The 56,258-nt window shown below is 70.2% G+C and carries 49 protein-coding genes (2 of these 49 cut by a window edge); 25 read left to right on the forward strand and 24 right to left on the reverse strand.

Annotated features, from left to right (window positions below; translation table 11 throughout):
* Positions 1 to 1,422, forward strand: the 3' portion of a protein-coding gene (locus OEB96_RS15935; protein ID WP_266216728.1) for a serine/threonine-protein kinase. 1,062 nt of this gene lie to the left of the window's left edge; the window shows 1,422 of its 2,484 coding nt (coding positions 1,063-2,484); its start codon lies off the left edge, out of view; it ends in the stop codon at positions 1,420 to 1,422.
* A gap of 25 nt (positions 1,423 to 1,447) precedes the next feature.
* Here the strand turns inward: OEB96_RS15935 and OEB96_RS15940 are convergent, their stop codons facing one another.
* A complete protein-coding gene (locus OEB96_RS15940) occupies positions 1,448 to 2,050 on the reverse strand; it encodes a hypothetical protein (RefSeq protein WP_266216729.1) in 603 nt (200 codons plus the stop codon).
* A gap of 137 nt (positions 2,051 to 2,187) precedes the next feature.
* Between OEB96_RS15940 and OEB96_RS15945 the strand changes: the two genes are divergently transcribed.
* From OEB96_RS15945 to ftsZ, 5 genes are all read left to right on the forward strand, one after another.
* Entirely contained in the window at positions 2,188 to 2,421 is a 234-nt protein-coding gene (locus tag OEB96_RS15945; protein ID WP_266216731.1) for a SlyX family protein, read from the forward strand.
* 39 nt (positions 2,422 to 2,460) lie between these two features.
* Positions 2,461 to 3,834: an exodeoxyribonuclease VII large subunit gene (gene xseA / locus OEB96_RS15950; protein ID WP_266216732.1), complete on the forward strand. Its 1,374-nt coding sequence runs from the start codon at positions 2,461 to 2,463 to the stop codon at positions 3,832 to 3,834.
* A gap of 84 nt (positions 3,835 to 3,918) precedes the next feature.
* Positions 3,919 to 4,680: a TerC family protein gene (locus OEB96_RS15955; RefSeq protein ID WP_266216734.1), complete on the forward strand. Its 762-nt coding sequence runs from the start codon at positions 3,919 to 3,921 to the stop codon at positions 4,678 to 4,680.
* Positions 4,677 to 5,531 carry a shikimate dehydrogenase family protein gene (locus tag OEB96_RS15960; protein WP_266216736.1) on the forward strand — a complete coding sequence of 285 codons (855 nt, stop codon included), beginning with the start codon at positions 4,677 to 4,679 and terminating at the stop codon, positions 5,529 to 5,531. Before OEB96_RS15955 ends, OEB96_RS15960 begins: the two co-directional genes overlap by 4 nt.
* A gap of 243 nt (positions 5,532 to 5,774) precedes the next feature.
* Positions 5,775 to 7,115 carry a cell division protein FtsZ gene (ftsZ, locus tag OEB96_RS15965; RefSeq protein WP_266216737.1) on the forward strand — a complete coding sequence of 447 codons (1,341 nt, stop codon included), beginning with the start codon at positions 5,775 to 5,777 and terminating at the stop codon, positions 7,113 to 7,115.
* Positions 7,116 to 7,206: 91 nt separating this feature from the next.
* On the opposite strand, the gene OEB96_RS15970 is transcribed toward ftsZ, so the two are convergent.
* Entirely contained in the window at positions 7,207 to 7,428 is a 222-nt protein-coding gene (locus tag OEB96_RS15970) for a hypothetical protein (protein WP_266216739.1), read from the reverse strand.
* A 263-nt stretch (positions 7,429 to 7,691) separates the two neighbouring features.
* On the opposite strand from OEB96_RS15970, the gene OEB96_RS15975 reads away from it, so the two are divergent.
* The 4 genes from OEB96_RS15975 (at position 7,692) to OEB96_RS15990 (ending at position 12,030) form a co-directional block, all read left to right on the forward strand.
* Positions 7,692 to 8,825: a cell division protein FtsQ/DivIB gene (locus OEB96_RS15975; RefSeq protein WP_266216741.1), complete on the forward strand. Its 1,134-nt coding sequence runs from the start codon at positions 7,692 to 7,694 to the stop codon at positions 8,823 to 8,825.
* 38 nt (positions 8,826 to 8,863) lie between these two features.
* Positions 8,864 to 10,150, forward strand: a complete 1,287-nt coding sequence (ftsA, locus tag OEB96_RS15980) for a cell division protein FtsA (RefSeq protein ID WP_266216742.1) — start codon at positions 8,864 to 8,866, stop codon at positions 10,148 to 10,150.
* A 130-nt stretch (positions 10,151 to 10,280) separates the two neighbouring features.
* Positions 10,281 to 11,036, forward strand: a complete 756-nt coding sequence (locus tag OEB96_RS15985; RefSeq protein WP_266216744.1) for a hypothetical protein — start codon at positions 10,281 to 10,283, stop codon at positions 11,034 to 11,036.
* A 61-nt stretch (positions 11,037 to 11,097) separates the two neighbouring features.
* A complete protein-coding gene (locus OEB96_RS15990; protein ID WP_266216745.1) occupies positions 11,098 to 12,030 on the forward strand; it encodes an alpha/beta hydrolase in 933 nt (310 codons plus the stop codon).
* A gap of 18 nt (positions 12,031 to 12,048) precedes the next feature.
* On the opposite strand, the gene OEB96_RS15995 is transcribed toward OEB96_RS15990, so the two are convergent.
* Complete coding sequence (locus OEB96_RS15995; protein ID WP_266216747.1) at positions 12,049 to 12,306, reverse strand: BolA/IbaG family iron-sulfur metabolism protein; 258 nt, start codon at positions 12,304 to 12,306, stop codon at positions 12,049 to 12,051.
* 113 nt (positions 12,307 to 12,419) lie between these two features.
* The gene (gene murC / locus OEB96_RS16000) at positions 12,420 to 13,817 is read right to left on the reverse strand and encodes a UDP-N-acetylmuramate--L-alanine ligase (RefSeq protein WP_266216748.1); all 1,398 of its coding nucleotides are present in this window, start codon (positions 13,815 to 13,817) and stop codon (positions 12,420 to 12,422) included.
* A gap of 114 nt (positions 13,818 to 13,931) precedes the next feature.
* Between murC and mutY the strand changes: the two genes are divergently transcribed.
* A complete protein-coding gene (gene mutY, locus OEB96_RS16005; RefSeq protein WP_266216749.1) occupies positions 13,932 to 15,041 on the forward strand; it encodes an A/G-specific adenine glycosylase in 1,110 nt (369 codons plus the stop codon).
* Between the two features lie 21 nt (positions 15,042 to 15,062).
* On the opposite strand, the gene OEB96_RS16010 is transcribed toward mutY, so the two are convergent.
* Entirely contained in the window at positions 15,063 to 15,908 is an 846-nt protein-coding gene (locus OEB96_RS16010; RefSeq protein ID WP_266216750.1) for a Fic family protein, read from the reverse strand.
* Positions 15,909 to 16,082: 174 nt separating this feature from the next.
* Positions 16,083 to 18,356 carry a L,D-transpeptidase family protein gene (locus tag OEB96_RS16015; protein ID WP_266216751.1) on the reverse strand — a complete coding sequence of 758 codons (2,274 nt, stop codon included), beginning with the start codon at positions 18,354 to 18,356 and terminating at the stop codon, positions 16,083 to 16,085.
* A gap of 362 nt (positions 18,357 to 18,718) precedes the next feature.
* Here OEB96_RS16015 and OEB96_RS16020 point away from each other — a divergent pair, with 362 nt between their 5' ends.
* The 3 genes from OEB96_RS16020 (at position 18,719) to OEB96_RS16035 (ending at position 23,727) form a co-directional block, all read left to right on the forward strand.
* A complete protein-coding gene (locus tag OEB96_RS16020) occupies positions 18,719 to 19,432 on the forward strand; it encodes a hypothetical protein (RefSeq protein ID WP_266216752.1) in 714 nt (237 codons plus the stop codon).
* 297 nt (positions 19,433 to 19,729) lie between these two features.
* Positions 19,730 to 22,645 (forward strand): DNA topoisomerase family protein, encoded by a 2,916-nt coding sequence (locus OEB96_RS46440; RefSeq protein WP_323137404.1) that lies wholly within the window; start codon positions 19,730 to 19,732, stop codon positions 22,643 to 22,645.
* A gap of 95 nt (positions 22,646 to 22,740) precedes the next feature.
* Complete coding sequence (locus OEB96_RS16035) at positions 22,741 to 23,727, forward strand: lactate/malate family dehydrogenase (protein WP_266216753.1); 987 nt, start codon at positions 22,741 to 22,743, stop codon at positions 23,725 to 23,727.
* 1 nt (position 23,728) lies between these two features.
* Here the strand turns inward: OEB96_RS16035 and OEB96_RS16040 are convergent, their stop codons facing one another.
* The 3 genes from OEB96_RS16040 to OEB96_RS16050 are packed head-to-tail and all read right to left on the reverse strand — an operon-like array spanning position 23,729 to position 26,372.
* Positions 23,729 to 24,019: an acylphosphatase gene (locus OEB96_RS16040; protein WP_266216754.1), complete on the reverse strand. Its 291-nt coding sequence runs from the start codon at positions 24,017 to 24,019 to the stop codon at positions 23,729 to 23,731.
* Between the two features lie 56 nt (positions 24,020 to 24,075).
* On the reverse strand, positions 24,076 to 24,954 hold the full coding sequence (locus OEB96_RS16045; protein WP_266216755.1) for a hypothetical protein: 879 nt from the start codon (positions 24,952 to 24,954) through the stop codon (positions 24,076 to 24,078).
* Between the two features lie 17 nt (positions 24,955 to 24,971).
* Positions 24,972 to 26,372: a DUF5777 family beta-barrel protein gene (locus OEB96_RS16050; protein WP_266216756.1), complete on the reverse strand. Its 1,401-nt coding sequence runs from the start codon at positions 26,370 to 26,372 to the stop codon at positions 24,972 to 24,974.
* A 184-nt stretch (positions 26,373 to 26,556) separates the two neighbouring features.
* Here OEB96_RS16050 and OEB96_RS16055 point away from each other — a divergent pair, with 184 nt between their 5' ends.
* From OEB96_RS16055 to OEB96_RS16065, 3 genes are all read left to right on the forward strand, one after another.
* Positions 26,557 to 27,315 (forward strand): hypothetical protein, encoded by a 759-nt coding sequence (locus tag OEB96_RS16055; RefSeq protein ID WP_266216757.1) that lies wholly within the window; start codon positions 26,557 to 26,559, stop codon positions 27,313 to 27,315.
* A complete protein-coding gene (locus OEB96_RS16060; RefSeq protein ID WP_266216758.1) occupies positions 27,312 to 27,830 on the forward strand; it encodes a low molecular weight protein-tyrosine-phosphatase in 519 nt (172 codons plus the stop codon). Before OEB96_RS16055 ends, OEB96_RS16060 begins: the two co-directional genes overlap by 4 nt.
* Before the next feature lie 110 nt (positions 27,831 to 27,940).
* Positions 27,941 to 29,464, forward strand: coding sequence for a hypothetical protein (locus OEB96_RS16065; RefSeq protein ID WP_266216759.1), 1,524 nt, complete (start codon positions 27,941 to 27,943; stop codon positions 29,462 to 29,464).
* A 58-nt stretch (positions 29,465 to 29,522) separates the two neighbouring features.
* Here OEB96_RS16065 and amrB read toward each other — a convergent pair whose 3' ends face one another.
* Together amrB and OEB96_RS16075 are read right to left on the reverse strand one after the other, a co-directional pair.
* Complete coding sequence (amrB, locus tag OEB96_RS16070) at positions 29,523 to 30,347, reverse strand: AmmeMemoRadiSam system protein B (protein WP_266216760.1); 825 nt, start codon at positions 30,345 to 30,347, stop codon at positions 29,523 to 29,525.
* Positions 30,344 to 32,167 (reverse strand): CRTAC1 family protein, encoded by a 1,824-nt coding sequence (locus OEB96_RS16075; protein WP_266216761.1) that lies wholly within the window; start codon positions 32,165 to 32,167, stop codon positions 30,344 to 30,346. Before OEB96_RS16075 ends, amrB begins: the two co-directional genes overlap by 4 nt.
* Before the next feature lie 110 nt (positions 32,168 to 32,277).
* Here OEB96_RS16075 and OEB96_RS16080 point away from each other — a divergent pair, with 110 nt between their 5' ends.
* Entirely contained in the window at positions 32,278 to 33,135 is an 858-nt protein-coding gene (locus tag OEB96_RS16080; RefSeq protein WP_266216762.1) for a CDP-alcohol phosphatidyltransferase family protein, read from the forward strand.
* A gap of 21 nt (positions 33,136 to 33,156) precedes the next feature.
* On the opposite strand, the gene OEB96_RS16085 is transcribed toward OEB96_RS16080, so the two are convergent.
* Positions 33,157 to 34,599 carry a flavin-containing monooxygenase gene (locus tag OEB96_RS16085; RefSeq protein WP_266216763.1) on the reverse strand — a complete coding sequence of 481 codons (1,443 nt, stop codon included), beginning with the start codon at positions 34,597 to 34,599 and terminating at the stop codon, positions 33,157 to 33,159.
* A 318-nt stretch (positions 34,600 to 34,917) separates the two neighbouring features.
* On the opposite strand from OEB96_RS16085, the gene OEB96_RS16090 reads away from it, so the two are divergent.
* Positions 34,918 to 35,712, forward strand: coding sequence for a hypothetical protein (locus OEB96_RS16090; RefSeq protein ID WP_266216765.1), 795 nt, complete (start codon positions 34,918 to 34,920; stop codon positions 35,710 to 35,712).
* 197 nt (positions 35,713 to 35,909) lie between these two features.
* Positions 35,910 to 36,728, forward strand: coding sequence for a formylglycine-generating enzyme family protein (locus OEB96_RS16095; protein WP_266216766.1), 819 nt, complete (start codon positions 35,910 to 35,912; stop codon positions 36,726 to 36,728).
* Between the two features lie 80 nt (positions 36,729 to 36,808).
* Here OEB96_RS16095 and OEB96_RS16100 read toward each other — a convergent pair whose 3' ends face one another.
* A complete protein-coding gene (locus OEB96_RS16100) occupies positions 36,809 to 37,513 on the reverse strand; it encodes an NAD(P)-dependent oxidoreductase (protein WP_266216768.1) in 705 nt (234 codons plus the stop codon).
* 110 nt (positions 37,514 to 37,623) lie between these two features.
* Here OEB96_RS16100 and OEB96_RS16105 point away from each other — a divergent pair, with 110 nt between their 5' ends.
* The gene (locus tag OEB96_RS16105) at positions 37,624 to 38,523 is read left to right on the forward strand and encodes a LysR family transcriptional regulator (protein ID WP_266216769.1); all 900 of its coding nucleotides are present in this window, start codon (positions 37,624 to 37,626) and stop codon (positions 38,521 to 38,523) included.
* A 20-nt stretch (positions 38,524 to 38,543) separates the two neighbouring features.
* Here OEB96_RS16105 and OEB96_RS16110 read toward each other — a convergent pair whose 3' ends face one another.
* The 3 genes from OEB96_RS16110 to OEB96_RS46445 are packed head-to-tail and all read right to left on the reverse strand — an operon-like array spanning position 38,544 to position 40,546.
* Positions 38,544 to 39,410: an energy transducer TonB gene (locus OEB96_RS16110; RefSeq protein ID WP_266216771.1), complete on the reverse strand. Its 867-nt coding sequence runs from the start codon at positions 39,408 to 39,410 to the stop codon at positions 38,544 to 38,546.
* Positions 39,407 to 39,835: an ExbD/TolR family protein gene (locus OEB96_RS16115; protein ID WP_266216773.1), complete on the reverse strand. Its 429-nt coding sequence runs from the start codon at positions 39,833 to 39,835 to the stop codon at positions 39,407 to 39,409. Before OEB96_RS16115 ends, OEB96_RS16110 begins: the two co-directional genes overlap by 4 nt.
* Positions 39,836 to 39,838: 3 nt before the next feature.
* Positions 39,839 to 40,546 (reverse strand): MotA/TolQ/ExbB proton channel family protein, encoded by a 708-nt coding sequence (locus OEB96_RS46445; RefSeq protein WP_323137406.1) that lies wholly within the window; start codon positions 40,544 to 40,546, stop codon positions 39,839 to 39,841.
* Positions 40,547 to 40,840: 294 nt separating this feature from the next.
* Between OEB96_RS46445 and OEB96_RS16125 the strand changes: the two genes are divergently transcribed.
* Positions 40,841 to 41,242: a hypothetical protein gene (locus OEB96_RS16125; protein ID WP_266216774.1), complete on the forward strand. Its 402-nt coding sequence runs from the start codon at positions 40,841 to 40,843 to the stop codon at positions 41,240 to 41,242.
* Here the strand turns inward: OEB96_RS16125 and OEB96_RS16130 are convergent.
* The 4 genes from OEB96_RS16130 to OEB96_RS16145 form a co-directional block, all read right to left on the reverse strand.
* Positions 41,239 to 42,342: a serine/threonine-protein kinase gene (locus OEB96_RS16130; RefSeq protein ID WP_266216776.1), complete on the reverse strand. Its 1,104-nt coding sequence runs from the start codon at positions 42,340 to 42,342 to the stop codon at positions 41,239 to 41,241. The two genes, OEB96_RS16125 and OEB96_RS16130, sit on opposite strands and share 4 nt — an antisense overlap.
* Positions 42,343 to 42,547: 205 nt before the next feature.
* Positions 42,548 to 43,270, reverse strand: a complete 723-nt coding sequence (locus tag OEB96_RS16135; protein WP_266216778.1) for a hypothetical protein — start codon at positions 43,268 to 43,270, stop codon at positions 42,548 to 42,550.
* A gap of 76 nt (positions 43,271 to 43,346) precedes the next feature.
* On the reverse strand, positions 43,347 to 44,057 hold the full coding sequence (locus OEB96_RS16140; protein WP_266216779.1) for a tetratricopeptide repeat protein: 711 nt from the start codon (positions 44,055 to 44,057) through the stop codon (positions 43,347 to 43,349).
* A gap of 127 nt (positions 44,058 to 44,184) precedes the next feature.
* Complete coding sequence (locus OEB96_RS16145) at positions 44,185 to 45,330, reverse strand: outer membrane protein assembly factor BamD (RefSeq protein ID WP_266216781.1); 1,146 nt, start codon at positions 45,328 to 45,330, stop codon at positions 44,185 to 44,187.
* A gap of 387 nt (positions 45,331 to 45,717) precedes the next feature.
* On the opposite strand from OEB96_RS16145, the gene OEB96_RS16150 reads away from it, so the two are divergent.
* From OEB96_RS16150 to OEB96_RS16160, 3 genes are all read left to right on the forward strand, one after another.
* Positions 45,718 to 47,088, forward strand: a complete 1,371-nt coding sequence (locus OEB96_RS16150) for an APC family permease (protein WP_266216782.1) — start codon at positions 45,718 to 45,720, stop codon at positions 47,086 to 47,088.
* Positions 47,089 to 47,193: 105 nt separating this feature from the next.
* Positions 47,194 to 48,399: an NAD(P)/FAD-dependent oxidoreductase gene (locus OEB96_RS16155; RefSeq protein ID WP_266216784.1), complete on the forward strand. Its 1,206-nt coding sequence runs from the start codon at positions 47,194 to 47,196 to the stop codon at positions 48,397 to 48,399.
* Positions 48,400 to 48,428: 29 nt separating this feature from the next.
* Positions 48,429 to 49,646: a hypothetical protein gene (locus OEB96_RS16160; protein ID WP_266216785.1), complete on the forward strand. Its 1,218-nt coding sequence runs from the start codon at positions 48,429 to 48,431 to the stop codon at positions 49,644 to 49,646.
* Between the two features lie 2 nt (positions 49,647 to 49,648).
* Here the strand turns inward: OEB96_RS16160 and OEB96_RS16165 are convergent, their stop codons facing one another.
* The 4 genes from OEB96_RS16165 to OEB96_RS16180 all read right to left on the reverse strand — a co-directional run.
* Positions 49,649 to 50,059 carry a hypothetical protein gene (locus tag OEB96_RS16165; protein WP_266216787.1) on the reverse strand — a complete coding sequence of 137 codons (411 nt, stop codon included), beginning with the start codon at positions 50,057 to 50,059 and terminating at the stop codon, positions 49,649 to 49,651.
* A gap of 110 nt (positions 50,060 to 50,169) precedes the next feature.
* Positions 50,170 to 52,665 carry a S41 family peptidase gene (locus tag OEB96_RS16170; RefSeq protein WP_266216788.1) on the reverse strand — a complete coding sequence of 832 codons (2,496 nt, stop codon included), beginning with the start codon at positions 52,663 to 52,665 and terminating at the stop codon, positions 50,170 to 50,172.
* Positions 52,666 to 52,719: 54 nt separating this feature from the next.
* Positions 52,720 to 55,671 carry a serine/threonine-protein kinase gene (locus OEB96_RS16175; RefSeq protein ID WP_266216790.1) on the reverse strand — a complete coding sequence of 984 codons (2,952 nt, stop codon included), beginning with the start codon at positions 55,669 to 55,671 and terminating at the stop codon, positions 52,720 to 52,722.
* Between the two features lie 78 nt (positions 55,672 to 55,749).
* Positions 55,750 to 56,258: the 3' portion of an FG-GAP repeat domain-containing protein gene (locus tag OEB96_RS16180; protein ID WP_266216791.1), read on the reverse strand. It continues 1,174 nt past the right edge of the window; the window shows 509 of its 1,683 coding nt (coding positions 1,175-1,683); its start codon lies off the right edge, out of view; the stop codon is at positions 55,750 to 55,752.

The following is a 56,258-nucleotide window of genomic DNA, read 5'->3' on the forward strand; positions in this document are numbered from 1 at the left end:
ATGGCGGGCTTCGGGGTGGGGGCGGTGGTGTTCGACGAGAGCCCGAAGGACGAGCCCTGTGCCGAGTCCTGGGCGACGCTCGAGGGCACGTGGGGACCGGACGAGCGCGCGGCGCTCGAGGCGAAATTCGCCGAGGGCAGCGATCGGACGCTGGCGAGCGCAGGGCCCCGCGTACGAGCACAGCTCGATCGCTATGCCGCGGACTGGGTGCGCATGTACGACGAGTCGTGCCGAGCCACGTTCGTGCATCGCCAGCAATCCGAGCGTCTGTTCGATCAGCGCATGGGATGTCTCGAGCGCAGACGCAACCGGCTGCGCTCGACCATCGATGCGCTCCTGGAGGCGAAGACGCCCAAGGCGCTCCTCGAGCGCACGGTGATCCCATTCCAGCTACCGGGGCTGGAGGCATGTGCAGATCTCGAGGCGGTGATGGCAGGGCAGCCGCTGCCGGAGGATCCGCAGACGCGCGAGCGCATCGGCCGGCTCCGCGAGCGCATCGACGAGGCCGACACGCACAAGGAGTCGGGGGACTTCGAGCGCGGCATCGCGATCGCGACCGAGGCGGTGTCGGACGCGCGAGCGCTGGGGTACCGGCCGGTGCTCGCGGAGGCGCTGAAGTCGCTGGGGGGCCTCCAGCTCGACGGCGCATCGGCCCACGACGCCGAGCAGACGCTCCGCGAGGCGATCATGGTTGCGGCCGAGGCCAAGGACGCCCGTACCGAGGCCGCCGCGTGGACCGATCTGCTGTTCGGCTACGTGCTCCAGGGGCGCGGGCAGACGGCCATCGATCAGGAGCTGGCGGCGCGCGCGGCCGTGGCTCGAGCCGACGACGACGTGGTGCGGAGCTGGATGCTCAACAGCCTGGGCGCGCTGTACAGCGAGCGGGGTGACTCGCAGCGATCGCGCGAGCTGCTGCGCGAGGCGCTGGAGGTCAAGCAAGAGGCGCTCGGGGCCGGGCACGTGGACGTGGGGATCTCCTGGTACAATCTGGGCTATGCGCTGGTGGCCCACGGCGCGCTCGATGAGGCTCGGGATGCGTTCGAGCAGGCACGGGCGATCTTCGAGGCCACGGTGGGCGATGCCCATCCGCTGTATCAGCACAGCAAGGGCGGCCTTTGCCGGGTGGAGCAGGCCCAAGGGAATGCCGCCGCGGCGATGGTGCTGTGCAGCGAGGTGCTGGCCTACATCGAAGCCACGGCGCAGGCGCCCTCGTGGCGGTGCAACACGGCGTTCACGCTGGCCCAGGCGCAGTGGAGTGCAAGCCAGCACGAGCAGGCGCGCCGCACTGCGGAGCAAGCCCGGCGCTACTCGGAGAACCCGATGATGACGGAGAGGATCGATCGGTGGCTCGCGGATCCGAGTGCATTCGGGCGCGGCGAGGCCAAGGACGAGACCGAACCCCCCGAGTCCGGGGAGCTCTGAGGGCGTGCTCGATCGAGCACGGCCTTCACCCCCACGGTTCGTCGGGATTCCGATCCCCGTCACACACCGCGCGCGGCAGGCTGCATCCCCCTTCGCCCTCGCCTCGGGCCGCGTCCACGCATGCCTGGCAGGTCTGTGGGGTTTGCCGACACGAGTCCTCGCAAGCCGCCTCGGCGCAGTGCACCAGGGCCCCGAAGATCCGGATCGTGTCGGCATCGGTGCGGGCGAAGCATTGATCCGCGCACGCGAGCGACTCGGAGAGGTCGCACTCGCCCAGGCACGACTCCAGCTCGGGACAGGTGAGCACCTTGTAGGTGCCCGGCTCCACACACCAGCAGGCGTGCTGGCCGGTGGCCGTGGCGATGCACGAGAAATTGAGCAAGCCGCCGCAGGCGGCCGGACAGTCGACCTCGCTCAGGACCCCATCGGCGGGTCCACAGCTCGCCACCCGGTCCTGATCGAGGCATCGATCATCGTTCAAGACCTCGCACGGGCCACCGTCGGTGTCCCCGGTGCTGGCCCCGGCCTCGTCGCCGCCCGTTTCCGTGGCCGCGGGCTGCGGATCCGACTCCAGCTCCTGGAAGAAATCGCAGCCCGGCCCGAAGGAACAACATGTGATCAGTGCCACGGTGGGCCACCTCGAGGATCGGCTCGGGCGCATGGATGCCCATGAAACGGCGAAAATGCGGCCGGCCCAAATTACCTGCGGGCTCCGTGCGCTGGTCTCTCGGCCATTGCGGGAAAAACGGCTATGCTAGCCTACACATGCCTGGCGCGGAGCCCCCCCGGGGGGAAGACGGCAGCAACGAGGTCCATGTGAGGCTCAGCGAGCTCGAGATTCGATCCGAATTCCACGCGCGAACCGTGGAAGACCTCGATGCCGTCGTCAGGGACTTCGCCGAGCGCGTGGCTCGGCTCGAGCGGGAGCTCAAGGAGCTCCGCTCCCAGCTCCAGGGCCTCGGCGGCTCCGACGACGAGGACGAAGACGACCGCCCCTAGCCGGCTCTTCGCGCCGCACCATCGCGATCGAGCGTCCTCGTGGGTCAGAGCAAGCTCTCGTTTCGCGCCCCTTCGCAGCCGTCGGGGCCCACGGTGTGGACGGTGGGTCAGGTGGTGCGCGGAGCCAACCGGGCGCTCGAGCAGCGCTTTGGCCTGCTGTGGATCGAAGGCGAGCTGACCGGTCTCAAGCTCGCGGCCAGCGGCCACGCCTACTTCACCCTCGTCGACGACGACGCGGCGCTACCGGTCGCGATGTGGCGCACCAGCGTGGAGCGGCTGCGTTTTCGGCTGGTCGACGGCCAGGTGCTGCGCGTGCAGGGGCGCCTGGGGATCTTCGCCAAGCAGGGCAAGTTCCAGTTCTACGCCGAGCATGCCGAGCCCGCGGGGCTCGGCGCGATGATGCTGGAGCTCGAGCAGCGCAAGCAGAGGCTGGCGGCCGACGGCCTGCTCGCGGCGGAGCGCAAGCGCGAGCTGCCGCCGTGGCCGCGCGCGATCGGAGTGGTCACCTCGGCCCACGGCGCGGCGATCCACGACATCCTCGAGGTCGCACGCCGCCGCTGTCCCAGCCACGTGATCCTGTCGCCCGCGGTGGTACAGGGGCCCGATGCTCCGCGCTCGCTGGTGCGGGCGCTGCAGCGGGTCCAGCGGTGGCCGGGGGTGGGGGTGGTGATCATCGGGCGCGGGGGAGGCTCGGCCGAGGATCTGTGGGCGTTCAACGACGAGCGCCTGGCGAGGGCGGTGGCCGCGTGTCCGGTGCCGGTGGTCTCGGCGGTGGGGCACGAGGTCGACGTGACGATCTGCGATCTGGTGGCCGATCTGCGCGCCGCCACGCCATCGCATGCAGCCGAGCTGGTGGTGCCCGACCTCCATGCGGTGCTGCAGCGCCTCGATGCGCTGTCGCGGCGCCTGGCCCGAGCGCTCGAGCGCAGCACGCTCGACGAGCGTGCCCGCCTCGAGGCCGGTCGTGCGCGGCTGCACGGGCTGGGCCTGCGTCTGCACCAGGCACACCGCGAGCGCCTCGGTGGTCTCGTGCGCCGTCTGCAGGCCCACCACCCGCAGCGCCGGGTGGCCCGTGATCGCCGAAGGCTGGAGGGACTGGTGGCGCGCCTGCGTGCGGCCGGCCGCGAGCTCGCGCCCAGCGCCCGTATGCGCCTGGCCACGCTCGATCGTCGACTCGTGACGATCGGCGGCGCGCTCCCTCGGACGGCCCGCGTGCGCCTGGCTCGCGCGGCGGGGGCGCTGCAAGCCCTGTCGCCGCTGGGGGTGCTCGAGCGCGGATATGCGGTGGCCACCGATGCGAGCGGCCGGGCGCTCTGCGATGCCCGCCGCGTGCAGGAGGGCGACGAGATCGCGCTTCGGCTGCACCGAGGGCGCTTGCGGGCCCGCGTGTTCGAACGCGAGGACGACCCGTAGCCAGACCATGGGTGTTCCGATCGGTAGCGCCGCTGCCGAGTCGGAGCGCTCGCCCTTGACAGCCATTGGATCTACGCTGGCGCGATGCTCGAGCTTCTCACCAGCCCAGAAGCCTGGGTGTCCCTGCTCGTCCTCTCCGTGATGGAGATCGTGCTGGGCATCGACAACATCGTCTTCATCACGATCCTGTGCGGCCGGCTGCCCCGCGAGCGCCAGCTGGCCGCCCGGCGGCTCGGCCTGGCGGTGGCGCTCGTCACCCGCTTGCTGCTGCTGCTGGGGATCTCGTGGGTCATGCACCTCGAGTCCACGCTGTTCACCCTGGTGGTGCCGTGGTCGGGCAAGGACCTCATCCTGGCGCTCGGCGGGCTGTTCCTGCTGTACAAGGCCACGCGAGAGATCTACGAGAACGTGGAGCAGGCCGGTGAGCATGGCGCCTCGTTGGGGGTGAACGCGGCGGAGGCGGCCGGCCGCCCCGAGGTCAGCTTCTCGGGCATCGTGTTCCAGGTGATGCTCCTCGACGTCGTGTTCTCGCTCGACTCGGTGATCACCGCGGTGGGCATGGCGGAGCACGTCGAGGTGATGATCGTGGCGGTGGTGATCGCGGTGATCGTGATGATGGTGTTCGCGGGGCCCATCGGAGACTTCATCGAGAACCACCCCTCGGTTCGCGTGCTCGCCCTGGCGTTCCTGGTGCTCATCGGCGTGATGCTGGTCATCGAGGCCACCGGCCAGCACGTGTCCAAGGGCTACATCTACTCGGCCATGGGGTTCTCGCTGTTCGTGCAGATGCTCAACATCCGCATGGATCATCGCCGCCGGCTGACCGAGGCGGGAAGCCACCCATGAGCATCCGGGCGCCGGCCGTTCCCACCAGCCCTTCGCGCTCGTCGCTCGTGGCGAGGGCATTTGGGGTGCTGGGCGATCCGGTCGGTCACTCGCGCTCGCCTGCGATGCACGGGGCGGCGTTCGAAGCGCTGGGGCTGCCGCATCGATACTTCGCGTTCCATGTGACCCCGGCGGCCCTGCCGGCAGCCCTGGCCGGGGCGCGGGCGCTTGGCCTGGGCGGGCTCAACCTCACGGTTCCGCACAAGCGGGCGGCGGTGCCGTCGATGGACGAGCTGACGCCCGCGGCGGCGCGGATCGGGGCGGTCAATGCGGTGTGCATCGAGGACGGGCGGCTGCGGGGCGACAACACCGACGGCGTGGGGTTCTTGGCGGGCCTGCGCGAGCTGGGCGACGCGGTGCCTCGGCGTGCGGTGGTGCTGGGCTCGGGCGGCGCGGCGCGGGCAGTGGTGGATGCCCTGGTCCACGAGGCGGGGGCACAGGTGCGCTGGGTGAGCCGGCGACCTGCGACGCTGCCCACGGGGCCCTGGACGTCGGTGGGCTATCCCGAGCTGGCGGCTTGGCTGCCGTGGGCGGACCTGCTGGTGCAGGCCACCACGGTGGGGATGCACGGCGGTCCCACGGCGTTCCCGGTCGCGGTGGAGGTGCAGCGGCTCCCGGCCGAGGCCCGGGTGGTCGACCTGGTCTATCCCGCCCCCGCCGTGGGCCTCCTGGCCGACGCGGCAGACCGCGGCTTGCCCACCCAGGATGGTCGCCCCATGCTCCTGTGGCAGGGCGTGCGGGCGCTGGAGCAGTGGCTGGCGATGTCGCTGTCCCCCGAGGTGGTGCAGGCCATGCGCGACGCGATCACGTGAGGGCTCGGGTCGATGGTCTGGTCGAATGCCCGGGCCGCGTGACTGGCCGTATGACTGGCCGAGTGTTCATGTGCGATCCGATCGCACCGCCGAGTTCGGGGGTCGCGGGTGCCTTGCCAGCCCCGGCTCTCGACCCAAATCGCCGCTTTCTTGCTTGGACGGATCGGGTCCGATAGGCCGGGTCCACGATCCCTCGCGCGACGCCCCTCGGCGTTCGCCCAGGACGAGGGCAAGAGCAAGACCATGGCGCACTTCGAGCTCGAGGACTGCTTCCCGGATCAGGCCAAAATCATCGTGATCGGCGTGGGTGGGGCCGGCGGCAATGCCGTCAACACCATGATCGAGCACCACGTCGAGGGGGTGGAGTTCGTCGCCGCCAACACCGATGTGCAGGCGCTCGACAAGAACGCCGCACCCACGCGCATCCAGCTCGGCTCGGGGATCACCCGGGGCCTGGGCGCGGGGGCCAACCCCGAGCGCGGTCGCGAGGCGGCGCTCGAGAGCGTGGCGGAGATCTCCAACGTGCTGCGGGGCGCCGACATGGTGTTCGTGACCGCGGGCATGGGCGGCGGCACCGGGACCGGGGCGGCGCCGATCGTGGCCCAGGTGGCGCGCGAGTGCGGGGCGCTGTGCGTGGGCGTGGTGACCAAGCCGTTCCGCTTCGAGGGACGCCGCCGCTCGCGGATGGCCGACTTCGGGATCGAGGCGCTCGAGAAGGCGGTCGACACCCTGATCACGATCCCCAACGACCGCTTGCTCGACGTCACGAGCAACAGCACCAGCCTGCTCGAGTCGTTCAAGCTCGCCGACGAGGTGCTGCAGCACGCCACCCAGGGCGTGTCCGACCTCATCACGATCCCGGGCATCATCAACGTGGACTTCGCGGACGTCCGCACCATCATGTCCGATCAGGGCCGCGCCCTGATGGGCATGGGCATCGCCAGCGACGAGGGGCGAGCGGTGGCGGCCGCGCAGCAGGCCATCAACAGCCCGCTGCTCGAGGACGTCACGATCGAGGGAGCCAAGGGCATCCTCATCAACATCACCTCGGGTCCCGATCTCAAGCTCCACGAGGTCGAGGAGGCGGCGTCGCTCATTCAAGAGGCCGCGCACGAGGACTGCAACATCATCTTCGGCGCCGTCATCGACCACAACATGGGCGAGGCGCTGCGCATCACCGTGATCGCCACCGGCTTCGACCACCACCAGGTGGCCGAGGAGGCGCTCGAGGAGGCCATCAAGTCCCACACGGGTCGGCGCCGTCAGTCGCAGCAGCTGTTCGCGACGGGCATGATGGGCCCCGGCGGGCGCAGCGAGGTGATCCGTGCGCCCAGCCCGGCGCGTCAGGCGGGGCTGTTCTCGAGCCAGCAGCTGGTCACGCCCGTGCCCGCGCCCGCTCCGGTCAAGTCGGCGCGCCCGCAGGTTCCGGTGGCCGGTGAGGCCACGACCTCCGGGCGTCGTCCGAACGCGTCGTCGTCTTCGAGCTCGCATGCGTGGGGCCGCGTCGACACCAACTCGGCCGACCCCTCGGAGATCCCCGCGTTCCTCCGTCGTCGCGGCGAGGACAACGGCTACCTCCGCTAGACTTGGATCGACGCACGGCTCGAGCTTCGAATGCACGGAAGGCGACTCCCGCGAGGGATGTCGCCTTCCGTTCATGGGCGATGATGCTCGCCTAGAGGTCGTAGGGACGCACGGTGCCGCGCTTGTTGCCCTGGGCGCGGACGATGGCGGCCGCGAGCATGTCGTGGACCTTGTCGGAGATGGCCTGGACCAGCTCTCCGTCGCTACGCAGACCGGCCTCGCGGACCACGTCCTTGACCTTCGAGCCCACGACGACGATTTCTCGCGCCTTCTTGGGGGCAGCAGCAGCTTTCTTCTTGGTGGACTTTGCCATGGGGTTCTCCTCGCGGGACGGCACGTGGCCGGGTTTCGGTAACGGTCGGATACGACGCCCGCACGTCGCGGTGGGCATCATAGGCGAGTCCGATCGGCTGGCAAGTCGAATTCCAGCGAATTCGACGGAATTCCAGCCAAGAGCGGGATGGTGGATCTCCCGGGCTCGAGCGTCGGGTCGCGCTCTGGTGTTTTCTTGCGTTGATCGGCGTACGGGGGTAAGCCCGAAATCGGGCTCGCAGCAGCCCCTAGGACGCGAATTCCGTGCAGATCCCGAGTCTAGCCCGCCGCTTGGCGCGACGTCGCGACCACGCCCGTCCCACGGGCAACCGACGTCGACAGAGCACCGGTGCCCGCCGCCGCCCTCGAGCCGAGACCTCGCAGCGATCGACCGCGCGTGGGGTGCTGCCGGGGCTGCGCAAGGCCCGGGGGGCCGACTCGCCGTCCGCTCCACCGGGCTGGGGCCGTCGTGCGCTGCATCTGGGCCTGCGCCTGGGCATCGCTGGATCGGTGGCCTGGGGCCTTTTGGTGGGGGTTCGCGAGGGCTATGCCTACGCGACCACCTCGCCGCGCTTCGAGGTACGAGGGCTCATCTACGAGCCCACGCCCCATGTCGACGATGCGCGGCTGCGAGAGCTGCTGGCGCTTCCGCCCGGCACCAACATCCTGTCGCTCGAGCTGACCGAGCTCGCAGCGCGCGTGGCCGAGGATCCATGGGTGGCCAAGGCCTCGGTGGTGCGGGTGCTCCCCGACAGCCTCGAGGTCACGGTGGAGGAGCACGAGCCGCAGGCGGTGCTGCTGCTCGCGGGGCGCCTGCTGCTCGTCGATGCCGAGGGCACGGCCTTCAAGGAACTGCAGACGGGCGAGCGCGGCCGGCTTCCGGTGCTCACCGGGTTCGACGATCCGCAGCTGCTCGAGCGATCCGAGGACTTGCAGCCGCGGGTGCTCCGGGGCCTCCATGTGCTCCTTGCCTATCGAGCCAAGCTGCGCCCGCGGCTCTCCGAGGTGCACGTGGGTGACTTCGGCGAGGTCACCCTCTACACGGCCGAGATGGGCACGCAGCTGCGGATGGGCCGCGGCGAGGTGGAGCCCGCGCTCGCGCGCTACGACGCGCTGCGAGCCGCCCTGGGCGAGGAGGCCGAGAAGCTCGCGCTGGTGCACCTCGATGCCGAGCGCGCCCCCGGGCGTCCGGATCGGATCGTGGCCAGCTTCTTCCCCGCCAAGCAGGCGCCGTCGCTCTTGGCCGAGGCCGAGGCTCGCGCCGCCGAGAAGGCGGCAGAGGCCGCACGCGAGGCCGAGGAGGCCGCCCAGGCCAAGGGCAAGGGCAAGAGCAAGGGCAAGGGCAAGACCAACACCAAGGGCACGGGGGCCGGGGGACGGCTGCCCCGCTACGAGTGAGGACCGGCGGACGCCGGAGCACGAAGCAGGAGACGACCATGGCAGAGGTGGGAGAGATCATCTGCGGCCTGGACATCGGCACCACCAAGGTCGCCGCCATCATCGGCGAGGCGACCGACGCGGGCATCGAGATCCTCGGGGTGGGCACGAGCCCGTCGGAGGGCCTGCGCCAGGGGGTGGTGGTCAACATCGAGGCCACCACCAACAGCATCGCGCAGGCGGTGCAGGAGGCCGAGCAGATGGCCGCGGCCGACGTGCAGTCGGTGTTCGTGGGCATCGCCGGCGGCCACATCCGCGGGTTCAACAGCCTCGGGCAGGTCAGCATGCGCTCGCGCGAGGTCGAGGAGGCCGACGTGGCGCGGGTGATCGAGCAGGCCAAGGCGGTCAACATCCCGCTCGACCGGCAGATCATCCACACCGTGCCGCTCGAGTACATGATCGACGGCCAGGGGCAGATCCGCGATCCGATCGGGATGAACGGGGTGCGCATGGAGGTGCGGGCCCACGTGATCACGGCCGCGGTGACCTCGGTGCAGAACATCGTCAAGTGCTGCAACCGCGCGGGGCTCGAGGTGGTCGAGGTGGTGCTCGAGCCGATCGCGTCCTCGACGGCGGTGCTGCACGACGACGAGAAGGATCTCGGGGTGTGCCTCATCGACATCGGCGGCGGCACCACCGACATCGCGGTCTACAGCGAGGGGAGCAACGTGTTCACCTCGGTGATCGTGATGGGCGGACACCGCATCACCCAGGACGTGGCCCACGGGCTGCGGACGTCGGTGATCGAGGCCGAGGCGATCAAGCGCAAGCACGGCTGCGCGCTCATCAGCATGGTCGAGGGCGACGATGTGATCGCGGTGCCCGGGGTGGGTCCTCGGCCGCCTCGCGAGTTCAAGCGCCGCTTCCTGGCCGAGGTGATCGAGCCTCGCGTGGAAGAGATCTTCCTGCTCGCGCAGCAGGAGCTGCTCGCCAGCGGCTGCGCCGAGCTGGCGGCCAGCGGCCTGGTGCTCACCGGGGGGGCGGCCCAGATGGAGGGCATGCTGGAGATCGCCGAGGACATCTTCCAGATGCCGGTTCGCAAGGGCGTGCCCACCGGGGTCGCCACCGCCCGCACGGGGCGGAGCAAGGTGCGGCTGACCGAAGGGGGCTTTGCCGGGATGATCCAGGATCCCAAGTTCTCGACCGGCGTGGGCCTGGTGCTCTACGGAGCTGCCCACGAGCCGCTTCCGGTCGAGGTCGCGGCACCACGGGGCGGCCAGCGGCGCAGCGACGAGGGCCCTGGGATCACCAAGCGGTTCACCAGCTGGGTCCGCGAGATGTTCTGATCGAAGTCTGGACCGTGGCGGCGAGGCGGCCGCCCCGATGCCCGATCGTCGCGTGGATTCGTCGGTCGGGACGGCGAAACGGCGAGCGTACCGTAGGCCGATCCTCGGGCTCCAAGGGCCCGGAGTCGCCATGGATCGTCTACGCTCGAGCATCAACCTCGTCCTCGCCGGCGGTCAGCTCGTCGCGCCCTTCCTGCTGTTCCCGCGCGGATTCGAGGTGGACGTGCCCGGCTCGCCCGCCGAGCCCACGCCGATCGTGCCCGCCGCCTACGCGTTCTCGATCTGGTGGCTCATCTTCGTGGGCGCGCTGGCGCAGGCCGTGCTCGCCGTGCTGCCGCGGTACCAGCGGCACCCGGTGCTGCGCCAGATCGGCTGGCTCACCGCCGCCACCTACGCCGCGGGCATCCTGTGGATGGTGGTCGCGCGCTTCGGCCCCGCGTGGCCGACCCTGCCGCTCATCGTGATGATGCTCGGGCTGATGGGGGCCGCGTACGCGCTGGCCGCCCCGGCCCTGGAGGGCGAGCGCCTGGAGCTGCGGATCCTGGTCGTGGTGCCGCTGTCGCTCTACGCGGGCTGGCTCTCGATCGCCGTGTTCGCCAACGTCTCGGAGCTGCTCGCCTCGCTCGAGGTGGCCGGGTTCCTCGACGAGCTGCGGACCTGGTCCATCGCGATGCTCGGGCTGGCCATCATGGTCGCGCTGGAGGGCGTCGTGCTCGGGGGCGGCGGGCTGGGCAGCATCGTCTATGCGGCCACGGTGGCGTGGGCGCTGGTCGGCATCGTCGTGGCCAACTACGGCGACGCGGTGGCGATCATGGCGGGCATCGGCGTGCTGATCGTGCTCCTGGCGCTGCTGCTGCGGCGCCGCAAGGAACCCGGGCTCGAGTGAGCGTGCAGCGATCGTGGCGGGGCCGGTCCGCACCGTCGCGTTCCGTGCTCTAATGCCGCTCGTGAAGCACCACGAGCACACGATCCAGGCCGCCGACGGCACCTCGATCCACGTCGAGCGCTGGGAGCCCCGCGGTGACGTGCGCTTCGTGGTGGTGCTGGTGCACGGCGGAGCGGAGCACGTGGGTCGCTACGAGCGGCTGGCCAACCGCTTCGGCGAGCACGGCGGGCTGTGCTTCGGGCCCGATCACCGCGGCCAGGGCAAGTCGGGCGGGCGCCGGGGGCATGTGCCGTCGTTCTCGCAGTATGCGGCCGACCTGGGCCAGGTGATGCAGGCGGTGGCGGAGCAGCTCCCCGAGAATCAGCGACCCGACGCGATCCCTTGGTTCCTGTTCGGGCACAGCATGGGCGGGCTGATCTCGCTGACCTACCTGCTCGATCAGCGACGAGGCCCCGCCGCGCAGGAGCAGGCCGCGCTGCCGGGGAGCGTGCAGGCGGTGCCGCTGCGCGGCGCGATCATCAGCAGCCCGCTCCTCGAAGTGGCGGTCAAGGTCAACCCGCTCAAGCGCTGGGTGGGGCTCATCGCGGCCAAGATCTGGCCCACGCTGGCGTTGCCGACCGGGATCCCTCCGAGCGCGATCTGTCGGGACCCCGACGAGGTCGAGCGCTACGAGCGAGATCCGCGTCGGGTGGGGGTGGTCACCGCGGGGTGGTTCGGCGCGATGAACCAGGCCACCGCGAGGGTGCGGGCCGAGGTGGCCAAGATCGAGCTGCCGTGCCTGTGGTACGTCGGGACGGGCGACACCATCTGCAGCCATCAGGCGACCATGAGCACGTTCAAGTCGATCCCCGAGCCCGATGCGCACGGCCAGTCGCTGCACTGCTTTGGCGGCTACTACCACGAGCTGCACAACGAGCCGCCGGAGCTGCGCAAGCCGGTGCTCGAGCTGGTGGAGGGCTGGGTGCTCGAGCGGCTCGAGGCGGCGAGCGCGTAGCCCTCCTTTGCCCGAGGCTCAGGACACGTGGGTGCGGATGCTGTCGACCGCGTGCACGGGCGCCCGATCGCCCGCCATCAGGTGCTTGATCGCCGAGAGCACCATGCGCTGCTTCTGCAGCATGGTCTTGCCCTCGAACGCGGCGGAGGTGACGTCGAGCTCGTAGTGCCCGCCGCCCCCTGCGACCATCACGGTCGACCCGGGAATCGCCGCCTCGACGGCCTCGCGGATGGCATCGTGGACGGAGCCCTGGAAGTCGGTGGGGTGGTGCGACATGCGGGGGACGATACCGCCAGCGAGCGGGTCGTACCAGGTCGTGGGCGCCAGCACGGCGTGCGGCTCGTCGACCTCAGCGCCCCCTTGGGGGGCAGCTCGTTGCCGGTGTGCTTTCAACCGGCGGCGGGGGACATGGACAGCCGCTCGAGCAGGCGCGGGCCCACCCGCGTGATGCTGCCCGCGCCGAGCGTGAGCACCAGGTCGCCTTCGGTCACGTGCTCGGCCACGCGCTCGGGCAGCCGCTCGAAGTCCTTCTCGACCACGATCGTGCGAGCGGGGTCGCGCTGTCGCAGCCGGTCCGCCAGTGCGTCGATGGTGACGCCGGGCAGCGGTGCCTCTCCGGCCGAGTAGATGTCGGCCAGCACCACCAGGTGCGCATGGTCGAGGCAGCGGACGAACCCGTCGAAGTTGTCGCGCAGCCGGGTGTAGCGGTGGGGCTGCAGCACGGCCACCACGCGTCGCTCGGCGTAGCCCTGACGCGCGCCCGACAGGGTGGCCTGGATCTCGGTGGGGTGGTGGCCGTAGTCGTCGACCACCACCACGCCGCGAGCCTCGCCGCGCAGGGTGAAGCGACGCTGGACGCCGGCGAACGTGGCCAGCGCCTCGCGGATCACCTCGGGATCCACCTGGTACTCGTCGGCGATTGCGATCGCGGCCAGGGCGTTGCGCACGTTGTGCACCCCGTGCATGGCCAGCGAGAACTCACCGCGGTCGCGGCCGCGCACCACCACCCGAAACGACAGCCCGCTGCTCGAGTGCACCACGCTGGTGGCCACGTAGTCGGCGGTGGTGGTGGTGATGCCGTAGGTCACGAAGCGCTTGGACAGCCGCGGGAGGATCGACGCCACGTTGGGATCGTCGAGGCACACGGCCGCCATGCCGTAGAACGGCACGCGATTGGCGAAGCCCACGAACGCGTCCAGCAGGGCCGGCAGCGAGCCATAGTGATCCATGTGCTCGTTGTCGATGTTGGTGATCACGCCGAAGGTGGGGGTGAGCAGCAGGAACGAGCCGTCGCTCTCGTCGGCCTCGGCCAGGAGCACGTCGCCGCGACCCAGGCGGGCGTTGGAATCGAACGAGTTGACCTTGCCGCCGATCACCACCGTGGGATCGATGCCGCCCGCGTGCAGGATGGCGGCCACCAGCGAGGTGGTGGTGGTCTTGCCGTGGGAGCCCGCGATGGCGATGCCCTCCTTGAGGCGCATGAGCTCGGCCAGCATCTCGGCGCGGGGGATCACCGGGATCTTGCGCTGGCGGGCGGCGACCACCTCGGGGTTGGACAGGCCCACGGCGCTCGAGACGACGACCACGTCGGCGTCGCCCACGAAGTCGGCGCTGTGCCCCTGGTGGACGTTGGCGCCGAGGCGAGCGAGACGCTCGGTGGTGTCGGACTCCGCCAGGTCCGTGCCCGTGACCCGGTAGCCCAGGTTGAGCAGGACCTCGGCGATGCCGCTCATCCCGATGCCGCCGATGCCGACGAAGTGGATGTGAGTGTCGCGCTTGCGGAACATGGCGGGGGAGGAGGCGAGGGTACCGACGGGGGCGACGCCCGTACAGCCGCGACTTCGGCCCTGGCTGGCCTCGGGGCTTTGGCAGCGACCCGCGGTCTTGGCATGCTGATCGCGATGGGCCGGCGCGACACGCCTCCGAACGCCGAACGGGACGAGCTGCCGCGTACGCTGGCCCTCGCGCTCGAGCCATGGTTCCTCCGCGGGCACCGCGACATGCCGTGGCGGCGGACCCGTGATCCCTATGCGATCTGGGTCTCGGAGATCATGCTGCAGCAGACCCGCGTGGAGACGGTGCAGCGCTACTTCGAAGCGTTCATGGAGCGCTTTCCCACGGTGGAGGCGCTGGCTGCCGCGGACGAGCAGGCCGTGCTCGCCGCGTGGAGCGGGCTGGGCTACTACCGTCGCGCGCGCCTGCTGCATCGAGGGGCTCGCCATGTGGTGCAAGCACAGGGAGGGCAAATCCCCTCCGATGCCGAGGGGCTGCGGGCGATCCCCGGAGTGGGGGAGTACACGGCGGGAGCGATCGCCTCGATTGCGTTCGATCGGCCGGTGCCGCTGGTCGACGGCAACGTGGCGCGCGTGCTGTCGCGAATCGAGGCGATCGAGGATCCGCGGCAGCAGGTGGCCACCGCGCGTCGGCACTGGCAGCGGGTGGAGGCGATCCTCCAGGGCGGCACGCCGCGGGTGCTCTCGCAGGCGCTGATGGAGCTGGGCGCCACCGTCTGCACGCCTCGCTCACCGCAGTGTTCGGTGTGCCCGGTGCGTGAGGTCTGCGGGGCTCATCGGGACGGTCGACAGGATCGGATCCCGGCGCCCCGCAAGAAGATCGCGTCGCCCACCGAGTGCTGGCTCGCGCTCGCCATCACCTGGCGCGGTCGCGTGCTCATGGTGCGGCGTCCGGCCGAGGGCCTGTTGGCGGACCTGTGGTGTCTGCCGCTGGTGTCGATGCCGGCGGAGGGGAAGGACCTGGCGGCGGCGGCGGGTGAGGCCCTTGGCGGGGTGCGCTGGTCGGAGGCGCCGCTGCCCATGGTGCGCCACGTGTTCACGCACCGCATCTGGGAACTCCACCCGCTGGTGGGCCGAGCCAGCCGCAAGCCACGCTGGCCAGGATTGCCCGACGAGCGCCAGTGCTGGCTGGAAGCGGGCCAGGCCCCGCCGGGAGGCCTGCCGCGGGTGGCGAGCAAGCTGCTCGAGCGGATCGACCGGGGGTGGGGCCGTCCTTGACGGCCCATGGGATCCGTCGCCCTAGGTCCTCGTATAGAAGGTTCCGCGGCCCATGCCGTGGCGCTCGAGGTAGCCGTGCTTGACCAGCTGCCCCACGTGGAAGCGGAGCTTGCGGCGGCTGACTCCGGTCTGTTCCTCGAGGGCCTGCATGGTGGCCTCGCCGAGATCGTCGACGTAGGGCAGGAAGAACTCCGCCGCCTGATCGAGACTCATGCGGTCGTCCACGTCGACGGCGGTGAGCTTGCGACGCCCGCCCTTGGCGGCCTTCTTGCTCGAGGCGGCCTTCTTGCTCGAAGCGGCCTTCTTGCTCGCCTTGTGGGTGGATGCGGTCTTCTTGCTGGCCTTGGTCGGCTTGGCTGCGGCGGCCTTCTTGCCGGTCTTCTTGGCGGCGGTCTTCTTGCTGGCGGTCTTCTTGCTGGCGGCCTTCTTGGCCGGCGCCTTCTTGGTGGCGGACTTCTTCGACTTGCGCCGCGACGGCTCGGGCTCCTGGACGACGAGTGCGAACTCGTCGTCTTCGTCCTCGTCCTCGAGTTCGTCCTCTTCGTCCTCGTCCTCGAGTTCGTCCTCGTCCTCCTCGTCGTCCTCGTCCGCGAGTTCGAACTCGTCCTGCTCGTCTTCGTCCTGCTCGTCCGTCGCCTCGTCTGCGGCCTCGTCGTCCTCGGGCGCGAGCAGGGCCTCGGCGAGGTCGGCGAGCGAGAGGTCGCCCATCTTCTCGCTCCAGCCGAGCGCCTCGGCGGCATCGAGGATCTCACCAAGGGTGGAGTCGGGATTGATGTTGCTCCCGATCGCCTCCAGCACCGCGCGACGTTGCTCTGAGTCGAGGTGCCGCTGGAAGCTGCTCTCGAAGCCCACCTGATTGCCTTGCACGGCGCGGGACCTTAGCAGCTTTGATCGGGGCCGACCAAGTCCGACCTGGGCCGGATGCCGACCGGCCCACCACCTGCGCCGGCCGTGGGCGAAGGCGTCAAGCGTGCAAGGATGGGTCTTCGCGTCGCTTTGGACGGCGAGGGGGGCGTGTACGTGAGATCCCTATCCGGCGCCCTACTCGGCGCTGGCTTCCGGGAGCGCTGTGCCGTCTGCGCCGACGTCCTCGACCTCCTCGGGCTTGACGGGCATGGGCATGTATTGATCGATGGGCGACTGCTGCTTGCCGCGGATGCGGCCCTCGGTCACGCGCACGGGGATGGGCTCGACCAGCTCGAACTTGTAGCCGCGCGTATCGATCCTCATGTTGTAGGTCTTGCCGGCGACCTCGAGGTTGCGACGCACGCCCACGTCTTGCTGGCCCAGGCGGGTGTACTCGCGATGGCGCAGCACGAACGAGAACAGGCGCACGGCGTCCATGTTGTAGAGCCGGTGGCAGCCGTGGGAGAACCGCCGCAGGATCGACATGTAGTCGACGCTGCCGTGGGTCCGGATGCCGTTGTCGAGCTCGGCGCGGACCGTGCCGTCGTCGTTGACGACCTGCTTGATGTGGTACGCGGCGACCAGGCCGTAGGCCGAGCGATAGCCGGGGCCGATCTCGGAGTAGTTGACGTCGCGGGTGAACTTGCCGTTGCGATAGTGCCCCTTGACCAGCTCGTCGGCGGGCGTGCTGTTCGGGGGGATCCACACCGGGGCCGCCATGATGTCCTTCCACACCCGCGGGCCCACGTCGGAGTTCTTGTACTTGAGCATCTGCTCGCCGGCGCTCATCTCGGTGCGCCACGAGCCAATCGTGGTGCGCCAGTGGACCAGCGGGATCTTCTGCCCCTCGTACTCCACGTAGAGGGTCAGGCGCGGGGTCTGGCTGCGCGGCTGGGCGACCTTGTTGCCCAGCTCGTCGTAGGGGAAGTCGTACCAGATGTCACCGCGATCGATGACGGTCGACAACTTCATGTCGTCGGCGTAGTAGGCCGGGCGGGCGGGCAGCTTGACGGCGATGAGCAGCTGCTCGAAGCCCCCCTCGCCCTCGCCCTCGGAGCCGGCCTTTTCTCCCACCAGGTCGGACAGCGCCGCCAGGCTCTGCTTGGCCGACTCGGGGGTCTGCATCCCGAGCGCCTCGACCACGGCGGCCGTGTAGTCCTCCACCAGGTTGGGCAGCGGGTGCTCGTTGCCCTGGGCGTCCTTCCAGCGGAAGTCCTTCTTCCACTGCGCGGCCGAGCCGTCCTCGATGACGCCCGTGGACATCACCACGCGCTCCTCGATGACCCGCAAGAGGCGCGCGTGCACGGCCTGGTCGGGGGTGAGCGCGAGCATGGCCAGGTTGTCGCGCTTGAAGTGCCCCCAGCCCATGATGTCGTGCTTGCGCTCGAAGTTGGCGAGCGCATGGGTGGTGGAGGAGTCGTAGACCCCGGGGGTGAACTTGCCCTGGCCGCTGGCCTCGTTGAACAGCTTCTCGCAGCGGAACCGGCGCTGGGCGTGGTCGATGATGTCGACGACGTCCTGGTCCTCGCGCCAGCGGGCGTACTCCTTGCTGGTGCGCGGGTCGGTGGCGGCGGCGGCGAGGTCCTCGGCCGACTTGGGGTCGAGCCCGGCCTTCTTCATCTTCTTGCCGAGCATCGCCTTGCGCGAGCGAGCGCTCTTGTTGCGCTTGGTCTGCCCCGCCTTCTTGTAGGCGATGGTGCCGTCGTAGCGGGTGAACACCGAGGGGTCGAAGCCCGCTTGCGTCAGGCAGGGGGCGACCTCGCCGTCGATGCGGGACCACTCCTCTTGCACCACCGCGAGCGTGGGGGGGATTCCGTAGAGCTCGAGGTAGTTGTGCTCGTGCTCGCGAAGGGGATCGTCCCAGTGGTCGAGGCGATCGTTGGCCAGGCCGATGTACTTGGCGCGGTAGAGGTTCTCGCGCTGGTCGTCCTGGCCCGGGGTCTTGTTGCTGAAGATGTACGGGGTCCAGTCGTTGGAGAGATCGATGATGGAGTAGCCCAGGGCCTCGGCCGCGCCGATGGGCATCTGCCGGGGCTTGCCGTCCTTGGTGCCATCCTTGGTGCCGTCCTTGTTTGGGGCCGAGTCGAACACCCACGCCGATCCGGCCGAGTGCTCGCGGAAGCTGTTCTTGGTGATCGGCCCCAGCTCCTCCTCGGTGGGCAGGCGCTCCTTGCCACCTTCGGGATCATCGGGTGCCGCGGCGCCCAGACCGGCCTCCGGCTCCTCGCCGCCCACCGTCTTGGTGCCCGAGCACCCGGCGACGAGCCATGCCAGCGCAAGCGCCAGCGCCTTGCCATGGACCTCTCTCGACGGTCCCTTGCCCCCAACCTCGTGCCGGGTCGCCCCGGCGGAGGATCGCTCTCGCCTCGCGGTTCGCGTGGCGGGCGTTTGCCCCATCCGCTCGTTCACGGCCTTCTCCTCGCTGCTCGATGCTAGCGTGTGCCGGCCCTACGCGCCAAAGCAGGGCCGGATTCCGGGGCCTGCCGGCACGAGACATGCCGCATCCGGATCCCCCGCGTCCGACTGCGGCCCGAAGGCGCTTTGTCGCGCGCGCGGGGTCGGCGAGGGATGCCGACGAGGGACGGCGGCGAGGGTCCGGACCCAGGGGTCCGGCGGTCGGGCCACGCGCCCTCTCCGACCACCACGATTCGGTCCCCCGAAGCTCGCGCCGGGAGGGGGCGGGGGTTCCGGGTCGTGGCCCGAGCCCGCGCGGGAAGCTTTACATCAGCGCGCGACCGTGCCACGGTCCAAGCAGAATGCGGCCCGAGAAGATGCTTCGATTCGTCTTGGTCAACGGCGCGGCGATTGGGCTCGGCGCGATCGTGTCCACGTCCTGCGTCGACGTCGACTACCCGCTGGTGGCGTTTCGCTGCAACCCCCAGCAGGAGAGCAACTGTCCCGACACCCACTTCTGCTGCTCCGACGATCCGGCGGCGCCCATGGGAGCCAAGCCCAACTACATGGGCAAGAACATCGATGGCGGCGAGGACCCCTACTTCTCTGGCATGAACAACGCGCTGTCGACCTCGGGCATGTGCGTGCGCACGGCCGACATCGCGGGCCAGGGTCTCATCGAGCTGGCCGCGGCCAACTGCCCCATCCCCTGCAATCCCACGTGGGAGGCCGACTGGATCAACGACGTCTGCGGCGAGTCCCGCGTGTGCTGTCAGACGGTCGAGCTCGAGGCCAAGGACTGCGTACAGGGTTCCGACGGGGTCCGGCCCGTCAACGGCGGAGACATCGGCACGCTGTCGCAGTGGCGCCCGGGCGATCACTCGACCCATCAGGATCCCAACGGCAGCAGCTGCCTCGCGCTGGCCGGAGGCAACAGCGGATCGGCCGTCTTCCAGGACTGCGTTCGCCAGCTCTCGGTGGCGGACCAGCGCGGCTTCTGCATGGCGCTCGGTGCCGGCCAGGTGTGCCCGACCAAGGCGCCGGGCTACATCGACGCTTGCACCGCGCTCGGCGGCGCACCTCCGGCCTGAGCGACCGCCAGGCGCGTGAGGGTCACCTCGCGACTTCGAAGGGACCGCGGTTGGCGCAAGCGACCGCGGTCCTGGCGCGAATGGGGAGGCGGGCGGTGGTGATCTCCTCGTTCGGCGACTGCGCAAAGATCGCCAAAGCCCACTTGCGGGGCCTCCCAGGGGTGGTCGTGCGCCGAAGCACTCGAGGCGCCACCTGCGAACCCGTTGCGCCCGGGTAGCCGGCCCCACCCGCTTCCATTACATTCGGGCGCCCTCGTCAGCAGGCCTGCGCAGACCGCACGCCTGGGAATCCGGCCCATGGCATCGAGCACCAAGAAGAAGAGCGCCAAGAAGGCGACCAAGAAGAGCGCCAAGAAGGCAGCGGTGACCAAGCCCGCGGCCAAGAAGAAGACGGCGACCAAGACGGCGAGCGCCGCCAAGAAGACGACCACCGCGAAGAAGAAGGTGGCGGCCAAGAAGACGGCGGCCAAGAAGACCTCGACCGCGAAGAAGACGGCGGCGAAGAAGACGGCGAGCGCCGCCAAGGCGACGGCGTCGCCCAAGGGCTCGCCGGCCGCATCGACCGTCTCCGGCAAGGGCCGTCAGCTCGTCATCGTCGAGAGCCCGGCGAAGGCCAAGACGATCAACAAGTACTTGGGGTCGGACTTCATCGTACATGCCTCGGTGGGGCACATCCGCGATCTGCCCCAAAAGGCGCCCAAGGGGGTCAAGCAGCCCGTTCCGGGGGTGGATCTCGAGAACGACTTCCAGCCCACCTATACGGTGCTCTCGGGCAAGGCCAAGACGGTGGCCGAGCTCAAGCGGCTGGCGAAGCAGGCCTCCGTTGTCTGGTTTGCCACCGACCTCGATCGCGAGGGGGAGGCAATCGCCTGGCACCTCGCGCAGGAGCTGGGCATTCCGACCCAATCGGCCAAGCGGGTGGTGTTCAACGCCATCACCAAGACCGAGGTGCAGCGGGCGTTCTCCAATCCGCATCCCATCGACGAGAACAAGGTCAATGCGCAGCAGGCGCGACGAATCCTCGATCGCATCGTGGGCTACCAGGCGTCGCCGCTCTTGTGGAAGAAGGTGGCGCGCGGGCTCTCGGCCGGACGCGTGCAGTCGGTGGCGGTGCGTCTGGTGGTCGAGCGCGAGCGAGAGATCCGGGCCTTCGTGCCCGACGAGAGCTGGCGCGTGACGGCCCAGCTCGCGCTCGACGAGAAGACGGCGCCCGGCCTGGGCAAGGGCTGGGGCACGCTGCTCGCCACGGTCGACGACAAGGGCAAGGGGCCCACGCTCAAGAGCAAGAACGCGTGGCTGGCCGAGCACGGGGCGCTGGCGGCCGAGCTGGTCGAGATCGGGGGCGAGCGCTTCGCCCTGGGCTGCAAGTCCGATGCCCCGCGCGATCTCTCGGCCGAGATCACCCGGGTGGCCGAGGCGGTGGGCATGCTCGACGTGGCGGTCCGGAGCGTCGAGGACCCCGAGGGTCGAGGTCCGGCTCGGTGGCGTCGCACGGTGTCGGGTCGCGTGGATCCCAAGACCCGCTACGAGGTCACGTCGATCGAGACGCGCCGCACCAGCACGCGACCCTCGGCGCCGTTCATCACCTCGAGCCTGCAGATCGCGGCCGCCAATCGCCTGGGCTTCTCGGCCCAGCGAACCATGCGAACGGCCCAGTCGCTCTACGAAGGCGTCGACGTCCCCGGCGAGGGGCAGGTGGGTCTCATCACGTACATGCGTACGGACTCCACCAACATCGCGCCCGAGGCGATCGATCAGGCGCGGCAGCACATCGCGAGCCTGGGGGCGGGCTATCTGCCGGCCAAGCCCAACGTGTACTCCTCGTCCAACAAGGATGCCCAGGAGGCGCACGAGGCGATCCGGCCCACGGCGGTGGACCGCACGCCCAAGGCGCTGGCTTCGGCGCTGACGCCCGATCAGCTCAAGCTCTACGACCTCATCTGGCGGCGCTTCGTGGCCAGCCAGATGATGCCCGCGCAGTGGGACGCGACCACCGTGCTGCTGACGCGCAGCGATCGCAAGACCGGGGCGGTGGTCAAGGCCACCGGCCGCGTGCTGGCGTTCGACGGGTTCTATCGGGTGGCCGGGGTGCCGACCGCCTCCGACGAGCAGACCCTGCCTGCGCTCTCGCAGGGGCAGCGCTCGGCGCCGTTCGGCATCGACGCCGAGCAGCGGTTCTCGAGCCCGCCGCCGCGCTATACCGAGGCCTCGCTGGTCAAGACGCTCGAGTCCGAGGGCATCGGCCGGCCGTCCACCTATGCCTCGATCATCAGCGTGATCCAGGATCGCAAGTACGTCGAGCAGCTCGACCGGCGCTTCTATGCCACCGATCTGGGCGAGGTGGTCTCCGACAAGCTGCAGGAGGCGTTCCCCGAGCTGATGGACGTGGGCTACACGCGCTCGATGGAGGAGAAGCTCGACCGGATCGAGGAGCAGAGCGCCGACTGGGTGGCGATGCTGCACGAGTTCTACGGGCCGTTCGCGCAGGCGCTCGAGAGCGCCCACGACGTGATGACCCACGCCAAGGCGGAGACGCAGGCCGCGATCTACAAGTGCCCCAAGTGTGGGTCGCGGACCGAGTATCGCTTTGGTCGCAACGGTCGCTTCCTGTCGTGCACGGCCTATCCCGAGTGCGACTACTCGGCGCCCATCGATCGCCAGGGGCGGCCGCTGCTGCCCGAGCTGGTCGACGTGCGCTGCCCCGAGGACGGCTCGGACATGGAGCTCCGCAACGGTCGCTTCGGTCCGTTCCTCGCGTCGGTCGACTATCCCAAGACCACCTATGTCATCAACCTCGACAAGAAGGGGGGCATCAAGTATCCGGTGCCTCCACCGCTGCTCACGGAGCTCGAGTGTCCCAAGTGCGAGGCGCCGCTGAACCTGCGCCGCGGCAAGCGGGGGCCGTGGCTGGGATGCTCGCGGTTCCCCAAGTGTCGCGGGCGTCAGGCGTGGAGCAGCATCGACGAGGCGGAGCAGACGGTGCTCGAGCGGGAGCTCGAGGCGCACGAGCGCGCGCATCCGGTGCCGGTGATCACCCATCGTGATGGCAAGGTGATCCCCGAGGGGACGCCGGTGGTTGCGCTGGTGATTCCCGGGGGGGTCGCGGAGCTCGAGGTGCACCCGGAGGCGGTGGCGGAGCTCGGCGGTGGCGAAGGGCCCCCGGCCCGCGGGAACGGGCCCGGGCTGCGCGGGGAGGGGGCGGCTCGGGTGTAGAGGCGCGGGCGTCGACCTCCATCCGCGAAGCCTCGCCCGACGCCGTCCGGCCGGGCCAGCGCCTCCATCGTGCGGCGGTATAGAGTCCCCCCATCATGAAGATCGGCATCATCGGCATGGGCTGGGTGGGGAGCAGCGTCGCGATCTCCACCCTGCACGCCGGCATCGCACGCGAGCTGTGGCTCAATGACATCGACGCCGGGCTCGCGGAGGGCGAGGCCATGGATCTGCGGCATGGGGCCTCGTTCTATCCATCCGCGAGCATCGGCACGGCCAGCGTGGAGGAGATGCGCGACGCGGACGCGGTGGTGATCGCGGCCGGCCGGGGCGGGGCGCCGGGCGAGTCGCGGCTGGAGCTACTGCGGGACACCGCCCGCATCGCGCGATCGCTGGGCGAGGCGCTCAGCGGAGCACGGGGCCTCGTGATCGTGGTGAGCAACCCGGTCGACGTGCTCACGCGGATCGTGCAAGAGGCCTCGGGACTGCCACCGCAGCGGGTGATCGGCACCGGCACCATGCTCGACACCGCCCGGCTGCGCCAGGTGATTGGCCGCGAGCTACGGCTCGATCCTCGCTCGATCCACGCACAGGTGCTCGGCGAGCACGGCGACTCGGAAGTGGTGGCGTGGTCGAGCGCGCACGTGGGAGGACGACCGCTGCGGCAGTGGCCGCAGTGGTCGGTCGAGCGTGAGCAGGCGGTGGCCACCGAGGTGCGCGTGGCCGCCCACGAGATCATCGCGCGCAAGGGCGCCACCAACCACGCGATCGGTCTGGTGACCGCGGCCCTGCTGCGCTGGACGCTGCGGGGCGAGCGACGGGTGCTGACGGTGTCGAGGCGGCACGAGGGCCCGCTGGGCCTGCGAGGCACCACGCTCTCGCTGCCGGTGGTGGTGGGGCGCGAGGGGGCGACCGAGGTGGTGGAGCCGATGCTCGAGGCCGAGGAACTCGCGGCGCTGCATCGCTCGGCGGCGGTGCTCGAGCGGGCCTACGCGTCGTCCCTCGGGGACCCGTCCTCGGCGGCCCCTTCGGGAGCGTCGGCAGACGGCGCCGCGGGGCCTGGTGGGCAGGCTTCGCCTGCCTGATTCAGCGCCAGTCCAGTCGGATGTCGAAGCCGGGGAACTCGCCAGTCGCGTCGTCCCAGATGGCCTCCACCTGATCCACGCGGGCGAACGGCGGGCCCTCGTCGCACGAGCGCCGCAGCGCCTGGAGATCCTCGCGGGGCCCCTCGGCCACCACCGTCACCGAGCCGTCCTGCTCGTTGCGAACCCAGCCGCGCAGGCTCAGGGCTCGCGCCTGCTTGCGGGTGGCGGCACGGTATCCCACGCCTTGCACGCGGCCACGGATGCGGAGACTGAGGCGAGCGTGGTCGTTCATGGTCGCGCGCTCCCATGATACCCGAGCGCGCGACATCGCGCTGGCGGACGGTGCGGTCACGGCCACATGGTGGCGTCGGGCGCCCCTGCCATCAGCCAGTCGACGAGCAGCTGCTTGTCGGCGTCGGTGATCACGCTGCCATCGCCGACGTCGCAGAAGTAGCTGGGCGGCATGGGGTTGGCCTCGTTGTCCACGCGCGCGAGCATCACGTCGTACGTGGGGGTGCCCATGTAGTCGGACTGCGCCTCGGTGGCGGTGGAGAAGTGCACCATGCCCGTGTAGGCGAACACGGTCCCGGTGACCTCGGTCGCATCGACCTCGTGGCAGCCGCAGTTGTTGGTGAGCACGGCGCCCACGTCCTCGGGGATCTGTCCGGCTCCGGTCCCGATGTCGAAGGGGTTGGCGGCGGCCGGAGCCACGTCGGCCAGGCCGCACAGCTGCATGCTCGAGCCCGAGCTGCCGCTGCCGTCGCCGGTGTCCGCGGTGGTCGTGCTGCCGTCGCTGCCCGCATCACCCCCCCCAGGCAGGCTGACCCCGGCGATCCAGCCGACGATGATCGCCTCGTCGGGCCCCGGTGGTCGGGTGGGGGGCATGCGCGTGCCCGCGGGCGGCATCTCCTCGAGGATCTTGATGGCGAGGTAGCTGCCCTCCACGTTGCCGAGCTCGACCAGCGGCATGCTGGCCTGGGTGGCCTGGCCGCCGATGATCGCGGCCGAGGCCCCGGCCGACAGGTCGAGGCCCTGGGCCGGGGAGCCGCCCGAGTGACAGCCCGCGGTGGCGCACGAGTCATCGAACGCACGCTGCACCTCGTCGGGAATCTGGGCGCCGCTGCCACCATCGTCGATCTTCTCGACCTGGGTGCAGGCGCTCACGCCGACGACGGCGACACAGGCGGTGAGCAGGGAAGGGATGCGAGACATGGATGCGCGAGTCATGGTCGTTTGCTCCTTCCCTAGTTGCCGGCGGCGGCCTTGGCCGCCTTCTTCTTCTTGCCCCCGCCCGCCTTGATCGAGAACTGGCGCCCGAGGTTGAAGCCGAGGAAGAAGTTGGCCTTGAGGAACGGGTTCTTGCTGTCCCCGTTGTCGGCCCCGAACGGGTTGCCGGTCTGGCCGCCGGGTGCGTAGTTGTTGGTGGTGATCTCGCGGCTGTTGGTGAAGAACACCTGGAAGAAGTGCTTGGCGGTGCGTAGCGACCCGCCGAGGGACCAGGCGCCGATCTTGGTGCCCGAGGGGTCGGCATCGCCGCCCCGGTAGAAGAAGACGTTGGGCGTCGAGCCGTCGGGGATCGGCAGCAGGTACTCCATGTCGATGCCCCACTTCTTCTTCTTGTCGACCCACACCGTCGAGGCCAGCGCCAGGGTCAGCGTGTCGCGGCGATCCTCCACCGGGACCGGCCCGTCGCCGTCCCCGAAGTCCACCAGCACGCGTGCATTGTGGTTGGTGTTGAGGTGGTAGCCCATGGTGAGCATGGTGCTCCAGCGGTCGAACCACAGCCGGCTGACCATCACCTGGAAGTCGCCCACCCAGGGATTGGCCACGTCGAAGTCCCGCAGCCAGGACAGGGCGGCGTAGCCACCCAGGCTCAGGGCCTTGCCGTCCTCCTGCCGCAGCGGGACGTACTTGAGCCCCAGCTCGTAGGTCTTGCGCGAGTTGGAGCGGCGCAGGCCCACGTCGAGGCCGTCGATGATGCCGTACTGGAGGCCCATCGCCATCGACACGCCCGCGTCCATGCCGAAGTAGCCGCGCTCGGTGCCGATCCGACCAAAGCGGTGATCGATGCGATACTGCAAGGTGCGCTTGCCCAGCGTGGTGGTGGTGGGCAGCACGATCTGCGTGGTGCCATGGAACGGCTTGCGCCCCTTGGCCGGTGCGGCGCCGGTTCCCCCGCTCACGGTGTCGCTGCCACCGCCGGTGGAGCCGGTGCCTCCGCCGTCGCCAGTGCCTCCGCCGTCGCCGGTGGAGCCCGTGCCCGTGCCGTCCCCCTTCTCGGGTGGCGGCAGGGCGGCGATCCAGTCGGCCACCACCTGCAGCTGCTCGGGCGGCAGCGGATCATCGCCCAGCGGCATGATCTCGCCCTCCATGCCCTCGCCGCCCTTCATCTTGAGCAGGAGGTAGGAGGCATCGGGATCACCAGGGACCACGAGGGGCTTGCCGTTGGCAGCCGAAGGAATCCCCACCAGGCTCGACAGCGGGACTTCGAGGTCGACCCCCGAGGGGTCGGAGGCGGGGTTGCCCCCACCCGAGTGACACGAGGTGCACCACTCGTCGAAGATCTCCTTGACCTTGGCCTCTTGGGCGGGGTCGGGAGCGCTGTAGAGGAACGTGGTGAGGGCGATGGCGAGAGAGGGAGGCACGGCCATGCTCGTCGGCAGGATACGCCAGTTGGCCGGGACGAGACAGCCGGGGGGCCGGGCCGCCCGGCCACTGGGGCGTGCTCACGACGCCACGGGAGGCGCGAAATGACGCAGGCCTGGTCCAAGACGGGGCCAAGGGGGGGATGCGTGAGCCGGCGAGCGCTTTCGGGTAGCATCCCGGCCCATGCAGACCTCGCGCAAGCGCGTGTTGCCCGGCGTGCTCTCGGTCCTCGTGCTCTCGATCCTGCCCCTCGCGTGCGGCGGCAGCAGCAAGGACGCCACGAGCGATGGCAAGGCCGAGGCCAAGGCTCCTCCGGCGGACGATGGCAAGGCGCTCGACGTGAAGGCCGTCGACGACCCGGCCGCGGCTTCGGGCGACGGCGCCGGGGGCTCGGAGGCGGGCGGCCCCGCCGGTGATGGTGGCTCGGGCGGCACGGCGGGTGGTCCAGGGACGGGCGGCACCAGTGGAGCCGACGCAGGAGCCGGCAGCGATGGGGCCGGAGCCGACGAGACCGGGGGCAGCGGCGGCGAGCCGACCGGTGGCACGGGCGGCGGCGTGGATCTCAAGGCGCTGCTCAAGGAGATCAAGAGCAAGAAGACCAAGGATGCTCGTCTGCAGGCTGCGATCGTCGAGGCCGAGGGTGCAGGGGTGGAGACCCTCGAGCTGGCCAAGTCCATCAACTCCCGCGGGGAAGCGCTCCATGCCACCCCCGAGCGAGCCAAGGCCATGTTCGAACTCGCGCTCGAGAAGGACGCCACCTACCCCAACCCGGCGTTCAACCTGGCCAAGCAGGCGGCGGTACTCGGCGAGCTCGACGAGGCCAAGAAGTGGCTGACGGTGGTCAAGGAGCGCAAGGGCAGCAAGCTGCTCAAGCAGATCGAGTTCGATCCCATGTGGGAGATCCTCAAGGACGATCCGGACGTGCGGGCGCTGCTCAAATGAGCGCGCCCGGAGCCCGCGGCGTGCTGTTCGTCTGCCACGCCAACATGTGTCGCTCGCCGCTGGCCGCCGGGGTGTTCGCCCATCTCGCCGCCGAGGCCGGGGCGCGCGAGCGCTTCGAGATCGACAGCGCGGGCACGTGGGCCGCCGAGGGCATCGCGCCCCATCCGGGGAGCGTGGAGGCAGCACGTCGGCACGGCATCGAGGTGGCGCTGCTGGGCACGGGGTCGCGATCGATCGTGCCGGGCGACCTCGATCGCTTCGCGCACATCGTGGTGATGGATCGCCGCAATCTCGCGGACATCGAGCGGCTGCGCCGGATCTCGGCGTTTGGTCCGGTGGTGGGTGGATCCGCCGAGATCTCCTTGCTTCGGCGCTTCTCCGATCCCAAGGCCAGCGGTCGAGACGCCGACGTTCCCGATCCCGTGCGTGGTGGGCACGAGCAGTTCGAGGCGGCCTACGCCATCATCGAGACGGGCTGCCGGGCGTTGCTGCAGACACTGCTGCGCGATCGATAGCCAGGCGTGCCCTCGACCCGTCGAGCGCGGGCTGAACGGTGTTATCGACGCGAGGCAGTCGTCCCAAACCGAGCCTTGCGGCGCGCCGAAGTGGTACAACGGAGACCTCGATGCTGCACAGATTCTTGAAGGCCGGCTTGCTCACCCTTCCGCTGCTGATCTCGGGGTGTCCCGACGACCCGCCTCCGATGACCACGGGGGAGGACTCGAGCTCGACGACGGACCCGCCGACGAGCACGACTCTGCCGCCGCTCACCGCCACGGACACGATGGGCACGGGCAACATGACGTCGGTCACGAGCTCGGCCGACACGACCGTGGGGCCACCGCCGACCACCGATGCCACGACCGTGGGGCCCGATGACACGACCACCACCGGCCCGATGACCACGGGCCCCGGCAGTACGGGGCCCGAGAGCACGGGGCCGGCGACCACGGGTGGCGGCGACGATGGCAACTGCTGCGTCCCGCACCCCGCCACGGGCTGCGAGGTGCCGGCCGTCGAGACCTGCGTGTGCGCGCTGGATCCGTTCTGCTGCAGCATGGAGTGGGACGGCATCTGCGTCGACGAGGCGATCAACGACTGCGCGGCCAATTGCCCGGGCGGCGGCACGGAGGGCACCAGCATGACCGGCGGGACCGGGGGCGGCGGCGGTGACTGCTGCGCGGCCAACGGTACGCCCGGCTGCGACGACCCTGCGTGCGAAGCGGCCGTGTGTGCGCTCGACCCGTTCTGCTGCAGCATGGAGTGGGATGGGATCTGCGCCGACGAGGCGACGATGGAGTGCCCGGTGCTCTGCCCACCGATGGCCACCGGTGGCACGGGCGTGATGACCACGGGCGTGGGTACCGGTGGCGGGGACCCCAGCTGCTGCGTGCCCCATGGGTTCCCCGGCTGCGACGACCCTGCGTGCGAGGCGGCCGTGTGCGCGCTGGATCCGTTCTGCTGCAGCACGGAGTGGGACGGCATCTGCGTCGACGAGGCCGGCATGGAGTGCGGGATGCTGTGCCCGCCGGGAGGCACGGGCGGCAGCGGTGGCTTCACCACGGGCGTGGGTACCGGTGGCGGGGACCCCAGCTGCTGCGTGCCGCACCCGTTCCCGGGCTGTGACGACCCCGGGTGCGAGATGGTCGTGTGCGCGCTGGATCCGTTCTGCTGCAGCACGGAGTGGGACGGCATCTGCGTCGACGAGGCGGGGACGGAGTGCGGGATGCTGTGCCCGCCGGGAGGCACCGGTGGCTCCGGTGGGATCACGACGGGCGTGGGGACCGGCGGCACGGGTGGCGTCGGTGGTGATTGCTGCGCGGCCAATGGCAGCCCCGGTTGCGACGATCCCGTGTGCGAGACGGCCGTGTGTGCGCTGGATCCGTTCTGCTGCAGCACGGAGTGGGATGGGATCTGCGCCGACGAGGCGGAGCTCGAGTGCCCGGTGCTCTGCCCCGGTGGCGGCGGAACCGGAGGCGGAACCGGCGGTGTCGGTGGAGACTGCTGTGCGGCCAACGTCACGCCGGGTTGTGACGACCCCGCGTGCGAGGCAGCCGTGTGTGCGGTCGATCCGTTCTGCTGCAGCTCGCAATGGGACGACATCTGTGCCGACGAGGCGCTGATGGAGTGCCCGATGCTCTGCCCGTAGCGGGTCGCGCTCGTCGTCGACGAGCAAGGGGTCGGGGGTCTTCCCCGGCCTCTTGCCGTCAGCGGACGACCACGCCGGCGTAGCCCACCACGCGATCGAGGTCGCCGCTGCGCTCACCCGAGTGGCCGTAGCGCACCAGCTCGGCCTCGCGGGCCCCGAGGGCTCGGGCGGCGAACAAGGCCACGGTGGTGGGCAGCACCCCGCACATGCTGATCCGATGGGTCCGGACCGTACGGTAGAGGCCCTCGGGATCGAGTGCCTCCACCCGTGACAGCGCCATGCGATCGAGCGTGGCCGCCTCGGCGGCGCAGACGTAGTGCGACATGTCCGTGCTCGCCACCAGCAGCACGGGCTCGTCGGACTCCCTCACCACTTGGGCCAGGCCCTCGCCGAGATCGCGGCACTCGTCGAGGTCGAGCCCGGCCAGGCACAGCGCCGCGATGCTCAGGTCGGGCTGACGCGCCAGCGCGAACGGCAGGTGCACCTCGAGCGCGTGCTCGCGCAGGTGGGCGGCACGATCGGGCGTCGCTCCGCACTGCCGCACGATCGCCTCGGAGAGCGCCTCGTCGATCGGGATCGTGCCCGTGGGCAAGCGCCAGGCCCCGCCCGACCACGACGATCGCGGCACCCCTCGGCCCGTATGGTTGGGGCACATCAACACCACCCGGCGGGGCACCACCACGCGGGCGTAGGTCTGGCCCAGGATCGAGCCGCTGTACACGTAGCCGGCGTGGGGTCCCACCAGGGCGAGGGCCGGCCGTGGCTCGACCACCGGGCCCATCAAGGTGGCGACCTCTCGTCGCAGGAGGTCGGGGTCGTCGGGGTAGAAGCGTCCGGCCACCGCAGGCGCTCGCGGCATCGCAGCGCCCATGCGCTCGCTCATCGCGGCTCCTCCACCACGAGCTCGATGTTGCGCTCCACGTCGGTGAAGACCTGCTCCTGCCCCGAGGCCGGCCAGTACACGCGAACCTCGTGCACCGGGCTCGCGTCGGGCGACCATCCCAGACCGAAGTGGGCGGCCTTGTCGGGCTGCCCCATGTAGTGGGCGACGGATGCTCCGAGCTCGTGGAGCGAGATGGGGCCGCCCTCGGTCACCTGCACGGTGACCCGGGCGCCCAGGCCATCGCGGTTGCTGGTGGTGCCGCGCGCCCGCACCCGCAGCCAGTCGTGCCGGTTGCCGGTGACGTTCTCGTAGAGCCGCGGCACGTCGAAGTTCATGGCCAGGTACACGTCGAGGTCGCCATCGAGGTCGTAGTCGAAGACCAACAGGCCCCGACCTTGACCGATCTCGCCCAGGCCGACCGCCTCCGACACGTCGGGGCCGAACGCGCCGTTGCCATCGTTCATCCACAGCTGGGCGTGCTCGGCCAGGTTGTTCGAGTAGTAGTAGCCGCCCGTCATCATCAGCTCGAGGTCGCCGTCGTTGTCGGGGTCGAAGAAGGTCGTGCCCCACCCCCAGCCCCCTCGGCTCACCCCCATGGGCTCGGCGATCTCGGTGAAGACCCGGTTGCCGTCGTTGCGGTAGAGCCGGTTCTCGCCCGGCCCGTCGGGGTTGGTGATGGCGGTGACGTACCAGTCGAGATCGCCGTCGCGATCGTAGTCGCCGAACGCCGAGCCCATGCCGTTGCGGTCCAGGCCCACCCCCGAGGCGATCGTGCCGTCGATGAAGGTTCCGTCGCCCTGGTTCCAGAACAGCCGACTGCAGTCGAAGTCGGCCACCACGGAGAGCTCGGGCCAGCCATCGCCGTCGAGATCGACGAACGACGGCGCGAACGAGTAGATCCCCGCCAGCGGCGTGGTCTCCTTCCACACGTCGTCGACGTTCACGCCCGCGGGATCGGTCACGTCCTCGAAGTGACCCGGTGCAGCCGGCCCGAGGTTGTGGAGCAGCCGCGAGTGCGAGGGCATCTTGCCCAGCCCCGCGATCGTGCGCCACTCGCCGACGTAGAGGTCGGTCCAGCCGTCGAGGTCGTAGTCGCCCACCGCCACCGACATCCCCGCGTGCTGGTTGGGACTCTTGAGCGATGCGTTGCGAAGGATGGCCTGCTCGGTGAAGTGCCCGCTGCCGTCGTTGATGTAGAGGTAGTAGCGGGTGTCGCCCAGGGTGACCACGTAGAGGTCCTGGTCGTCGTCGTTGTCGACGTCGACGAATGCCAGGCCCGACGTGCCCCAGGTGTGATCCTGGATTCCGGCCGCGAGCCCGACCTCTTCGAAGCTGCCGTCGCCGCGATTGCGGTAGAGCAGGGGGCGTCCGACCGTGCGCGACACCATCAGATCGGGCCAGCCATCGCCGTCGTAGTCGGCCGTGGCGGCGCCCGCGGTCATGCGCTCGGGCAGGCAGAAGCCGTTGGTGCCCGGGCCCACCTGGTCGATCAGGCAGTTGGGGGCGGTGAAGTACTCGCCGTGGAGGTGGGTGAGACCGGCCGCCGCGGCCACCTCCACGAAGCTCGGCTCGACCACGGGAGGCTCGGGCTCCCCCGTGCTGGTGTCGGCATCGTCCGAGGAGGAGGTCGCGTCGGTCGAGCCGCTCGTGGTGCTGGTGGGATGGCGACCCGGCCCCCCGGTGCCGTCATCGGGCGGGGGCGCGTCGGTGGTGGGGGAGGCCTCGTCCTGGCCGGTCACCGTGGAACTCGTGCCTCCTGCGACCTCGGTCACCGCTGCGTCGCCACCGCAGCCGGCGAGCCACCCCACGACCACCAGCATCGATCTGCCGTACCCGCTCGAGCCCACGATCTTCGGTACCATGGCGCAGGGGCCGGCTCAACCGCGGCAGAACCGCAGCGACCCTCCCAGCTACTCTCGCAGCGACCCTCATGACTTCGACCGGCTACCTTCGCTTCCTTCGCTACCTGGCCCCCAACCTCGTGACCTCGCTGGGCATGCTGTTCGGGCTGTGGTCGATCGTGGCCAGCTTCGAGCAGCGCTTCACCGATGCCGGATGGTTCATCGTGTGGGCCGTGCTGCTCGATCGCGTGGATGGGTTCGTGGCCCGCCTGCTGCGGGCCACCAGTCCCTTTGGCGTGCAGATGGACTCGTTCGCCGATGCGATCAACTTTGGCGTGGCGCCCGCCGTGCTCGTGTACTGCACCTTGCACTCGGTGCCCGAGCTGGGGCTGCAGCAGGGCGTGGGTCACGTGCTCTTGCTGGGCGCATGCGGGTCGTGGGTGCTGGCCAACGTATTTCGGCTCGCCAAGTTCAACGTGATCACCGAGGAGCCCGGCGGGTATCACCCCATGTTCTACGGGGTGCCCACCACCCTGGCCGCGGGCATGCTGGTCATCTGGTACCTGGTGTTCATGCGCTACACGCCGCTGGGGGTCTCCTCCGGCCAGGCCGAGCAGTTCTGGGGCCCGGCGCCGCTCTCGTGGGTGCTGGGCGAGGGGGCGGTGCTGCCCATGGCGATCTGGGGCTACCTGCCCGCCGCCATGCTGGTGGGCGCATTCTTGATGGCCTCGAACCTGCCCACGCCCAAGCTCGGCAAGCTCGGCAACAAGGCGCTCAACGCGTTCGTGGTGGGCCACGCCCTGCTCGGGATCGTGCTGGGGTTCTCGCGGCTCTTGCCCGAGTACATGGCGCTCATGCCCACCAGCTGGCTGCTCGTCTCGCTCGTGTGGAGCCAGCTCTCGCCGCAGGCCAGGGCGGTGTCGCCTCCGTCGTTCCTGCCGCCCTAGCGCCTTGCTACGGCTCCCCGCTCACAGGAACTCCATGACCCCGTCGTCCACCTTGCCGCGGCGCAGGGCCAGCACGTCCAGCAGGTACTTCTGGCGCAGCTTCCACGGGGCCTTGGAGCCCTGCTTGGGTAGCTCGGGCAGGGCTCGCTGCACGTAGCCCGAGCTGAAGTCGAGGAACGGCTCCTCGCTGACGCTCGCGTCTCGTCGGCGCGGCACACAGGTGTGGTAGCCGTTGCGCTGCATGTGGTTCAGCATCCGGCACACGTACTCGCTGGTGAGATCGGCCTTGAGGGTCCACGACGCGTTGGTGTAGCCGAAGCAGAGCGCCAGGTTGGGTACGTCGGAGAACATCATCGCCTTGTAGGCCATGGTCTTGGCGAAGTCGACGGGCTCGCCGTCGACCTCGACTTCCACGCGCCCGAGCACGAGCAGCTTCAGCCCGGTGGCGGTGACGATGATGTCGGCGGGCAGCTCCTGGCCCGAGCGCAGCAGGATGCCGTGCTCGGTGAAGCACTCGATGTGATCGGTGACCACCGAGGCGCGCCTGCTCTCGATGGCCTCGAACAGGTCTCCGTCGGGCACCAGGCACAGCCGCTGGTCCCAGGGGTCGTAGTGCGGAGTGAAGTGGGTCTGGACGTCGTAGCCGGCGGGGAGCGCCCGGCGGACGCCCTCGATGAGGACCTTGGCCACCCGCCTGGGCGCGCGCCGCGACAGCTCGTAGAAGCCCAGCGACACCAGCACGTTCTTCCAGCGGGTGACGTCGTAGGCCAGGCCGCGGGGCAGCACCCGGCGCAGCAGGTTGGCGACGGCGTCGTTGCGGGGACGCGACAGGATGTAGGTGGGCGAGCGCTGCAGCATGGTCACGTGGGCCGCCTGCTTGGACAGCTCGGGCACCAGCGTGACCGCGGTCGCTCCGCTGCCGATCACCACGATGCGCTTGCCCGCGTAGTCGAGGTCTTGGGGCCAGTGCTGCGGGTGCACGAGGGTACCGGCGAAGCGCTCGGCTCCGGGGAATCGCGGCGCGTGGCCCTGCTCGTAGTCGTAGTAGCCGCTGCACATGAACAGGAACCCGCACGTGACGCGGACGCGCTCGTCGCCGTGGGTGACCTCGAGCGTCCAGCGAGCCTCGGCGCTCGACCACGAGGCATGCACCACCCGGTGTTCGAAGCGCATGCGCGGCTGCAGCCCGTGCTTGTTCACGGTGTGGTGCAGGTACTTCAGGATCGCATCACCGTCGGCGATGGCCTCCTGCTCCTTCCAGGGCTCGAAGCGAAAGCCCAGCGTGTACATGTCGGAGTCGGAGCGGATCCCCGGGTAGCGAAACAGGTCCCAGGTGCCCCCCAGGCGGGGGCGTCCCTCGAAGATCACGAAGGTTCGGTCGGGGCAGCGCTCTTGCAGGTGGCAGGCCGCGCTGATGCCGGAGATCCCGGCGCCCACGATCACGACGTCGAAGTGCTCGGTCATTGGCGTAGGGGAGCTTAGCCCCACCGGCCGCCCGCCGGGTCGGCTCGCGCTGTCATTGGGGGCCAGGGTCCGTTCCTCGCGGGCCAACGCCGGGATCGGGCCGACGCGTGCGGTGTCGCTCGCGTCGTGCACGCCGATGACGCGCCCGGGCGGGCTGCGACCCTCGCGTTCGAGTCGATTCGCGCGGGTGTACCATCGACGTCGATGGCTTCGACTCCCCCTCGTTCGATGCGGTCCTTGCTTCGATGGTCGCTCCCGCTGGCGGTGATGATCGGTTGTACCGGGCCTGCGTCCGAGACCTCGCCGAGTCCGAGTCCGATGCAGGTGGCCAATGTGGCGGAGCCGGCTCCGACCAAGGTGGCCGAGCCCAAGGCGTCGAGCGACGCGACGAAGGCGGTCGAGGCGACGCCGACCGAGCCAACGCCGACCGAGGCGACGCCGACCGAGCCGATGCCGACCGAGCCGACGCCGACCGAGCCGACGCCAACCGAGCCCGCCGTGGTCGACGAGGAGCTCGAGCCCGGAGAGCCGACCCACGCGCAGCGGGTGGATGCCTACGTGGCCAGCTGCGCGCACGCCTTCACCCTCGTCCCCGACTGGGTCGAGGAAGACGACCCCGAGGCGGATCCCCCGGTCGACGAGTGCGAGTTCCACGACTGGGATCAGAACTGCACGTACGACCCCTCGGGGTGCTGGGACGACGGGCAGGCGTGCATCCATGCCTGTGCCAAGCCATGCCTGACGTGCCAGGCCGCGTGCACCAGCGGGTGCGATCAGTGCAAGGCCGCGTGTGCCGATGGCTCGACCGAGTGCATTCGCAAGTGTGCCGAGGCCCGGCTCGCGTGTCGCAACGATTGCATGGCGGCCAACTCGCAGTGCGAGGCGGTCGACTGCCCCAAGAAGGAGAAGGAGTGCAACCTCGCATTCGAGACCAAGCGCAAGAAGACGTGCCCGGATTGCGTGCGGATCAGCGAGTGCTTCGAGCAGGATCACGGCGACGAGGACCGCGAAAAGGCCTGCGCGCGCGAGTTTCCCAAGGCCAAGAAGGTGTGCTTGGACTGGTGCATGGAGTACTACGAGTACGAGGAGCCGGAGTACGACGACCTGGAGTAGGCGGGCTCGCCGTCGCCGTCGCCGTCGCCTGCCACGCCGAGCCCCGAGCGGAGGACGACGCGAATGGGGCGGGGGCTCCGGCGATCCCGGACGTGGGTGAGCGGCCGACCTCGTCGCCACCCGAGACGGCTGGCGCTTCGACGTCGGACGTCGAGCCTCGCTCGCGCGAGAGCGGCCCGCCCCATGGTGCGCCGCTCTTGCCGATCCCCGGCGGCACGTTCGTCATGGGCCGCGACCCCATGCACGCCGAGGACGAGTCACCGCCGCACGCGGTGACGATCTCGCCGTTCTGGCTCGAGGCCACGCTGGTCACGGTGGCGGACTTTCGCTGGTTCGTGGACCAGACGGGCTACCGCACCAGCGCCGAGCGCTTCGGCTACGGCAAGACGGCGGTCGAGGGCATGGACGACTGGGAGTGGGACCAGCGGCCCGGGCTGACGTGGCGGGCCCCGTGGGGCGACGACGCTCCGCCGCAGCGCGACGACGAGCCGGTGGTGGTGGTGAGCTGGATGGATGCCTCGCGCTACTGTGCCCACCTCGGCCGTCGACTGCCCACGGAGGCGGAGTGGGAGTATGCGATGCGGGCGGGCTCGGACGGCACGCGCTATCCATGGGGCGATCGGCCGCAGCGCCCCGATGGGTCCTATGGGCTCAACTTCTGGCAGGGCGAGGATCACCACCACAATTCGCGGCTCGATGGGTATCTCTACACCTCGCCCGTGCGCGCGTTTCCTCCCAACGCATGGGGCATCCACGATCCGGTGGGCAACGTGTGGCAGTGGGTCGCGGACTGGTATGCCCGTGACACGTACCAGAGGGATGCCGCCGGAGTGACCGACCCCAGGGGTCCCGAGTCGGGCTGGGCACGCGTGGCGCGAGGAGGATCGTGGTGGTGCTCGGTGAACACGTGCTCGGGCTACGGCGTGTTCGCGCGCGGCAAGTCCGATCCCCACGCCGCGTTCAGCAACAACGGCTTTCGCTGCGCGGTGGATCGGACCGAGACCGGGCGTGGGTAGGGCGCTCCCCATTCCCGTGGCGATTCGTGGCGCGCCCGAGCGTCAGCGGCGCGGCGGTCTCGTGTCATCGCTCCGCGGGGTCAGCTGGCCTGGGCCATGGGGCTGGCGGTCGCGTGGCGGCGGGCCGACTCGCTCTCGCACCCGACGATCGCCGGCACCCGCTGCACGAGCGTGTCGTCGGTCAGGGCCGCGACCATGAACAGCGCGAAGTCGATGCGCCGGGTCAGGTTGCTCTCGAGGATCGGATCGCCGACGTGCTCGGCCCACACCGGCAGGCCCTGGCTCTCGCCTTCTTCGAGGTCGCTGCCGCGCACCACGGTCCAGCGCCGATCGCTGGCGAAGATCCGGTTGCAGGCCTCCACCTGATCGTCGAGGTCGACGACCCGGGCCAGCCGCGCCAAGAAGCCCCCGATCTTGACCAGCGCCCGCAGCTTGCGCGAGTAGACGTCCTTGCCGTCGCGCGTGATGTGCCAGCCGCACGAGAACACCAGCCGCGCGCTCGGCTCGGCGTGGTCGAGCACCGCCTGGGCGGTCCCCGATGCGTAGTGGTTCATGCCCCAGGGGACGAGCACGGTGAGCACGCCGTCGCAGCCGGCAACGGCGCGGCGGATGACCTCGCGGTCGTCGGTGTCTCCGGGGACGATGGTGATCCGGTCGGCGAAGCGGTCGAGCTTGGCGACGCTCTGCTCGCGGCAGACGCCGACGACTTCGTACCCGCGCTCCAGCGCGTGCGCGATCATGTACTGGCCGAGCTTTCCCGAGGCTCCAATGATGCAGACCTTCATTGCCGTGTCTCCTTGGTGGCCCGGGGTTCGTCGTCGGGCCCGTCCTCGTTGTAGCTCTGCACGGTTGCATGGTCCTCGCCGAATGTGGCATCATCGCCATGCATTCTTGCATGGACTGGCGAAAGCTCGCATTCGACTGGAACCGGGCCCGGGCGTTCCTCGTGACGGCCGAGGAGGGCTCGTACTCCGCCGCCGCGCGGGCGCTCGGGCAGGCCCAGCCGACGCTCGGGCGCCAGGTGGCCGCGCTCGAAGAAGAGCTCGGCGTCGCCCTGTTCGAGCGCGTGGGGTCGCGGCTCGAGCTCACCGCGACCGGGGTGGAGCTCGTCGAGCAAGTCCGTCACATGAACGAGGCCGCCGTGCGTCTGTCGTTGATCGCGGCGGGTCAGTCCCAGGACGTCGATGGGGTCGTGCGGATCGCAGCCAGCCAGGCCGTCTCCGCCTACCTGCTGCCGCCCGTCATCGAGCAGCTGCGCAAGGTGCATCCGGGCATCGAGGTCGAGCTGGTCGTCTCCAACGCGAGCAGCGACCTCAAGCGCCGCGAGGCCGACATCGCCGTGCGGCACTTCCGACCCGACGGCGCCGATCTGTTCGCGCGCCTGGTCAAGGACGGGACCGAGGCGCACCTCTACGGCACCCCTGCGTATCTCAGGCGCCTTCACAGCCCCCAGACGCCCGCGCAGCTCGCCGAGCGCGGTCAGGTGCTCGGCTTCGACGAGAGCGAGCAAATGCGCGAGATCTTGCGCGCCGCCGGCTACCCCTTCCCCGACGGCTGCTCGCCGATCCGCACCGAAGACCACCTCGTGCAGTGGGAGCTGGCCAAGCGCGGGATGGGCCTGTGCGTGATGATGCAGGAGGTCGGCGACCACGAGCGTCGCGTGCAGCGGGCCGTCCCCGACGGACCCCCGGTCGTGACCTTGCCGATCTGGATCGTCAGCCACCGCGAGCTCAAGACCAGCCGCCGGATCCGGGTGGTCTTCGACGCCCTCGCGGACGCGCTGCACGAGGACTGATCACGAGGAGCGCTCGAGCCTCAGCTCGGCGGCTCGAACACGTACTCGTAGCGCAGCCCCGCGTAGTCGGCGACCTGCCCGTCGGTCCCCACCGCGGGCGTCAGCGTCATCTTCTTGAGCGCCTTGGCGGCGATCTCGTCGCAGCCCGAGCCGATGCCCGTCTCGATGTGCACCTTGCGAACGGTGCCGTCGCTGCGCACGTCGATGGTGAGCACCACGGTGCCGTAGACGCCCTTGTCGCGGCTGGCGGGGCACTGCAGCTTGGGCGGGCGCTTCTTGGGCAGCGGCATCTTCTTGATGTAGATGTCGCTCTTGGGCGCCCACTTGGGCCCCGTGGGCGCGGTCCCGGTGCCGCCCGTGCCCTGCCCGTCGCCCTTGGGCTTGCCGCCGACCTTGCCCTTGTCCGAGCCCTGGATCCGCCCGGGCGACGTGGTGGTGCCGCCGGCATTGACGGCGACCGGGCTACCCGAGCCCCCCGGCACGAGCTGGCTGTCGGGCAGGCGGATCTTGGGCGGCGGCGGCAGATCGTCGGAGGGCGGCGGCTGCTTGGGCTGCTTGGGCGGAGGCTTCTTGGGCGGGGGCTCCTTGGGCGGCGGGGGCGGGATCTCGGGCTCGGGCTCGGGTTCCGGCTCCGGCTCGGGCTCGGGCTCGGGCTCCGGCTCGGGCTCCTTCTTCTCGGGCTCGGGCGGTTCCGGTTCGTTCACCGCCACCTCGTAGAGGATGAGCTGCTTGGGCCGCTCCGGCTCGGGCATCTCGTGGAGCGTGTAGAAGATGACGACGTGGAACACCATGGACGCCACGAACAGGAACAGAGGCCAGCGGTTGGCCTCCTCGTCCTCTCGGGGGCGCGGCGAGTAGCGCCGCGGTCTTGGTCCTGGCGTCGTCAACCCTCTTCCTTGGGCGGCTTCTCCGTGGCGATGGCGTACTTGTTCACGCCGGCGGCGCGGAGCAGGTCGATGAGGTGGACCATGCGTCCGACCTCGGCCTTGGTGTCACACTGCACGATGCCCTGGAGCTCCCGATCGGCCACCAACGCGTCGGTGATCGCATCGACGATCTGATCGTCGGTGGTGACTTCCTTGCCGTCGACCGCGGTGGTGCCGTCCTTGCGACAAACGATCAGGATGCTGGCACGGTCTTGGGTCTGCCCGGTGGCTGCCTCCGGCTTGTCGACCTTCAGCCCCTCGGGGTTGGTGATGATCGACGTGGTGACCATGAAGATGATTAGCAGCACCAGGGTCACGTCCACGAGCGGCGTGACGTTGATCCCGGTGATCTCGCCCTCGTCGTCGAAATCGGTCCCGCCCGCCATCGTCTAGTCCTTCTTGTCCTGGTCCTTCCCGCCCTTCCCGCTCTTCGAGGGGGGAGGGGCAGGGGCGGCGTCGGTCGAGGTTCCCACCACCAGCGAGCGGGCGGTGTTGGCCAGGCTCTCGGCCTCGCCCAGCGTTCGCTTCACCCGGCGCTGGAAGATGTTGTAGGCGACCACGGCGGGGATGGCGACCAACAGGCCCACCGCGGTGGCCACCAGGGCCTCGGAGATGCCGGCCATGACCTCGGTGCTGGTCTCGCCGCCGGGCTGCAGGCCGGACTCGGCCAGATCCTTGAACGCCTTGATGATGCCGAGCACGGTGCCGAACAGCCCGATGAACGGGGCGTTGGCGCCCAGCGTGCCCAGGAAGCTGAGGTTGCGCTCGAGACGGACCTTCTCGCCCGGGCGCACCGCGTTCATGGCCGCGTCGATCGCCTCGCCGCCCTTGCCCGCGAAGGGAAGCATCTCACGAACCATCCGACCCCCCGGACCGCTGGCGTGCTCGACGGTCTTGGCGGCCAGGTCGAGATCGTCGTCGGCGAGAGCGGCGAGCAGCTTGCGGCGGATCTCGGCGTCGGCTCCCGAGACGCCCCGGAAGAACACGGCACGCTCGATCATCACGTACACGCTGAGCACGCTGAGCACGACGAGCAGCCAAAGGACCCACTCTGCGCCGAGGAGGGAGAACTTGAGGAATTCTTCGGTAAGGCTCATCGGACGGCGCGCGAAAGGTAGCGGAAACCGCGTATTGCGGCCAGCGCTGGGGGGCCAAGCCGGGCCAGAGGTGGCAGCGAGCGGCCTTGCGGCCGCGGTCGTTGCCGCGTTGGGGGGCCGCGGCTGGGACCCGGCCGGGGCGCAGAACGCGGGCACCCACGGTGGTCGGTGCGGTCGGTGCGCCCCACGAGCCCGACGTCGCTCGAGTGGTCCCGTGGTCGAGGTCTTTTTCGTGTAAGGGCCGTGCCACCGTCAGCTCGCGGGCTAGCCCGGGGACGAGGAGGTCCTTCGACCATGAGCATTCCGATGGAGTGGCGCACACGTGGCCTGAGCGGTCGCGATGCCGAGCGAGCCCTGTGTCTTTCCGAGCGTCTGTTGCACAAGATCCACCATCGACGTCCCCGAGCCGTGGCTTGTCGGGTCATGGTCGAGCGCGACGGGTGGGGACCGTGCTCGATCGAGGGTCCGGTCCGCGTGTGCGTGGAGCTGCTCATCGCCTCGCGGCCACCCCTGGTGGCGGAGCGGCACCCCGACGAGGGCTGCCCGGGCGAGGGGATCGACTCGGCGATCCAGGCGGCGTTCGGGCGCATCATCGCGCAGCTCGACGCGGCCACGACCACCATGGTCGAGCGCTCCGGCGCCCATCGCAAGGAGGAGTTCCTGCGCAACGTGTTCGGGCTCGAGCCCTGGGCCTAGCTCGCCGCCTTGGTCACCGCGGTCATCGATCGAATCGGGATCGGCTCGTGCTCGCCGTCGAGCGTGACCTCGGGGGGGCTCACCATGAGGGTGAGGGTGCATGGATCGAGCCGCACGGACCCGCTGCGACTGTGGGGCTCGAGGGTGGGCCGGCGCGTCCCTCGGGCGCGTCGGCCCCGGGCGCGAACCAGAGGAGGGAGATCCTTGGCCACGGCCGCCAGCGCCCGCTCGAGCGCGAGCATGGTGGGCTCGCGATCGGCGGGGTCCCGCGCCAGACAGCGCTCGACGATCGCACGCAGCGCGGGCGCCACCGCGGGCTTGGTCGGCCATCGCGGGGTCACCCCGCGCAGGTGAGCACGAATCTTGGTGGTGACGTCGGGTCCCTCCACCAGCTTGTGGCCCGTGAGCAGCTCGTAGGCGCAGCAGCCCAGGCCGTAGACGTCCGAGCGAACGTCGACGGGACCGGCCTGGGCCTGCTCGGGGGCCATGTAGTCGGGCGTGCCGCACAGGTATCGAGGCCGTACGCCGATCGCCTCGATCACCCCGAGATCGGCGACGACGAGGTGCTCGATCCCTTCGCGTCGAGACACCAGCAGGTTGGATGGCTTGACGTCGTGATGCACGTAGCCGGCGGCATGGATCGCTGCGAGCCCGCGACATGCCATGCGCAGCAGACGAACGATCCGGCTCTGGCTCGGCTGCCAGCCTCCCGCGAGGCGCTGCGCCAGGGAGCGACCGGGAAGGTAGTCCATCGCATACCAGGGGCGACCGTCGGGGAGCCGGCCGTGATCACGCACGCGTACGACATAGGGCGACTGGACGCGCCGCAGCACGTCGAGCTCGAGCACGAAGCGCCGCTCCGCGCTGGGTCGGCAGGGGTGCCGCAGCACCTTGGCCGCCAGCGGCCGGCCGTCGTGATCGAGGCAGCGGTACACCAGCGACGAGGCGCCCTCGCCGATCCGCCGCTGGGCGTCGATGCCGGCCGCCAGTCGGGCACCCGTCACGGAGGGCGGGCGCATGGCCGGTACGTCGAGCGGCTTGGTCTCCGCGTGCGCCCGTGGCTCCAAGGGCAAGGGCTCGGGCAGGGTCCTCGTCGGCATCGTCGGCCGAGCACCTACTGCAACCCGCGCGCCAGCTCGACGCAGGGCGGAGCGGTGTCCCCTACGCGAGCGCCCGCAGCGACCCCGTGACGTGATCGCACAGCGTGCGAATGGTGAGCGAGCTTGCACGCACGGCAGTGAAGCGGCGGTGGCGAATGAATTCCGGCCGACCGATCTTCGCCGGGTCAGTCAGTGAGCCAGCGGGTCAGCGGGGATCCTCGCAGAGGATCGCGAGCTCGGTCTGCCCTTCGCACGTCAGGCACATCTGCCCCACGTCCACCACGCAGTCGGGGGTCGGCACGATGGCGTCGCACGAGTACTGGACGAGGGTGGACGTGCTCGACGCCTCGAACCAGGAGATCTCGTAGGTCATGGCGACCAAACGTGCACCCACCCCGTACTGGTAGGGGTCCGAGCCTGCATCGAGCGACCACGTGGCCCGCAGCCCCGAGCCCATGAGCTGGTTCAGGATGCAGTCGTGGGCGGTCTGCCACTCGGTGGCATCGTTGGTGGGATCGAGGCTGCCGCAATCGAGCGCGGGGGTCTTGCTGGGATCGACCCAGGCGTCGAGCTCGACGTCCAGCGAGCTGCAGGTGTCGCCCGTGTCGGTGGTTGGGCACTCGCACTCGCACATCCACACGCTGGCGATGCAGGTGGCGGTGGGCTCGCACTCGGGGCCGCACTGCTCGGCGCAAGGATCGGGGCCGCAGCCGGGGCCGAAGGTGGTCGAGTCGGGGTCGACGCCGGTGGTGGTCGGCGGCGGGGCGGTGGTCATGCCGCTGGTGGCACTGGGATCACCCGCCGTGCTGCCCCCGGTCGAGCCGGTCTCATCGCTCGCGGGCGGAGGGTCGTCGCCCTTGCACGCGGGCAGGAGCAGCGGGACGAGGAGCAGCAGGGAGCGGAGGGAGCACGACGAGGGCGAAGGCATGCGCCCATGATGGCAGAGGCCGGCCCTTCGGGAGACCTCCGGCCTTCGAAACAGCAAGACCCTGGGCGAGACCAGCTCAGGCCTCGTCCGAGGCCGTCATGCTCAGGTAGACCTGGCAGCTGCGGTTGCTCGGGTCGCGCTCCAGCACGGCTCGCCACTGCTCTCGCGCCTTCTCGATCCGTCCGATGCGCCACAGGGTCACGCCGTAGTGCGTGCGCGCGGGAACGTAGTCGGGAGACAGGTCGCAGATCGCCTGGAACTCGTCGAGCGCCTCGTCGTAGCGGCCGAGGTCGCGCAAGGTGTTGGCGAGCTTGGTCCGGATGTCCACGAACGTGGGGCACACGCGGAGCGCCTTCTGGAACTCCACGATCGCGTGGTCGAGCATGCCCACGGCGGTGTAGGCCTCGCCGAGGTCGCGGTGCATGTTGGCGATCTTGCCGCGCGCGAGCGGCTCGAGCTGGTCCAGGCCTCCCGAGCCCCGCGAGTTGTGGGCCTGCTCGTAGAGCCGACGGCCCTCGTCGTAGCGACCCAGCTCGTTGTAGACCACCGACAGGTTGAGCGCGGCCTCGGTGTAGTGGGGGTTGATGGCGAGCGCCCGTTCGAACTCGGTGCAGGCCTCCTGGGGCCGTCCCTGCTCGTAGTGGATGAAGCCGAGCATGTTGTGGACGTCGGCGAAGTCTTCGTGGGCCTCTCGCACGGCCTCGAGGTGGGGCTTTGCGAGGCTGTACTCGCCGGCCTGGTAGTGCTCGCGGCCTGCGAGGAGGTGGTGCTTGATCTGCGGATCCATGGCCAGCGGGGGCGGCGAGCGGGGCCGCCCGCGTAGGGTACGTCAGACCGTCGGCCGTGTGGGCGACGGTCTGGCCCCGCTGGCCTCGAATCGCCCGGAATTAGGGGAGCGCCTTACGACGCTGGATCTAGGGTGAAGCGGCCGTGTTCGTCGCTTCGGAGCCCTCGTCCTCGCTCTCCTCGGGCTCGCTCTCTTCGGACTCGGGCTCCGCCTCCTCGTTCGTGGCGGGTTCCTCGCTCTGCTCGCCGGTGGCGGGCGCGGACTTCGTCGACTCCGCCTCGCTCGTGCCCTCGACCTTCTTGGTGGCGCCGGCCGGCGGCGTCGGCAGCCGCGGCGGCAGCTTGGCGGGCGTGGTCTCCGGCGCTGGTCCGGGCTCGGCCGCGAGCTCGGGCCGCTCGGGGCGCTCGCGGTTCTTGGGCTTGGGCGGCGGCACGGGGACCGGCGGGCTGCGGTCGGGGCGCTTGCGTGAGGGGTCGGCCGGGCCGTAGGTGTCGTAGATGTAACGGAGGTAGATCCGGGCCTGCTTGCCGTGGTGATGGGTGGGGTGCTGGCTCTGCAGCTCGCTGAAGGTCGAGCGCGACAGCTCGACCTCCTCCATTCGCAGGTAGGTGACGCCGAGCAGGAACAGCACCTCGGCGTCGAGGCCGATCCCGGGATACTGCGCGTGGGCCGACTCGAGGCGGCCGATCGCGGCCTCGGGCTTGTTGCGGTCGAGGTAGAAGCGCGCCACGTAGAGCTCGTGCGCGAGCAAGCGGCGGTTGATCTCGTCGCGCAGCAGCAGCGCGTTCTCGGCCGTGGGCGTGTCGCCGTAGTGGTCGAAGAAGTAGTCGAGCTCGAGCAGGGCCTCGCGCAGCCGGCTCTGGTCGCGCTGGTAGTCGGGCGGCAGCAGGAAGAACGACTGGGGGCCGTTCATGTAGGCCGACACCGCGGCCATGTAGCTGACCCAGCCGTTGCGCACGTGCTTGTGCGTGGGGTGCAGCTTGGCGAACTGCGCAAAGGCGTCCTGCGCCGTGAGGTAGTTGCCCTGCTCGAACTCGGCGCGGGCGATGAGCAGCTCGGCCTCCACCGCGAAGCGGCTGAACGGGAACCGGATCCGCACGAAGTCGGCGTACTGGATGGTCTCGTCCCAGTCCTCGTCGGAGAACTCGCCCAGCGCCAGCTCGTAGTTCTCGCGTGCAGTCTGGGCGTAGTCGGCCGAGAGATCGGGTCCGGACTTGCATGCGGTGGCGAGCCCCGAGGCCAAGCCGAGCGCCAGCGCCAAGCCGAGGCGCATCGACGGTCGGTGGATCCGACGAGGGGAGGGAAGGGAGCGCACGCGCATGAGCCGGCGGGCACGCTAGCCCCGGCATTTCGGGGCTGTCAAACCGAGAGGGGTCCATTCGGTGATCCGCCTCGCAGCCTTTGCGTGGCTCCCCGCGGGTGTCCGCGGGCATGACCGGGCCCGTCCCGGGCATGATCGGCGGTGCTCGGGCGTAGGAGCCGGGCGCGTGGGGGCGGAAGAGGCGCGCTCCGCCGCCTCGATGGCCCGCGATGGTTTTGCCGCCCCCGGCTCCGTCTTGCGGTACAGTCCGCCAAACCCCGTGCCCCGGCCCGTCCCTTGGCCCCGGATCCCGCTCGCGTGAGAGACCCCGACCACGAAGAATCTCGGTCCCTCGGACCCTTGGCCGCGGTGTCGCTGGTGGCGGGCTCGATGCTCGGCATCGGCATCTTCATCGCGCCGCCGGTCGTTGCGGGGCAGCTCGATCATCCGGGCACGTTCCTCTTGATGTGGCTCGCGGGCGGCCTGTCGGCGCTGTTCGGCGCGCTGGCGGTGGCCGAGCTCGGGGCCATGATGCCGCGGGCGGGCGGGGACTATCCGTACCTGCGCATCGCCTACGGGCCGGGCATCGCATTCGGGGTCGGCTGGCTGCAGCTGCTCGCGATCTTCCCCGGCTCGCTCGCCACGATGGCGGTGGGGACTTCGTCGTTCCAGCTCCCGGTGATCCTGGGTCGCTGGTACACGCTGCCGGCCGATCTCGGGCTCTCGCCCGAGATCGCGTGGGCCCTCGCGATCATCGTGGGTCTGACCGCGCTGAACCACGTGGGCGTGGTGCTCTCGGGGCGCTTCCAGGTGGTGCTCACCGGAATCCCGGTCTTGGTGCTGCTGGCCGCGAGCGTGGGCGTGCTCGTGTCTCGAGGCGTCGAGGGGGGTGCCTGGGGGTCGCAGGGTCCCATGCACGCGCCCGGTCTCGAGGCGGCCGCGCTGGCGTTCTTGCCGGTGTACTTCGCCTACTCGGGCTGGAACGCCGCGATCTTCGTGGGCGGAGAGATCCGCAATCCCGCCCGCAACCTCCCGCGGGCGCTGGTGGGCGGAACGCTCGGCGTCACGCTGCTCTACTTCGTGCTCTGCGTGGGCTTCCTGGCCGTGTTCCCCATGGCCGATCTCGCACGGGTGGGTGAGGCGGGCACGGCCGCGGCCCGCACCCTGTTCGGGGCGCTGGGCGAGGTGGGGGTGACCACCCTGATCGTGCTGGCCATGCTGGGCTCGATCAACGGGACCGTGCTCACGGGCTCGCGCATCGCCTACGCCATGGCTCGCCACGGGCACTGCATCAAGCCCGCGGGCACCCTGCACGCTCGCTTCCGTACCCCCGTGGTCGCGCTGTGGATCCAGGCCGCGTGGAGCATGGTGCTGGTGCTCACCCAGAGCTTCGAGCAGCTGATGAACTACACCTCGGCCGCCATGCTCATCACCGGCACCCTCACCGTGATGGCGGTGATGATCCTGCGGCGAAAGATGCCCGACACCACCCGACCCTACCGCGCGTGGGGCTACCCGGTGACGCCGATCCTGTATGCGGTCTCGAGCCTGGTGGTGCTGACGGTGCTGGCTCGGTCGCTCGATCCCTCGCTGTTCCTGGGCGCGGGGTGGTTCCTCGGGGCGCTGCTCGTCCACCACCTGTTCATGCGCAAGCGCGCTCCGGTGCCCGACAGCATGAAGGCCACCGTGCAGACCGGTCCGGTGGCCATGGCCTCGTCGCCCGACACCTGATCGCCTCGCCCTCCCGACCGATCGATCGACGCCCTCGCATTTGCGGCGCAAAGGCCTTGCGGTCGTGACGCAATCGACATGGAATCGCCGTGGGGGATCGATTCCATGTACGACGCAATCATCGTTGGTGCTCGCTGTGCGGGCGCGTCTCTTGCCATGATGCTGGCCCAGCGCGGACTCCGGGTCCTGCTGCTGGATCGCGCCAAGTTTCCCAGCGACAAGCCGCTGTCGACCCACGGGGTGCTCAAGACCGGGGGCGCCGTGCTGAAGCGGCTGGGATTGTTGCCAAGGGTGATCGCATCCAACTGCCCGCCGATCCGCACGTGCTTGCTCGATCCCGGGCCGTTCGAGGTCATGCTCGAGAGCCCCAGCGTGGGCGGGGTCGACGCCATGTATGCACCTCGTCGTTACGTGCTCGACACCGTCCTCGTGGAGGGCGCGACGGGGGCCGGCGCCGAGCTGCGCGAGCGGGTGGCGGTCACCGAGCTCGTGTGGGAAGGCGAGGGGGCAGAGGCACGGGTCGTGGGAGTACGGGGGCACGACCTCGAGACCGAGGCGCCCATCGAGGAGCGCGGGAGGATCGTCATCGGAGCCGACGGGGTTCACTCGCTCGTGGCTCGCCTGGTGAAGGCACCCCGCTACGAGGAGATCCCGCTGCTCACCGGGGTGTACTGGAGCTACTGGGAGGGCGTGCCGATCGAGACGGGGCTCGAGATGCACATGCGGCCGGGACGAATGATCGGGCTGGTCTCGACCAACGACGGGCTGACCAACGTTGGCGTCTACTTTCCCGTCGCCGAGTTCGAGCGCTTCAAGTCGGACGTGGAGGGCAACTTCTTCGCCAACCTCGAGCAGCACGTACCCGAGATCCACGAGCGGGTGCGCGCCGGCCGAAAGGCGGTGCGCTGGCTGGGCACCGGCTACCAGCCCAACTTCTTTCGCAAGCCGCATGGTTTGGGCTGGGCGCTGGTGGGTGATGCCTCGAGCCACCACGACTCGGCCAACCCCTCGGGCATCAGCTATGCGTTCGTCGATGCGGAGCGGCTCGCCGCGGCCATCGACGACGGCCTGGGCGGTCGTCGGCCGCTCGCGGATGCGCTCGCGGACTACGAGCGGCAGCGGAACGAGCGCTGGCTGCCCCACTATCACTTCCTCACCAAGATGCTCGAGCTCGACAAGCCGCCGTCACCCGAGATGATGGGGCTGCTCGGGCGGGTGGCCGAGGATCCCAAGGGCATTGGCGCGCAGTTCCTCGGCCTGGTCGAGGGCGACGACGCGTGCTACGGGCTGCTCCAGCCGATGGACCCGTAGCCGGGCCCGCCTTTGGTAGGATCCACCTCATGCGGACGTGGGCCTTGGCTTGGGTGGGGGGCGTGCTCGGGGGCATGGTGGTGGCCGCGGCCTGCGGCAGCGGGGGCACGGGGCAGGACGAGGGCGACGACTGCCCGATCGGGGCGCTCGAGTGTCCGTGCACCACGGGCGGGGCCTGCAACCCGGGCCTCGTGTGCGTGGCCGACCGGTGCATCAATGCTTCGATCGACACCGGCGACGACGACCCGAGTGCGTCCCAGGGGACGACCGCGGGCAGCGGCACGATGGGGGGCACAACCATGGGCCCGACCACGGTCACGACCGGCGAGCCCACCACCTCCGATCCGGACACCACCCACGGCGTGGTGTCTTCCTCCTCCGACGATGGCATCCTGCTCGACGTCGGCAGCGCGGAGACCGGGATCATCCCCACCATGGGCTGCCAGGCGATCGACATGCTGTTTGCGATCGATGGCTCGGCCTCGATGGCCGAGGAGCGGGCCGCCCTGGCCGCGACCGGCTCGTTCACGCAGGTGATCATGACCCTCGAGGGGCTCAACGGCGGCGGCATCGAGTATCGCATCGGGGTCACCGACGACGACGATCACGGCTTCCTCGTGCCGCCGGGGTGGTTCGATCCCAATCCATGGTTCGACTCGACCACGATGACCCCCATGGAGATCGCCAACGCGTTCAACGGCGCGGTGGGGCAGGTCGGGGGCATCGGCGGCGCGTCCACGGGGTGCGAGCACGTGCTGTCGAGCGCCACCGATCTGATCGACGGCGACCCGTCGGGGTTCGTGCGGCCCGATGCGCTGCTGGTGCTGGTGCTGCTGACCGACGTCGACGACTACGGCGCCTACGACCAGCAGGGGGGCAACACCTGCGGGCTCGGCTGCGCCACGCCGCCGTCGTCGTTGATGGGCCTCCACGATGCGCTCGTGGCCGCCAAGGGAGGGGACCCCACGGGGGTGGCCGCGATCGTGGTGGCCGGCGATCCCTCGGCGGCGGGGGGCTTCAACTTCTGCAACCAGCCGGGCAGCTGCGGGTGCGTGGAGCTGTTCCCGGGCCTGTGGGACTGCGACATCTTCCATGCCACGCGTCTCTACGACTTCGCGGGCATGCTGGGGGCCAACGGCCATGCCGCCGACCTGTGCGATGGGCCGATGTCGGTACCCACCGCGGTCGAGACGGCGCTGACCACCAGCATCGAATTGGCGTGCGTGAACTACGAGCCCGAGGGCTAGCCTCAGATCGAGAGCACCAGGTACTCGCCGCTGTCGGGCCCGAGCAGGACCATGCTCGCACGCTCCATCAGGTCGAAGGTGTGCATGGTCGGGCCCGCATGGACGTCGACGACGCCACCGACGATCTCCCAGTGGCCGTTGGCTCCGGCGAGGCGGATGTAGACGGGGAACCGCGCCAGATCGATGGTGTCCAGCGGCATGGGCGAGGTGGGGTCGTTGTCGTCCGGATGAGAGACGGCGTAGGCATGGCTCGCGTCGCCCAGCACGAATTGGCTGATGGAGTTGCGCTGGAAGTCGTTGTGACCGATGCGGTTGAGCCGGAACTCCCGGCCTCCCAGGCCCAGGTACACCGCACCCATGGTGCCGTTGTTACCCGTGGCGATCTTGACGTGGATCGTGGTGATGGCGGTCATCGTCGTCCTGGTGGTGGTGGTGTGACCACGATCTAGGGTGCGATCGATCGTCTGCACGATCGGCGCCGATGGCCCCGAGGAACTCTCACCGGCGCAGCGCGAGCCGCCGCCTACTGCAGCAGCGCGATGGCGGCGTCGAGCACCTCGTCGCGGCCGGCGCGGAGGCCCGCGATCGTGGGGGCCACCCATGCATCGGGCTGTAGGCCCACGCGCTGGAGCGGCGGTCCGGACAGCGGCACGACCGCTTGCCCCGTGAAGTACATCTCGGTGCCGTCGGGAAGCACGTGCGAGGTGATGTCACCGTTGGCGCCGGCGGTGGGGGTGCCCACGAAGCGAGTGCCATTGGCGACGCGCAGGAACATCCCCGTGTACTCCGCCTGCGAGACCGCGCGCTCGTCGATGAGCATCACGGTGGGGCCTTCGTAGCGCGTCACGTCGGCCCTGGGGAGCCTGGTGAGGAAGCGCGTGCGTTGGTCGCCGCTCGAGGGATCGAGGCTGCCGCGGCCGATCAGGGGCTGCAGGAATTCGGCCGCGGGCGTGGGTCCCGGGTGCCGATCGAGGTAGGGCGCGAGCGTCCACGCCGTGCCGCGCGGGTAGCCTCGCATGTCGAAGATGATGCCCTTGGTGTTCTGCAGGGCCTCGAACATCGCGGGAACCTCGTCGGGGGTCAGGCGGGTGAGGTCGACCAGACCGAGGGTACCGTCGGCGATGCGCTCGTAGGTGGGGCGATCGTACTCGGGCCAGCCGGTTCGCCTGGCCCGGTTCATGGAGATCGCGAGGCGCTCGCCGTCGCGATCGATCACCACGGGGACCGTGCCCTCTGTGGAGCCGGCCAGCACCTGCCAGGCGATCGCATTGCGGTGGGCGGCCATGGTGGAGCCGGCCACGAGCGGGGCTCGATCGACGAAGCGGTCGACCACCGAGACGCCGTCGATCTCGGAGAACACGTCACCCACCTGCAGCTCGCCGGCTCGCTCGGGGTCGATGATCCGGGCCACCACCACGCAGCCCTCGATCACGCGGGGCTCGATCGACGGCATCATGGTGCCGAGCACCTCCCGTACGTGGGGGGACCGCAGCATCGAGTGTCCGTCGTCGACGCTGGCGTTGAGCCGCAACAGCGCGCGTACGTAGGCGTCCGGGGTGTGGGCCGCGTCCATCGCCACGAGCGCCCGGGCCAGGGCGCCGCTCCAGCGTGGACGCGTGTCGGGGTAGGCGTGGAACACGTCGAGTGTGCTCCACACGTGGATCGCGTTGAGCATGCGGTGCTCGAGGTCGGGTGGCTCGGTGGGCGAGGGCCCCGCGGCGCCGGCAGGGGATGCCCCCGCAGGGGCCGCCCCCGAAGCGCTGGCCGAGGGCATGACGCGGCCGAGCGGGTGCATCGGCTCGAGCGCGAGCGAGCGGGGGCGGATGCGATGGCGCGCGAGCAGGGTGCGGGCACGGGCGATCGGATCGTCCACGGTGATGGCGCTGGCCTTGAGCGCCGGGGTGCCCCCGCGATACTCGGGGTCGGCCACGCGGATCTCGTAGTGGCCATCCGCCAGGGGATGCATCGCGGTGGGGGTGAGCACGCGTGCATCGAGGGCCTCGGGGCTGACGATCACCGCCCGACCTCGCTCGTAGAGGGGCAAGGCGATCCCGGGGAGCACCTGCCCGTCACCGACCACGAACGCGACCACCGGCGGGCGGGCGTCTCGCCGGCCCTCGACGCGGATGGCCGCGCTGGACTCGAACGCCTCGTAGTAGCCGCCCGAGGTGGCCATGGCCTCCGAGGGGAACCCGTGGAAGACCCGGCTGCGCCGGGTGGGGAGCGTGGCCATGCCGTCGAGGAGCACGGGATTCCAGCGCTCGAATGCCACCTCGACCGCCTCGGCGAAGGCGGCGGGCCACTGTCGCAGATCGAACACGATGCGGTCGGCCTTGGCCAGCTGCTCGGCGATCGCGGCCGTCATGGCGGGATTCCACGGCTGGACCTTGGCGAAGTCGACGACCACGGTGCCCTCCACCTCGGTCACCGGTTCCTCCGAGGCGGTGGTGGAGGTGGTGGCCTCGGACGAAGCGGGCTCGGGTGGGACCACGCGGGTGGCCGGATCGCCGAGCTCGGCCAGCATCGTGCCGATCGCTTCCCGCATGGCCGCGTCGGTCTGGGCCGCGCGTACGCGAGGGATCGCGCGCAGCAAGGCTCCGTCCCAGTCGATGGGCTTGGTGGCGAGCCAGGGGTGGGCGAAGCGGACCTGCGACCAGACCTCGGCCAACGCGACCAGGCGCTGGATGTCGGGCGGGGCCGCGGTGGTGTCCAGCGGGCGGCACACCAAGCCCGCGCCGGCCGACTCCATCGCGCAGTACTGGTCCTCGGGGCAGGGCGCGTCGCCGGTGAACGAGCATGGTCGCTCGCAGGCGTGGCGCGGAGGGCTCGGGCGCTCGACGATGGGGTAGTGCTCGATGCAGGTCAGGCCCGCTCCACAGGCCGGGCCATCGCCACAGCCGTCGCTCGCGGTCGTGGCCGGTGCGGGCCGCTCGGGGGCGATGGTCGGGGCCGGAGCCTTCGGACGACATCCACCCAGGGATCCAACGACGGCGAGCACGAGCATCCAGCGAGATCGCATGCCCGAAGCGTAGCGGAATCGAGCGGCGCCCAGGCGAGCGCTCGGTTCCCGCGGTCAGGGCGTCGTGAGCTGCTCGGATGGAGGCGGGGGCGCCAAGACCTCCCAGCCGTGTCGCTGCGCCAGCTCGTGCAGCAAGAGCCGCTCGGTGGGCGCCTCTTCCTCGCCCAGGGCCGCCTGTGCGCGCTCGAACAGCTCCTGCACGCGCGACACCTCTTCGCCGCGCAGGCTCAGCACCTTGGCCATGACCAGCCGCACGAACGCACGCTCGACCGGGGTCACGGAGGGATCGTCGGCGAGCAGCAGAGCACGGCTGGCCGCCGACATCGCTCGATCGAGCTGCTGGAGATCGAGCAGGTTGTGCGCCAGGTTGCCCATCGAGGTGGTCAGCGAGGGATGGTCGGGCCCGTACACCCGCTCGCGGATCTCGAGCGCTCGCTCGCGCAGCGGCAGTGCCTCGGCGTGTTGATCGAGCTTCTCGAGCGCGTTGGCCACCTCCTCGAGCCCCGAGGCCACCTGAACGCTGTCGGGGCCCGTGGCTCGCTCGGTGATGGCCAGCGCACGGCGTTGCTCGGCGAGCCCCTCCTCGAAGCGCTCGGTGCGGCTGAGCAGCACTCCCAGGTTGCGGTGGGTCCGGGCCACGTCCGCGTTGTCGGGCCCCAGCGCCTTGGTCCGCAGCTCGAGCACCCGGCGGAAGTTCTGCTCGGCCTCCGATAGCCGGCCCACGGTGGCCTGGCTGATGGCCAGGTTGTCCAGCAGGCTCACCGAGTGCAGGTTGTCGGGTCCCAGCTCGTGCACGATCTGCGCGTAGCCGCGCTCGTACCAGCGCAGCGCCTCCTGGGGGTCGCCCTTGCGATCGTGGATGTACCCCAGCATGCCCATGGCCACCGCCACGCGGTGGTGCTGGGCGCCCAGGGTCTTCTCCCAGGTCAGTCGGGCCTGCTGGGCGCGCTGCAGCGCTTCTTCGAAGGCGCCGGTCTCGGCCAGGGTGCCGGCCAGGTTGTTGTACATCGAGGCCAGGCGCAGCTCGCTCTCGCCGGCCTCCTCGGCCAGCTCGATCGCGCGGCGCTGGTGGACCAGCACGTCCTCGGGGCGCGCGTCGTGGTCGAGCACCAGGGCCAGGTTGTTCTCGAGCTGGGCCTGCAGCCGGGGATCGCCGCCGAGGCGCTCGAGCGTGGCCCGACAAAGGCGCGCCCAGAGGTGGCCACGATCGGTGTGGCCCAGCCGATCGCCCTCGACCATCACCAGCAGGATCCGAATCTCGGCCAGCATCGGGTCGTCGCGAGCGATCTCGGCGGCGACCTCGGCGTCGAGCAGCACCGTGCGGGCCTCGGGAGCCTCGCCCTTGGCCTCGAGCGCCGCGCCCAGGGCCAGGCCGGCGTGGGCGCGCAGCGGGGGGTACTCGAGCTCCTCGGCGCGGCGCAGCGCGGTGCGAGCGGCCACGACGGCCTGGTCGACCTTGCCCGCCCGCTCGAGCGCCTGCGCATGACCGACCGCAGCCCGGGTGAGCTCGACCTGCTGACGGCGCTCGGGGTCGCGCGGCAGCGGCTGACGCTCGCGAAGCGACATCACGTCGCCGCAGCTGGCCACCGTGGGCAAGCCATCGACGATGGCCAGCGCGTGGTCCACCACGTCGGCATCGGCCTCCGACAGCAGGGTGATCGCGTCGCCGAGATCCTCGAGGCGCTGCCCCAGGCACGCCATGCGCAGGTCGAGCAGGGCCTCGCTCTGCTCCTTGCGCACGTGGGTGGCCTCGCATGCGTCGGTATGGGCGTCCATCCAGCGCCGTGCGTAGCCGTCGAGCGCCTCGAGGGTCGCGTCGCGGGTGTGCTCGGCGTGGCCCCGGCTCACGCCTCCGATGGTCGCGGCCACGTTGGTGCGCGCCTCGTCGGTCCACACCGTTCGCAGGCGCTCGCTGGCGGCGGTGCACACGGGGCCGTCGGACGTGAGCTGGGCGTAGCCGATCGCGCTGGCGCCCATCAGCACGACCACCGCCGCTCCCAGCCCCGCCCGTCGCCAGCGTCGCCCGGGATCGCGGCTGAGATCGGAGAGCAGCGCTCGCATCGACGGATAGCGGGCCTTGGGATCGGCCTGCAGACCTCGCCGCAGGAGCTTGCGCAGGTGCCCGGAGAGCTTGCCCCGCGGCGGCTCCTGCAGCCGCCCGTCCTTGATGTTGGCGATCAGCTCGTCGTCCTTGCCCGGATACGGGGGGCGGTCGCACAGCGCCTCCCACAGCGACACGCAAAAGGCGAACTGATCCGCGGCCGGTCCCACCTTGTCCCGGTCGAACTGCTCGGGCGCCATGTAGGCTGGCGTGCCCTGGCGCCGCCCCTGGGGAGCGGCGGTCGCCCCCTCGATCCGAGGCCCCTGCGTGTCGACGCGAGGCTCGCCCTCGGCGGGGGTGTCGCTCTGCAGCCGCGCGAGGCCGAAGTCGAGCACCTGGACCCGCCCGTCGCGACCCACGATCGCGTTGTCGGGCTTGAAGTCGCGGTGGACGATGTCGGCCGCGTGCGCGGCCACCAGCGCCTCGCCGGCCTGGAGGAACGCGCCCATCACCTCCTTGAGCGTGCGTGGCTTGGTCTTGAGCCAGCGCCGCAGGGTCTCGCCCTCCACGAAGTCCATCGCCACGAACATGCGGCCGTCGACGAAGCCCGCGTCGTGCACCGCGACCACGTTGGGGTGGGAGAGCTTGGCGAGGGTCTGGGCCTCGCGCAGCATGCGGCCCTGGCTCTCCTGCGAGCCCGACTCGGAGGTGCTGCGCGAGCGCAGCACCTTCACCGCCACCTTGCGGTCGAGCTGCTGATCGTAGGCCGCGTAGACCACCCCCATGCCGCCGCGCCCCAGCCGGTAGAGCACCACGTAGCGTCCGATGCGGGAGCCGCTGGGCAGCTCGCCCTCGGCCCGCCATCGTCCCGACACGTCGCGCCGCCGCGTCCGCCCTCGCGAGCGCGTGCCGCCGTCGGTGGTCCTCATGACCGCCGAGACGGAGTGTGGATCGACGTCGCTCACCGCGACCAATAGGTTCCCTCGAATCGTCGGTGCGGCTCAAGGGGGGCCGTCCGGAACCGGTCGGCGCCAGCGCTCGCGCTATCCCGCTGGATCGGGGATGCACACGCCTCCGCCCTCGATCTGGGCGTTGGTGCGGAAGGTGTTGAGCGACTCCCAGCTCGGCGGCTCGAACTGCGGGATCGTGCCATCCTCGCGGACGTTGGTGACGTGATAGGTGTGCTGGTTCCAGATCCGGCGGGCCTGGATCCAGCGGTCCTGTACGTCGCGGATCACCTGAACCGCCGGGGCCGTGGCCCCGCCACCCGAGATGGGCTCGTTGCTCACCACCACGATCTCGGCCGAGCCGTCGTTGTCCACGTCGGCCACCACGGGATACTCGGTGCCGGTTCGGCTGGTGCGCGGGGTCTGCAGCAGGACGTTGCCCATGGCGTCGAACACGAACAGGAACGTCTCGTCCGCGTACATGGCCTCGGCATCGCCGTCCCCGAGGAAGTCGAACGCCGTACCGGCCGCGACCCCGCTGCCGTCGAGCACCGGGGCCGACCACAGGATGCTCGCGTCGGCCTCGTACACGCTGTACTGGTTGC

Origin of the sequence: Paraliomyxa miuraensis (genome assembly GCF_026337845.1) — a bacterium.
Taxonomy (GTDB): domain Bacteria; phylum Myxococcota_A; class Polyangia; order Nannocystales; family Nannocystaceae; genus Paraliomyxa; species Paraliomyxa miuraensis.

What these genes read in the sequence shown, in the direction of transcription:
- OEB96_RS15970 (WP_266216739.1), bottom strand. Translation starts at nt 7,428, where the DNA reads ATGGCAAAGTCCACCAAGAAGAAAGCTGCTGCTGCCCCCAAGAAGGCG.
- OEB96_RS16035 (WP_266216753.1), top strand. Translation starts at nt 22,741, where the DNA reads ATGAAGATCGGCATCATCGGCATGGGCTGGGTGGGGAGCAGCGTCGCG.
- OEB96_RS16125 (WP_266216774.1), top strand. Translation starts at nt 40,841, where the DNA reads ATGAGCATTCCGATGGAGTGGCGCACACGTGGCCTGAGCGGTCGCGAT.
- OEB96_RS15955 (WP_266216734.1), top strand. Translation starts at nt 3,919, where the DNA reads ATGCTCGAGCTTCTCACCAGCCCAGAAGCCTGGGTGTCCCTGCTCGTC.
- OEB96_RS16090 (WP_266216765.1), top strand. Translation starts at nt 34,918, where the DNA reads ATGCAGGTGGCCAATGTGGCGGAGCCGGCTCCGACCAAGGTGGCCGAG.
- OEB96_RS16130 (WP_266216776.1), bottom strand. Translation starts at nt 42,342, where the DNA reads ATGCCGACGAGGACCCTGCCCGAGCCCTTGCCCTTGGAGCCACGGGCG.
- OEB96_RS16100 (WP_266216768.1), bottom strand. Translation starts at nt 37,513, where the DNA reads ATGAAGGTCTGCATCATTGGAGCCTCGGGAAAGCTCGGCCAGTACATG.
- murC (WP_266216748.1), bottom strand. Translation starts at nt 13,817, where the DNA reads ATGTTCCGCAAGCGCGACACTCACATCCACTTCGTCGGCATCGGCGGC.
- OEB96_RS16165 (WP_266216787.1), bottom strand. Translation starts at nt 50,059, where the DNA reads ATGACCGCCATCACCACGATCCACGTCAAGATCGCCACGGGTAACAAC.
- mutY (WP_266216749.1), top strand. Translation starts at nt 13,932, where the DNA reads ATGGGCCGGCGCGACACGCCTCCGAACGCCGAACGGGACGAGCTGCCG.
- OEB96_RS16060 (WP_266216758.1), top strand. Translation starts at nt 27,312, where the DNA reads ATGAGCGCGCCCGGAGCCCGCGGCGTGCTGTTCGTCTGCCACGCCAAC.
- OEB96_RS16085 (WP_266216763.1), bottom strand. Translation starts at nt 34,599, where the DNA reads ATGACCGAGCACTTCGACGTCGTGATCGTGGGCGCCGGGATCTCCGGC.
- OEB96_RS15985 (WP_266216744.1), top strand. Translation starts at nt 10,281, where the DNA reads ATGGATCGTCTACGCTCGAGCATCAACCTCGTCCTCGCCGGCGGTCAG.
- OEB96_RS46440 (WP_323137404.1), top strand. Translation starts at nt 19,730, where the DNA reads ATGGCATCGAGCACCAAGAAGAAGAGCGCCAAGAAGGCGACCAAGAAG.
- OEB96_RS16115 (WP_266216773.1), bottom strand. Translation starts at nt 39,835, where the DNA reads ATGGCGGGCGGGACCGATTTCGACGACGAGGGCGAGATCACCGGGATC.
- OEB96_RS16135 (WP_266216778.1), bottom strand. Translation starts at nt 43,270, where the DNA reads ATGCCTTCGCCCTCGTCGTGCTCCCTCCGCTCCCTGCTGCTCCTCGTC.
- OEB96_RS16160 (WP_266216785.1), top strand. Translation starts at nt 48,429, where the DNA reads ATGCGGACGTGGGCCTTGGCTTGGGTGGGGGGCGTGCTCGGGGGCATG.
- OEB96_RS16140 (WP_266216779.1), bottom strand. Translation starts at nt 44,057, where the DNA reads ATGGATCCGCAGATCAAGCACCACCTCCTCGCAGGCCGCGAGCACTAC.
- OEB96_RS16055 (WP_266216757.1), top strand. Translation starts at nt 26,557, where the DNA reads ATGCAGACCTCGCGCAAGCGCGTGTTGCCCGGCGTGCTCTCGGTCCTC.
- OEB96_RS16080 (WP_266216762.1), top strand. Translation starts at nt 32,278, where the DNA reads ATGACTTCGACCGGCTACCTTCGCTTCCTTCGCTACCTGGCCCCCAAC.
- OEB96_RS16065 (WP_266216759.1), top strand. Translation starts at nt 27,941, where the DNA reads ATGCTGCACAGATTCTTGAAGGCCGGCTTGCTCACCCTTCCGCTGCTG.
- OEB96_RS16155 (WP_266216784.1), top strand. Translation starts at nt 47,194, where the DNA reads ATGTACGACGCAATCATCGTTGGTGCTCGCTGTGCGGGCGCGTCTCTT.
- amrB (WP_266216760.1), bottom strand. Translation starts at nt 30,347, where the DNA reads ATGAGCGAGCGCATGGGCGCTGCGATGCCGCGAGCGCCTGCGGTGGCC.
- OEB96_RS46445 (WP_323137406.1), bottom strand. Translation starts at nt 40,546, where the DNA reads ATGAGCCTTACCGAAGAATTCCTCAAGTTCTCCCTCCTCGGCGCAGAG.
- OEB96_RS16045 (WP_266216755.1), bottom strand. Translation starts at nt 24,954, where the DNA reads ATGACTCGCGCATCCATGTCTCGCATCCCTTCCCTGCTCACCGCCTGT.
- OEB96_RS16020 (WP_266216752.1), top strand. Translation starts at nt 18,719, where the DNA reads ATGCTTCGATTCGTCTTGGTCAACGGCGCGGCGATTGGGCTCGGCGCG.
- OEB96_RS15945 (WP_266216731.1), top strand. Translation starts at nt 2,188, where the DNA reads ATGCCTGGCGCGGAGCCCCCCCGGGGGGAAGACGGCAGCAACGAGGTC.
- OEB96_RS16170 (WP_266216788.1), bottom strand. Translation starts at nt 52,665, where the DNA reads ATGCGATCTCGCTGGATGCTCGTGCTCGCCGTCGTTGGATCCCTGGGT.
- OEB96_RS16105 (WP_266216769.1), top strand. Translation starts at nt 37,624, where the DNA reads ATGGACTGGCGAAAGCTCGCATTCGACTGGAACCGGGCCCGGGCGTTC.
- OEB96_RS16145 (WP_266216781.1), bottom strand. Translation starts at nt 45,330, where the DNA reads ATGCGCCTCGGCTTGGCGCTGGCGCTCGGCTTGGCCTCGGGGCTCGCC.
- OEB96_RS16040 (WP_266216754.1), bottom strand. Translation starts at nt 24,019, where the DNA reads ATGAACGACCACGCTCGCCTCAGTCTCCGCATCCGTGGCCGCGTGCAA.
- OEB96_RS15960 (WP_266216736.1), top strand. Translation starts at nt 4,677, where the DNA reads ATGAGCATCCGGGCGCCGGCCGTTCCCACCAGCCCTTCGCGCTCGTCG.
- ftsZ (WP_266216737.1), top strand. Translation starts at nt 5,775, where the DNA reads ATGGCGCACTTCGAGCTCGAGGACTGCTTCCCGGATCAGGCCAAAATC.
- OEB96_RS15995 (WP_266216747.1), bottom strand. Translation starts at nt 12,306, where the DNA reads ATGTCGCACCACCCCACCGACTTCCAGGGCTCCGTCCACGATGCCATC.
- ftsA (WP_266216742.1), top strand. Translation starts at nt 8,864, where the DNA reads ATGGCAGAGGTGGGAGAGATCATCTGCGGCCTGGACATCGGCACCACC.
- OEB96_RS16075 (WP_266216761.1), bottom strand. Translation starts at nt 32,167, where the DNA reads ATGCTGGTGGTCGTGGGGTGGCTCGCCGGCTGCGGTGGCGACGCAGCG.